Annotated in this window: 49 protein-coding genes, 1 tRNA gene and 1 pseudogene (2 of these 51 running past the window's edge); 26 read left to right on the top strand and 25 right to left on the bottom strand. The window is 62.5% G+C overall.

Annotated features, from left to right (window positions below; genetic code table 11):
* Positions 1 to 1,078, bottom strand: partial view of a Ppx/GppA phosphatase family protein gene (locus tag DBIPINDM_RS39360; protein ID WP_258584406.1) — the 5' portion only. The gene continues 335 nt to the left of window position 1, outside the view; 1,078 of the gene's 1,413 nt are visible here — the first part of the coding sequence; the start codon lies at positions 1,076 to 1,078; its stop codon lies off the left edge, out of view.
* Positions 1,079 to 1,427: 349 nt separating this feature from the next.
* Here DBIPINDM_RS39360 and DBIPINDM_RS39365 point away from each other — a divergent pair, with 349 nt between their 5' ends.
* Both DBIPINDM_RS39365 and DBIPINDM_RS39370 read left to right on the top strand, forming a co-directional pair.
* Positions 1,428 to 2,360: a lysylphosphatidylglycerol synthase domain-containing protein gene (locus DBIPINDM_RS39365; RefSeq protein WP_258584407.1), complete on the top strand. Its 933-nt coding sequence runs from the start codon at positions 1,428 to 1,430 to the stop codon at positions 2,358 to 2,360.
* Positions 2,361 to 2,603: 243 nt separating this feature from the next.
* Positions 2,604 to 2,677 (top strand) — tRNA-Gln (locus tag DBIPINDM_RS39370).
* Between the two features lie 89 nt (positions 2,678 to 2,766).
* Here DBIPINDM_RS39370 and DBIPINDM_RS39375 read toward each other — a convergent pair.
* Both DBIPINDM_RS39375 and DBIPINDM_RS39380 read right to left on the bottom strand, forming a co-directional pair.
* Entirely contained in the window at positions 2,767 to 3,513 is a 747-nt protein-coding gene (locus DBIPINDM_RS39375) for a hypothetical protein (RefSeq protein ID WP_258584408.1), read from the bottom strand.
* Between the two features lie 46 nt (positions 3,514 to 3,559).
* On the bottom strand, positions 3,560 to 4,579 hold the full coding sequence (locus DBIPINDM_RS39380; protein ID WP_258584409.1) for a hypothetical protein: 1,020 nt from the start codon (positions 4,577 to 4,579) through the stop codon (positions 3,560 to 3,562).
* Between the two features lie 160 nt (positions 4,580 to 4,739).
* Between DBIPINDM_RS39380 and DBIPINDM_RS39385 the strand changes: the two genes are divergently transcribed.
* A complete protein-coding gene (locus tag DBIPINDM_RS39385) occupies positions 4,740 to 5,399 on the top strand; it encodes a DUF4145 domain-containing protein (protein ID WP_258584410.1) in 660 nt (219 codons plus the stop codon).
* 55 nt (positions 5,400 to 5,454) lie between these two features.
* Here the strand turns inward: DBIPINDM_RS39385 and DBIPINDM_RS39390 are convergent, their stop codons facing one another.
* Both DBIPINDM_RS39390 and DBIPINDM_RS39395 read right to left on the bottom strand, forming a co-directional pair.
* On the bottom strand, positions 5,455 to 5,652 hold the full coding sequence (locus tag DBIPINDM_RS39390) for a hypothetical protein (protein ID WP_258584411.1): 198 nt from the start codon (positions 5,650 to 5,652) through the stop codon (positions 5,455 to 5,457).
* On the bottom strand, positions 5,649 to 5,831 hold the full coding sequence (locus tag DBIPINDM_RS39395) for a hypothetical protein (protein ID WP_258584412.1): 183 nt from the start codon (positions 5,829 to 5,831) through the stop codon (positions 5,649 to 5,651). Before DBIPINDM_RS39395 ends, DBIPINDM_RS39390 begins: the two co-directional genes overlap by 4 nt.
* A 117-nt stretch (positions 5,832 to 5,948) precedes the next feature.
* On the opposite strand from DBIPINDM_RS39395, the gene DBIPINDM_RS39400 reads away from it, so the two are divergent.
* The 3 genes from DBIPINDM_RS39400 to DBIPINDM_RS39410 all read left to right on the top strand — a co-directional run bounded on the left by DBIPINDM_RS39400 (position 5,949) and on the right by DBIPINDM_RS39410 (position 9,297).
* Positions 5,949 to 6,557, top strand: a complete 609-nt coding sequence (locus DBIPINDM_RS39400; protein ID WP_258584413.1) for a hypothetical protein — start codon at positions 5,949 to 5,951, stop codon at positions 6,555 to 6,557.
* A 253-nt stretch (positions 6,558 to 6,810) separates the two neighbouring features.
* Entirely contained in the window at positions 6,811 to 7,323 is a 513-nt protein-coding gene (locus DBIPINDM_RS39405) for a hypothetical protein (RefSeq protein WP_258584414.1), read from the top strand.
* A gap of 288 nt (positions 7,324 to 7,611) precedes the next feature.
* Positions 7,612 to 9,297, top strand: coding sequence for a tetratricopeptide repeat protein (locus tag DBIPINDM_RS39410; RefSeq protein ID WP_258584415.1), 1,686 nt, complete (start codon positions 7,612 to 7,614; stop codon positions 9,295 to 9,297).
* 36 nt (positions 9,298 to 9,333) lie between these two features.
* On the opposite strand, the gene DBIPINDM_RS39415 is transcribed toward DBIPINDM_RS39410, so the two are convergent.
* Both DBIPINDM_RS39415 and DBIPINDM_RS39420 read right to left on the bottom strand, forming a co-directional pair.
* A complete protein-coding gene (locus DBIPINDM_RS39415; protein WP_258584416.1) occupies positions 9,334 to 10,098 on the bottom strand; it encodes a glycerophosphoryl diester phosphodiesterase membrane domain-containing protein in 765 nt (254 codons plus the stop codon).
* A gap of 11 nt (positions 10,099 to 10,109) precedes the next feature.
* The gene (locus DBIPINDM_RS39420; protein WP_258584417.1) at positions 10,110 to 10,892 is read right to left on the bottom strand and encodes a hypothetical protein; all 783 of its coding nucleotides are present in this window, start codon (positions 10,890 to 10,892) and stop codon (positions 10,110 to 10,112) included.
* Positions 10,893 to 11,058: 166 nt separating this feature from the next.
* On the opposite strand from DBIPINDM_RS39420, the gene DBIPINDM_RS39425 reads away from it, so the two are divergent.
* The 6 genes from DBIPINDM_RS39425 to DBIPINDM_RS39450 are packed head-to-tail and all read left to right on the top strand — an operon-like array spanning position 11,059 to position 16,967.
* Entirely contained in the window at positions 11,059 to 11,667 is a 609-nt protein-coding gene (locus DBIPINDM_RS39425; protein WP_258584418.1) for an alkaline shock response membrane anchor protein AmaP, read from the top strand.
* Positions 11,664 to 12,857: a DUF4350 domain-containing protein gene (locus DBIPINDM_RS39430; protein ID WP_258584419.1), complete on the top strand. Its 1,194-nt coding sequence runs from the start codon at positions 11,664 to 11,666 to the stop codon at positions 12,855 to 12,857. Before DBIPINDM_RS39425 ends, DBIPINDM_RS39430 begins: the two co-directional genes overlap by 4 nt.
* Positions 12,844 to 13,800 (top strand): AAA family ATPase, encoded by a 957-nt coding sequence (locus DBIPINDM_RS39435; RefSeq protein WP_258584420.1) that lies wholly within the window; start codon positions 12,844 to 12,846, stop codon positions 13,798 to 13,800. The genes DBIPINDM_RS39430 and DBIPINDM_RS39435 overlap by 14 nt, the downstream gene beginning before the upstream one ends.
* Complete coding sequence (locus DBIPINDM_RS39440; RefSeq protein ID WP_258584421.1) at positions 13,797 to 15,101, top strand: DUF58 domain-containing protein; 1,305 nt, start codon at positions 13,797 to 13,799, stop codon at positions 15,099 to 15,101. Before DBIPINDM_RS39435 ends, DBIPINDM_RS39440 begins: the two co-directional genes overlap by 4 nt.
* Positions 15,098 to 16,117, top strand: a complete 1,020-nt coding sequence (locus DBIPINDM_RS39445; RefSeq protein ID WP_258584422.1) for a stage II sporulation protein M — start codon at positions 15,098 to 15,100, stop codon at positions 16,115 to 16,117. The genes DBIPINDM_RS39440 and DBIPINDM_RS39445 overlap by 4 nt, the downstream gene beginning before the upstream one ends.
* Positions 16,104 to 16,967 (top strand): RDD family protein, encoded by an 864-nt coding sequence (locus tag DBIPINDM_RS39450; protein WP_258584423.1) that lies wholly within the window; start codon positions 16,104 to 16,106, stop codon positions 16,965 to 16,967. Before DBIPINDM_RS39445 ends, DBIPINDM_RS39450 begins: the two co-directional genes overlap by 14 nt.
* Before the next feature lie 28 nt (positions 16,968 to 16,995).
* Here DBIPINDM_RS39450 and DBIPINDM_RS39455 read toward each other — a convergent pair whose 3' ends face one another.
* A complete protein-coding gene (locus tag DBIPINDM_RS39455; protein ID WP_172350974.1) occupies positions 16,996 to 17,682 on the bottom strand; it encodes a D-lyxose/D-mannose family sugar isomerase in 687 nt (228 codons plus the stop codon).
* Between the two features lie 187 nt (positions 17,683 to 17,869).
* Here DBIPINDM_RS39455 and DBIPINDM_RS39460 point away from each other — a divergent pair, with 187 nt between their 5' ends.
* Positions 17,870 to 18,928, top strand: coding sequence for a D-TA family PLP-dependent enzyme (locus DBIPINDM_RS39460; protein ID WP_258584424.1), 1,059 nt, complete (start codon positions 17,870 to 17,872; stop codon positions 18,926 to 18,928).
* Positions 18,929 to 18,953: 25 nt separating this feature from the next.
* Here DBIPINDM_RS39460 and DBIPINDM_RS39465 read toward each other — a convergent pair whose 3' ends face one another.
* From DBIPINDM_RS39465 to hutI, 8 genes are all read right to left on the bottom strand, one after another.
* On the bottom strand, positions 18,954 to 19,718 hold the full coding sequence (locus DBIPINDM_RS39465) for a heme ABC transporter permease (RefSeq protein WP_258584425.1): 765 nt from the start codon (positions 19,716 to 19,718) through the stop codon (positions 18,954 to 18,956).
* A 223-nt stretch (positions 19,719 to 19,941) separates the two neighbouring features.
* A complete protein-coding gene (locus DBIPINDM_RS39470; protein WP_258584426.1) occupies positions 19,942 to 21,714 on the bottom strand; it encodes a glucan ABC transporter ATP-binding protein/ permease in 1,773 nt (590 codons plus the stop codon).
* A gap of 372 nt (positions 21,715 to 22,086) precedes the next feature.
* On the bottom strand, positions 22,087 to 30,678 hold the full coding sequence (locus DBIPINDM_RS39475) for a GH36-type glycosyl hydrolase domain-containing protein (protein ID WP_258584427.1): 8,592 nt from the start codon (positions 30,676 to 30,678) through the stop codon (positions 22,087 to 22,089).
* A 289-nt stretch (positions 30,679 to 30,967) separates the two neighbouring features.
* Positions 30,968 to 31,546 carry a HutD family protein gene (locus DBIPINDM_RS39480; protein ID WP_258584428.1) on the bottom strand — a complete coding sequence of 193 codons (579 nt, stop codon included), beginning with the start codon at positions 31,544 to 31,546 and terminating at the stop codon, positions 30,968 to 30,970.
* Between the two features lie 12 nt (positions 31,547 to 31,558).
* A complete protein-coding gene (hutU, locus tag DBIPINDM_RS39485) occupies positions 31,559 to 33,232 on the bottom strand; it encodes a urocanate hydratase (protein ID WP_258584429.1) in 1,674 nt (557 codons plus the stop codon).
* A 23-nt stretch (positions 33,233 to 33,255) separates the two neighbouring features.
* On the bottom strand, positions 33,256 to 34,068 hold the full coding sequence (gene hutG, locus DBIPINDM_RS39490) for an N-formylglutamate deformylase (protein WP_258584430.1): 813 nt from the start codon (positions 34,066 to 34,068) through the stop codon (positions 33,256 to 33,258).
* Position 34,069: 1 nt separating this feature from the next.
* Positions 34,070 to 35,608 (bottom strand): histidine ammonia-lyase, encoded by a 1,539-nt coding sequence (hutH, locus tag DBIPINDM_RS39495; RefSeq protein ID WP_258584431.1) that lies wholly within the window; start codon positions 35,606 to 35,608, stop codon positions 34,070 to 34,072.
* Positions 35,605 to 36,834 carry an imidazolonepropionase gene (gene hutI / locus DBIPINDM_RS39500; RefSeq protein WP_258584432.1) on the bottom strand — a complete coding sequence of 410 codons (1,230 nt, stop codon included), beginning with the start codon at positions 36,832 to 36,834 and terminating at the stop codon, positions 35,605 to 35,607. Before hutI ends, hutH begins: the two co-directional genes overlap by 4 nt.
* Positions 36,835 to 36,931: 97 nt before the next feature.
* On the opposite strand from hutI, the gene DBIPINDM_RS39505 reads away from it, so the two are divergent.
* Together DBIPINDM_RS39505 and hutC are read left to right on the top strand one after the other, a co-directional pair.
* Positions 36,932 to 38,284: a formimidoylglutamate deiminase gene (locus DBIPINDM_RS39505; protein WP_258584433.1), complete on the top strand. Its 1,353-nt coding sequence runs from the start codon at positions 36,932 to 36,934 to the stop codon at positions 38,282 to 38,284.
* Positions 38,281 to 39,021 carry a histidine utilization repressor gene (gene hutC, locus DBIPINDM_RS39510; RefSeq protein ID WP_258584434.1) on the top strand — a complete coding sequence of 247 codons (741 nt, stop codon included), beginning with the start codon at positions 38,281 to 38,283 and terminating at the stop codon, positions 39,019 to 39,021. Before DBIPINDM_RS39505 ends, hutC begins: the two co-directional genes overlap by 4 nt.
* A 141-nt stretch (positions 39,022 to 39,162) precedes the next feature.
* Here hutC and DBIPINDM_RS39515 read toward each other — a convergent pair whose 3' ends face one another.
* Positions 39,163 to 39,507, bottom strand: coding sequence for a RidA family protein (locus DBIPINDM_RS39515; protein WP_258584435.1), 345 nt, complete (start codon positions 39,505 to 39,507; stop codon positions 39,163 to 39,165).
* 220 nt (positions 39,508 to 39,727) lie between these two features.
* Here DBIPINDM_RS39515 and aztA point away from each other — a divergent pair, with 220 nt between their 5' ends.
* The 5 genes and pseudogenes from aztA to DBIPINDM_RS39540 all read left to right on the top strand — a co-directional run bounded on the left by aztA (position 39,728) and on the right by DBIPINDM_RS39540 (position 44,172).
* Positions 39,728 to 40,552 carry a zinc ABC transporter ATP-binding protein AztA gene (gene aztA / locus DBIPINDM_RS39520; protein WP_258584436.1) on the top strand — a complete coding sequence of 275 codons (825 nt, stop codon included), beginning with the start codon at positions 39,728 to 39,730 and terminating at the stop codon, positions 40,550 to 40,552.
* A complete protein-coding gene (gene aztB / locus DBIPINDM_RS39525) occupies positions 40,552 to 41,427 on the top strand; it encodes a zinc ABC transporter permease AztB (RefSeq protein WP_258584437.1) in 876 nt (291 codons plus the stop codon). Before aztA ends, aztB begins: the two co-directional genes overlap by 1 nt.
* 29 nt (positions 41,428 to 41,456) lie before the next feature.
* Complete coding sequence (gene aztC, locus DBIPINDM_RS39530) at positions 41,457 to 42,398, top strand: zinc ABC transporter substrate-binding protein AztC (RefSeq protein ID WP_258584438.1); 942 nt, start codon at positions 41,457 to 41,459, stop codon at positions 42,396 to 42,398.
* A 112-nt stretch (positions 42,399 to 42,510) separates the two neighbouring features.
* A pseudogene (gene zigA / locus DBIPINDM_RS39535) lies at positions 42,511 to 43,718 on the top strand (zinc metallochaperone GTPase ZigA).
* A 115-nt stretch (positions 43,719 to 43,833) separates the two neighbouring features.
* A complete protein-coding gene (locus DBIPINDM_RS39540) occupies positions 43,834 to 44,172 on the top strand; it encodes a TIGR01244 family sulfur transferase (protein WP_258584439.1) in 339 nt (112 codons plus the stop codon).
* A gap of 156 nt (positions 44,173 to 44,328) precedes the next feature.
* Here DBIPINDM_RS39540 and DBIPINDM_RS39545 read toward each other — a convergent pair whose 3' ends face one another.
* On the bottom strand, positions 44,329 to 44,796 hold the full coding sequence (locus DBIPINDM_RS39545) for an Lrp/AsnC family transcriptional regulator (protein WP_258589452.1): 468 nt from the start codon (positions 44,794 to 44,796) through the stop codon (positions 44,329 to 44,331).
* A 138-nt stretch (positions 44,797 to 44,934) separates the two neighbouring features.
* Between DBIPINDM_RS39545 and hppD the strand changes: the two genes are divergently transcribed.
* From hppD to DBIPINDM_RS39560, 3 genes are all read left to right on the top strand, one after another.
* Complete coding sequence (gene hppD, locus DBIPINDM_RS39550) at positions 44,935 to 46,050, top strand: 4-hydroxyphenylpyruvate dioxygenase (RefSeq protein WP_258584440.1); 1,116 nt, start codon at positions 44,935 to 44,937, stop codon at positions 46,048 to 46,050.
* Positions 46,051 to 46,124: 74 nt separating this feature from the next.
* Complete coding sequence (locus DBIPINDM_RS39555; protein ID WP_416361741.1) at positions 46,125 to 46,340, top strand: type II toxin-antitoxin system Phd/YefM family antitoxin; 216 nt, start codon at positions 46,125 to 46,127, stop codon at positions 46,338 to 46,340.
* Complete coding sequence (locus tag DBIPINDM_RS39560) at positions 46,337 to 46,711, top strand: type II toxin-antitoxin system VapC family toxin (RefSeq protein WP_258584442.1); 375 nt, start codon at positions 46,337 to 46,339, stop codon at positions 46,709 to 46,711. Before DBIPINDM_RS39555 ends, DBIPINDM_RS39560 begins: the two co-directional genes overlap by 4 nt.
* Here DBIPINDM_RS39560 and DBIPINDM_RS39565 read toward each other — a convergent pair.
* From DBIPINDM_RS39565 to hmgA, 5 genes are read right to left on the bottom strand one after another with little or no spacing between them, the layout of a single operon-like run.
* Positions 46,690 to 47,250, bottom strand: coding sequence for a DinB family protein (locus tag DBIPINDM_RS39565; protein WP_258584443.1), 561 nt, complete (start codon positions 47,248 to 47,250; stop codon positions 46,690 to 46,692). The genes DBIPINDM_RS39560 and DBIPINDM_RS39565 overlap by 22 nt on opposite strands.
* Positions 47,247 to 47,537, bottom strand: coding sequence for a hypothetical protein (locus tag DBIPINDM_RS39570; protein ID WP_258584444.1), 291 nt, complete (start codon positions 47,535 to 47,537; stop codon positions 47,247 to 47,249). The genes DBIPINDM_RS39565 and DBIPINDM_RS39570 overlap by 4 nt, the downstream gene beginning before the upstream one ends.
* 27 nt (positions 47,538 to 47,564) lie before the next feature.
* Complete coding sequence (locus DBIPINDM_RS39575) at positions 47,565 to 48,578, bottom strand: fumarylacetoacetate hydrolase family protein (protein ID WP_258584445.1); 1,014 nt, start codon at positions 48,576 to 48,578, stop codon at positions 47,565 to 47,567.
* Positions 48,575 to 49,462 carry an MBL fold metallo-hydrolase gene (locus DBIPINDM_RS39580; RefSeq protein ID WP_258589453.1) on the bottom strand — a complete coding sequence of 296 codons (888 nt, stop codon included), beginning with the start codon at positions 49,460 to 49,462 and terminating at the stop codon, positions 48,575 to 48,577. Before DBIPINDM_RS39580 ends, DBIPINDM_RS39575 begins: the two co-directional genes overlap by 4 nt.
* Before the next feature lie 11 nt (positions 49,463 to 49,473).
* Positions 49,474 to 50,787, bottom strand: coding sequence for a homogentisate 1,2-dioxygenase (hmgA, locus tag DBIPINDM_RS39585; RefSeq protein WP_258584446.1), 1,314 nt, complete (start codon positions 50,785 to 50,787; stop codon positions 49,474 to 49,476).
* Between the two features lie 119 nt (positions 50,788 to 50,906).
* Between hmgA and DBIPINDM_RS39590 the strand changes: the two genes are divergently transcribed.
* On the top strand, positions 50,907 to 51,350 hold the full coding sequence (locus DBIPINDM_RS39590) for a MarR family winged helix-turn-helix transcriptional regulator (RefSeq protein ID WP_258584447.1): 444 nt from the start codon (positions 50,907 to 50,909) through the stop codon (positions 51,348 to 51,350).
* A 223-nt stretch (positions 51,351 to 51,573) separates the two neighbouring features.
* Here DBIPINDM_RS39590 and tdh read toward each other — a convergent pair whose 3' ends face one another.
* On the bottom strand, positions 51,574 to 52,608 hold the full coding sequence (gene tdh / locus DBIPINDM_RS39595) for an L-threonine 3-dehydrogenase (RefSeq protein ID WP_258584448.1): 1,035 nt from the start codon (positions 52,606 to 52,608) through the stop codon (positions 51,574 to 51,576).
* Between the two features lie 51 nt (positions 52,609 to 52,659).
* Positions 52,660 to 53,847: a glycine C-acetyltransferase gene (locus DBIPINDM_RS39600; RefSeq protein WP_258584449.1), complete on the bottom strand. Its 1,188-nt coding sequence runs from the start codon at positions 53,845 to 53,847 to the stop codon at positions 52,660 to 52,662.
* 309 nt (positions 53,848 to 54,156) lie between these two features.
* Between DBIPINDM_RS39600 and DBIPINDM_RS39605 the strand changes: the two genes are divergently transcribed.
* Both DBIPINDM_RS39605 and DBIPINDM_RS39610 read left to right on the top strand, forming a co-directional pair.
* Complete coding sequence (locus tag DBIPINDM_RS39605) at positions 54,157 to 56,226, top strand: putative bifunctional diguanylate cyclase/phosphodiesterase (protein WP_318036923.1); 2,070 nt, start codon at positions 54,157 to 54,159, stop codon at positions 56,224 to 56,226.
* 103 nt (positions 56,227 to 56,329) lie between these two features.
* Positions 56,330 to 57,020 carry the 5' portion of a polysaccharide deacetylase family protein gene (locus tag DBIPINDM_RS39610; protein ID WP_258584451.1) on the top strand. 14 nt of this gene lie beyond the right edge of the window, so 691 of the gene's 705 nt are visible here — the first part of the coding sequence; it begins with the start codon at positions 56,330 to 56,332; the stop codon falls past the right edge of the window.

Consider the following 57,020-nt stretch of genomic DNA (forward strand, 5'->3'; position numbering starts at 1 on the left):
TGCCGAGCAGGTGAAAATTCGGGCTGGCCTTGAGGTGGCTCAGCCGGTCGCGACCATCGAAGCTGGCCAGCCGGTCGGCGACGTCATCGACCATGGCGGTGAAGATTTCGCGCGTCACGGTGCGGCCGCCAAAGCGTTCGGCCAAGGAGACGACGCCGACCGGCAGCGACGTCCACGACACGATGTGGTTGGCGAGCCGCGGCGAACGACGGCCGGTGAGATCGATCAGCGCGATTTCGGAAGAGCCGCCGCCGATGTCGAACAGGACGACGCCTTGCGTGTCGCGCTCGACCAGCGAGCCGCAGCCGGAAACTGCCAGCCGCGCCTCGGTCTGGCGATCGATGATCTCGAGCTTCAGGCCGGCCTCGCGCTCGACGCGTTCGAGGAATTCGACGCCGTTTTCGGCCGAGCGGCAGGCTTCCGTGGCGATCAGCCTGGCTTTCCTGATCTTGCGGCTGCGCAATTTGTCGCCGCAGATTTTCAACGCCTCGACGGCGCGGTCCATCGCCGGCTGGCCGAGCCGGCCATTGGCGGTGAGCCCCTCGCCCAGCCTGACGATGCGCGAAAAGGCATCGATGACGCGGAATTGGCCATGCCGCGTGGGAACGGCGACCAGAAGCCGGCAATTGTTGGTGCCGAGATCGAGGGCCGCGAAGACCGGAAGCTCGTGCACCGGCGGCCGGCGCGTGCCCTGTTCGGGGCGTGGCGCCGGAGCGACAGGCGAGATCACCGGCGCCGCCTGCTGCTTCGACTCCAAAGCCGGGGCAGCGGCTTTACCTGTCGATCGATTGTCCTGGGGGGCTTCGTCGCGCGCAAAAACCTTGCGCCCGCGCCTTCGCTTGCGCCGCTTCTTGGGCTTGCCCTTCTGGTGATGGGTCGCGTCGCCCGCCTGCCCATCGGCGGAGCGAGGCTCCGTCGGGCGGCGTTGCTGCCAACCGGCTGTCCCCGAGCCCGATGGCCCTGGGGAAGCGCTGGACGCGCCCACCTCCGACGCGCCTGCGCCGGTGTCGCGGTCTTCCACTGTCGTTCCTTCCGGCGCCGCGCGAACCGATGACGGACGCAGCAGGCGCTTTGGCATGTTTCAAGTTGCCGCCAGACTAACAGTGCCGTGCCCGATCACCAAGAGCCGCATGCTGAATTTTGCCGGCTGGGGCGCGAACCGCCTTTTCGCCCCGCCGCGTAATGTAGCCGCAAGGCTGGATTGGTAGCGCGGACGCCAGCGAAGACAACGCTGGTCGAAGCCGATGCCTCATTGCTTGCCGGTTGCGCCGCTTTCGGTGCTGGCGGATCTTGCCGGCGAGCGGCGCGACAAGTGTTCGCGGTTGAATAGCCGGCTTCAATGAGGCATTTCTGAAATGAACGGTGGCAGCCGGCCTCCCACCATCAAGCGAAAAGGAAGCGGACACGCAACGCATGGCAGTCAGGCAATGAACTGGAGACGCTATTTCTGGCCGGTCGTCGGCTTCGCCGCGGTGATCTTCTCGCTGCTGTTGCTCTGGCACGAGTTGCGCGGCATCTCGATCGACGATGTCTGGGACGGGCTCGCCGCCATTCCAGCGCGCGGCTGGGTGCTGGCGGGGCTGAGTTCCGTCATCGCCTATGCCGCGCTCGCCGGCTACGACCACATCGCGCTGCTGCATATCGGCAAACGGGTATCGTGGCTGTTCGTGACGCTGTGTTCCTTCACCACCTACGCGCTGTCGCACAATATCGGCGGCTCGGTCTTCTCCGGCGCCGTCATCCGCTACCGCGCCTATGGCACCAGGGGCCTGACCGGCCAGGATGTCGGCGTGCTGGTGGCGATCTGCTGGATCACCTTCGTGCTGTCCAGTCTTCTGGCCGGCGGTCTTGTGCTGGTGCTGGAGCCGCAAATCGTCGACCGCTTCTCAGGCGCCCCGCATCACGGGCTGGCGATCGCCGCCGGCCTTGCCATGCTGTTTCTCATCAGCGCCTACATCTTCGGCAGCGCGCTGCATCTGCGCCCGCTGAAGATCGCCAGCTTTCAGCTGCACTATCCGGCACTGCCGATTGTCATCAGGCAATTGCTGATCGGCCCGATCGAACTGATTGCCGCCGCCGCAATCATCTTCTTTGCCCTGCCCGAGATGCACAATCCCGGCTATTTCGTCGTGCTCGGCGTTTTCCTCGTCTCCTTTTCGGTCGCCCAGATCTCGCATGCGCCGGGCGGGCTTGGCGTGTTCGAGGTGGTGTTCCTGGCCGGGCTTTCCGACATGGACCCGGTCGGCGTGCTGGCGGCGCTGCTGGTGTTCCGGCTGTTTTACCTGATCATCCCGCTGATTCTGGGCCTGGGCGTGGTGCTGTTCTTCGAACGCTCGCAGTTCAGCCGGACAGAGAGCTGAGGCGCGCCCAGCGGCCTTCTCCCCGTTCACGGGGAGTCGAGGAGTGGTCTGCACAGCGGACGAAAAGCCAACTGCTTGGCTTTTCGAACGACGAACGCCGGCAGGCGGATGAGGGGCAGCGCAAACTTGTGCGATTGGCCAATTTGAACCGCAGAGCAGGCTTGACTATTTTCCGCTGGCGGCTACAAGGCAGCGCTCAAGCGGCTCAGCCGTTCGGCCCGCGCGGTCCATGACCGCGCCTGCTGGGGAATAGGTTAACGGTAGACCCACGGACTCTGACTCCGTTAGTCCTGGTTCGAATCCAGGTTCCCCAGCCAGTCTTCTTTTGTCCATATTTTTCAATTACTTAGATAACATTAGAAAATGCTAAGTGTTACATACAAGCGGATGATCCACATGGATCACTTCAGGCGTGTGCGCTTGCCCATTCTGGGAGCGTCTCGTCGTCGCCTCTGTCCGCGAGTAGTGCCATCCGCCAGAATCGTCTGGCCTCATTTTTAAAAAGCTCCTCTTGCTCACCCAAGCTTGAGTTGTCACCGCTCACGGCAAGCCGAGCGGCTTCGACAAAATCACGCGCGCAATCAGTAAGCCGGAACAACTGATTGTAGATCAGCCTGGCGTCGATGTCGGTCATAAGTGAATGTGCCATGAAGTTATCGCGGGACGCCTTCAGGGTCTTCAATCCACTGCGTCCGAATGGCCCTTTGAACGTGTCTGAGTAGCCTTTTGATGCCCTTGAAAGGGCTTTCGCGCAATCCACTTCAAAGACGTTCGCGTAGGTCCCGTGAGGGAGCCAGTTGCGGGCACGTGCCTTTAGCGCTGCGTGGCAACGCTTCTGACGCAAGAGCCGGACAGCGAGAGGAATGGAAGCCACATCGCGCTTGTTGGCCGGACGATTTCGGTTTCCAACGTCGTAGAGCCGAGCTAGGTGCATCGCAAGATCGTAACCCAAACTCTGCTTGATGACGTTGTAGGCGTCAGCACCGGCAAACGTCTTGTCTGGCATAAGGCCTACGACTTCGTTGCCTGCTTCCATAGTGGCCTCAATGCGGATCGCATTCACCACATTTCGGTAAAGAATCGGGATCATCCTATCGAGGCGACTAATGGCGCCTGTAGTTGTGATCGTCGCTCTTTTCTTTCTCTTGGTCATTCACATCGGCCGATGTTCATGGGCGAGACTACCCGAACGCTATCCATCAAAACAGCCTTACTGGCAGGTCTTTTTGTTCTTTGCAGTTGAGTATCTGCGACCAATCGATCGTGGTGGTGCTGCCGAGCAGGGTTGGCGGGTTTCCCGCGATAAAATAGTTGTTGTCTTCCTTAAAGTTCTTTGTGAGAATTTCCGCGTCTGAGAAGATACAACCTGAAAAATCACATACCTCAAACGCATATCGATAATCTTGATGATGGCTCAGTGATGCCATTGAAGACACGGATGCTATGGAGCAGATCCGGAAGGTGCATCTATCAAATCTGTCGTCGATAGATATGTTTTTCCATAGCGAGATGGTCGTTTTTATAAACTTTACACCCCGAAGCTCATTGATATTGTAATTTACATCCAAAGAAAATTCACCACCGTAGTATGTGATAACGTCAAATCCGGGAATAAAATGCCAATACGTGGTGTAATCATCGTATTGGTAGTCGTCATCTCGCTCTGGAGGTGAAAAAGTAATATCTCTACCGGTATTTGCTCCATTTTTGTCACCCGTTTGCATTACACCTGAAATTTCAGGCCGATGGCGATTCTCATGGCTGGAAACCATATGGTCTACGACAAAATCGGCGAGTAGGTTCATGGCCCGGAATGCATAGCCTTCCTCGCCGCTGTCAATTAAGACACCCAGCGTCGCTACTCCGGCGGACACATGGGATGCCTTCGCGGGCTCGCTCAATAGCTTAGCTCCCTCTTGAAGGAGTTTCGCGCGCCCCTCGCTTGCGGATTGGTTCGCTTGTCGAGCACTGATGGAGCCCCGCCAGCTTATAGTGCAAAAGGTAACAAGGGCAAAAAGGGCAATCCCAAAGGGTGCCAGTGCTTGAGCTAACTTAGGACCTCTTTCGCTGTCGAAGCCGCCCGCGAAAATTGCGCAGAATGCGGCAAGCACTGCGACAATCGTCATAACCGCACTTGCGATCGACAAAGCATACCAATGATTTTCTGTAATATTCGGCCAATCACCTACCGGTTGACCGTTGCCGCGCTTACCCGCCATGATTCTCTCCCCTGGGGCGAAGGTAGTCGCGCGCGGGGCAAACTAAAAGCCCGCTGGGTGAGCGGGGGGCTATACGTGCCTTCCGATCGGAGTCGGACCGACCCAAGGATCCGTGCTACAGGCAAGGGAGCTAACGTCTTAGCCAAAGAAGGGGATGTTGATGGGTTTTCTGGTTAGAGACTGTATTCGCTGCGGCGTAAAGCACGTAAAATTAGATGTTGTTGGATTTAGCACGTATGATGTAAATTCTACGGAGGTATTCGCGGCGTGTGAAAGTTGCCAAAAAGGTAGCATATATGATGGGCGTCCCGACTATAATCCTTTCGTTGCGGACGGAAATCTTGAGGCCCATATAAAGCACTTTAGCGATAGCCCAATCACGGCTCATCCATTTCCGCTAACGGTATCGGATACTATTCCGTCCCGTGTGCGGGACCTGTTTCTTGAAGCAACAACAGCGCGGCGGCTTCAGCTAAATGAAGCCGCAGGGGCGATGTTCAGGAAAACAATCGATGTAGCGACGAAGCATATTTTCTCGCACGACGCACGACTGTCGGGTAGAACTCCTGCCGAGGCGCTTCGACCACGAATCAACGCACTCGGAGCATTGAACATTTTAGAAGCCGATATAGTCGAGCTAGCAGATGTCGTGGTGCTGGACGGCAATGACGCTGCGCATGACGTCGATCCATACACCGCCGACGAAGTGGAGGTTTTGGAAGAGCTCACGAACGATCTTTTGGAACGGCTGTTTGTTCGGCCGGCTCGTGTTGCGGCGGTGAAGGCAAAACAAATTGCCGCTGGAGTGCGCAAACCATAAGGGCGCGGTGTGATCCGCGCCCTTCGCATGTGTTGGCCGGCCGGCCGTCGGCGGGCTATTCTTCTTCCCGCAAGTCAGCCGCGATCCAGCCATGCACGACGTCTCGTGCGACTACGTCATTGGCCGCATCTGTTTCACTTGCCTGCGGTCTCTTCTCGCGCTCGCCGTAGCGCACGACGATCGCGCTGCCGACTCGCTGCCAGGTAGCCTTCACCCGACCATAGGCGGTTTCGAGCTCAATGGTGTGGATCATGCCGCGTCACTCACAAGCTCGACGCTGTCGTCCTTCACGCTCTCCGGCCAGATCTCATGCGCCATGAGAATCTCGACCACCTGGTCACGCTCGATCTTGCCGCTGATCAGAGAGGGTTCGATTGCGGCAAGCGCTGTGACAAGCCGGTCGTGTTGATTGTTAGCGATGTAGGTGTTCAAGACGCGTCTCCATTGGCAAAATGTATGTAGTGCGTTCAGTTTCACCGCAAAGAGTGGTGGCCGCTGATGCGTTCCAATGGCTAAGCTGCGTATAAGTTTCCTGCACGAGGCCGCGTAGTGCTCACTGACAGCCAGTTCATTCTCGAAAGCATCAAGCGGGGCTGCGTGACGCTCTCCGAAGGCGAGTTCGTCATCGACAGGCTGGTGAAATATGTCGGCAACGGAAGGATCCGGTGGCACGTCGAGGTTCGTGGGCATCGCGTCGAGTTCACAACCGGTCAGCTAAAAAGGCAGCCGACCTTCCGCAGGAAGATGCTCGAACAGGCTGGTGTGCTACCGCCGCAGCGCGCCGGGGCCGACTACAGGCGATGGGCCATCGATCTGAGGAAGAATGCCATTGAGCTTCCTTGGCGCGATAGACCGGTCGATGCCGGTTTCGCCATCGACGGCCTTGTCAATCTCGGCGGCGACCGCTGGACGGTTGACTACCAAGGCAAGATCATCAAGTTCACGACGACCAAACTCCGCCGGCAGACCAGTTTCCGCAAGAGGATGCTGCTCAAGGCCAAGGTGCTGCCGCCCCAGCTTGATCCGGTTGCCTACCGGAAGTGGATGGACTGGCTGATCCAAAACGCCACAGAGGCTGCACCGCAGGCCAGCGATGCTTTGATGAGCGAGAAAAGTTGGCTTGACGACCTGCCGGAGCTGGCCGGCTGGCAAAATTGAGCGGATGGCGCCGGGCGCCAGACCAAGTCTTCATTCATGAATGGCGCCTATATTGGCAAACTCGATAATCATCGAGAGAGGGCTGGCGTTGAGACGTAGCGTCATCGTTATCACTGCCGCTCTTGCTGTCTGGTTCTTAGGGCCAAGGTTACTTGGATTCCGGAGTTGGGAATGGCATCAAAAGCTCGTGCTTGAGGTGAATACCCCCGATGGGCTTGTGTCAGGGGGAAGCACCATTTCGGCAGCCATAAGCATGGCGCCCAAATGGGTCCCGATCACCGCAGGAAACGTGCACGGCACGATCGAGGGAGAGTCGTCTTTTGTGGAGGTCTCGCCTGGCAGGTATCTCTTTGCGGTGCTCAACGATCGTGAGACCGAGCGCGCGATGGTTTCTTTCCATTTCAAGGCGAGCGAAACCAGTTCTCAGATCTTCAGCGCGCTGAGCACAGAGCACGGAACAGGTTTCGTGCCGTACAGCCTCTACCCGGAACTGGTGACGTTTGATGATCTTTCCGACCCCAAATCGGTAAGAGAGGTCGATCCCCATAACCTTGAGGCGACTTTTGGACCGGGTGTATCCCTGAAACGCATTGCACTGGAGGTCACCCGTGAACGAGTGACAGCCGGTCCCATAGAAAAGATATTGAAGTGGCTGCCCGATTATTGCGGAATTCGCTTCGACCGGGCCCGATTTGAGACATTGTCTGCCTCGAACAGGCTCGCCAATTCGTTGAGTTCCGGAGCGTTTGAAATCCCGTGCCGGTGATTGCGCGGATAGGGTCACTTTTGCCGTGGCTCTTTCCAGACTGATAGCGTCACCTGCCGCTGGCAGAAAGATACTTGACATATTAATCAGCGACGCACGCTAAACTGTTGTTGACCTGACGGCACAGCCTGGCTGACTTAGGCCGGGCGGCCTTTCTTGTCAGGGGACGCCAGCTTCGAAACGATGGCGATGGCGATGTTTGCCATGCCTACGGATTTCGGCACACATTGATGGTGAAGGAATCTGGCCCGGGCTAGGCTTGCGGCTTACCAATCTTGAATGGAAGACATGGACCGCTTCAACCTTGGCAGCTACCGCCGCCCGATCTCCACTCGCTCCACTGAGACCCAGCGCTGGTTCGATATCGGGCTCAACTGGTGCTACGGCTTCAATCATGAGGAAGGCATCAAGTGCTTCGAGAAGGCGCTGGAGACGGATCCCGGCTGCGCTTTTGTACATTGGGGTATCGCCTATGCCGCCGGGCCTTTTTATAACCTGACCTGGAAGGAACACGGCGAGGCCGAGGCCAACAGCGCGACAAAGCGTTGCTTCGAGCATGTCCAGCTGGCGCGCGCCAATGCGGCTCGCGCCAGCGATGTCGAACGACAGTTAATCGAGGCGCTCGCCCGCCGTTTCCAGAAGCCGCACAAAGTGAGCCCGCAGGAATTCGAACAGTGGGATGATGCCTATGCCGCCGCGATGCGGCGGGTGTACGAAAAATTTCCCGACGACCATGATGTGATGGCGCTGCTGGTCGAGGCACTGATGATGCGCACGGTGCGGCGGCTGTGGAACCTCAAGACCGGCGCGCCGGCGCCGAATTCGGACGTGCTTGAAGCGCTTGAGGTTTGCGAGCGGTCGATCCGGCTCGCCGACGAGGGCGGGATTGCGCAGCACCCGGCAATCCTGCACCTGCACATCCATCTCCTGGAAATGTCCACCATGCCGGAACGCGGCTTGCGCTCGGCCGATCGGCTCGGCGAAATGTGCCCCGATGCCGGCCACATGAACCATATGCCGGGGCATATCCATGTGCTGTGCGGCGACTATGAGAAGGCGAAGCTTGCCAGCGAAAAGGCGGTCCGCGCCAACGACCTCTACCTCGCCTATGCCGATGAGCCGACCTATTACCTGCTCGGCTGCTGCCACGATCTGCATCTGATGATGTTCACCTGCATGTTCCTTGGCCAGTACAAGCCGGCGCTGTGGGCCGCCGACAAGGTGCGCAGCCTAGTCGCGCGGGACGTCGTCACCCTCCCCGACCGGCCCAAGCTCACCCAGACTGTGGAAGGCTATCACGCGATGAAATCGCATGTGCAGGTGCGCTTCGGCCGCTGGCAGGAGATCATCGACGAACCGGCGGTCGACGAGCCCGGCCTCTATGTGCTGACGGCGGCCATGCAGCACTACGCCAAGGGCGTCGCGCACGCGACGCTCAAGCAATTCACGGAGTCCGAGCGCGAGCGCGACCGGTTCCACCGGCATGTGGCGGGCATTCCAGCCGAGCGGCGTTTCCTCAGCAACCCGACCCGCGCCTCGCTCGCTGTCGGGGCTGCCTTGCTCGACGGCGAGCTTGCCTACCACCAGGGCCGGCACGAGGAAGCCTACGCCCATTTGCGCCAAGCGGTCGAGCTGGACGACAATCTCTCCTACACCGAGCCATGGGCGTGGATGCACCCTCCCCGCCATGCGCTGGCGGCACTGCTTCTCGACCAGGGCCACGCGCAAGAAGCCGAGCAGGTCTATCGCGACGATCTCGGCCTCAGCGGCAAGGTGCAGCGTTGCGCCCAGCACCCGGACAATGTCTGGGCGCTGCACGGGCTGGTGGAATGTTTGAAACGGCGTGGCGAGAGCGAAGAACTGCCGGGGCTGCAGGCCAAGCTCGCTGTGGCGGTGGCCAAGACGGATGTGGCAATCAGTTCGTCATGCCTGTGCCGGACGAGCGTGCAATCGGCGCCAAGCTGCTGCCATTGAAGGTGGCTGTCGCCCTCAGGCAAATGCCACCCTCCACTACGAGAATATCTCAGCCAGTTGTTCCACGCTGGTGCCCTCCTTGACCTGCCGCAGTTCGATATAGCTGATCGCCGTGGCAACCGATGAAAACACTGTCACGGCCGCCTTCACCAAGGCTTCGACAATCAAGCCGAAGGTGAAATTCAAGGAAACGACGAGGCGAGGCGCTGCGAAACCCACCAGCGTTCCACCCACGATGAGGATCAGCCACAGCCCGAGCAGTGCCCAGCGGTTGCCCTTGGTCAGGTCTCGGCTGCGCGCCATGCTGTCGAGAATGTTTCGTTTCTCCTGGATCAAGACCGGTATCGTGATCGCCCAGCGAAGCAGCAGGAGGATGCCGGGAACGATCAGCAGAACCAGCCCCAGCATGATGGCCAGCGTCACCGCGCACGAGGCCAGGAGGACTGGAAAAAACATGGCAAGGGCGACACCCAGGCAGTCACCCATGGAAGGTCCTTCGCCCTGCATATCCACAATGGCCGCACGTATAAGAGCTGTCTGCAGAATGACGATCACGCCGATATAGAAAAGTACACCGGCAATGACGAGTATCCGGTGTTGGCTCAGGAGGGCGAAACCGGCACTGCCGCTGGAGAAAGTCGCTTCGACGTACCAAAACGAGAAGGCGAACCTCGGCACCGCGTAAAGAACCAGGCCAAGCCCAAGGCACAGCACCGGATTGCGGCGAATGACCGCCAAACTGTCATTCAACACCCGGCCGATTCGGAATCGGTCAACCCGCTCCAGCGCTGCAGACGACATCAAAGGGAGGCCTACGAGAATATCTTCGCCAGTTCGTCGATGCTGGCGCCTTCCTTGACCTGGCGCAACTCGACATAGCTGACCGCGGCGGCGATCGACAGCACCATGGAGACCACGGTCTGCACCAGCGCCGCGCCCAGCTGGGCCAGAATCCCGCCAAGCAGGACGAAAACCAGCAATATCCCCCATTGGATGACCATCGCGATGATCATCAAGATGAGAAACAGGCCAAACAGCGACCAGCGGTTGCCCTTTGTCAGGGCGCGGCTGCGCGACATCGAACCGAATACGCCCCGCCGCTCCTGGATCAGGACCGGCACCGACATCGACCATCCGAGCCACAGGATGATGCCGGGCACGATCAGGGCGAGCATGGCAAGGCCGGAGCCAAGGGCGACGAGGAAGCCAATCGCCAGCGTCGGCAGCAGGAAGCGGACCGCAATCTGAATACAGTCACCAAAGGACGGCCGCCTGCCGTTCAGGTCCTCGATCGTCGCCCGGACCAGTGACGACTGAAGCAGCAGCGTGAAAACGAAGGAAACCAGCCAGGCGACAAGGCTGAGGTAGGAATTGCGAAACATCGCATGGGGATCCGCCATCGCGCCCGGATCGCCATGCAACATCGCGTCGATCTGCGGCTGGGTCCACAATCTGACAAGCAGCGCCGGCACGCCCGCGAACAGCGCGGCAAGGCCAAGGCAAAGCCCGATGTTGCGGCCGATGACGGCAAAGGTGTTGTTGAACACCCTGCCGATCTCGAACCGGCTGGGTTGTCCCAGTGTCGCAGTGGTCATGATGTTCCCCCCGGTCACCGCCGCATCCAAACGGCCGACATCGAAAGTAAATCTGCCAAGATTAGAAGGCTTCGTCCAGTGGACTTGCAATTGTGCAGGCGTATTGCCAGTGTCGAGGCCGAACCGCAGGTTGCAGGGGAGCGAGCGGGTGACAGTTGCACAGCCGGTGGACGCGGAATGGCTGGCCAAGGTGCACAAGCAACTGCTTGCGGACGATTCGATCCAGTTTGACCTGCCGATGATGGTGCAGCCCACACCGCCGGAATGGCTGAGGCCTTTTCTGGACGCATTGGCGAAGATTGGCCCCTACATGATCTACCTGTTCTGGGGCGCGGTGATCATCGGAGTGGCGGTCATCGCGCTTCTCGTCGCCCTCGAAGCGAAGGGGGTGGCATGGCGCCTGCCATGGCGGCGCGCTCGCAAACAGGCAGAGGCGGAAGAGGCATGGCGCCCGGACGCCGCGGCGGCACAGATTCTGCTGTCCGAGGCCGACGCGCTCGCCGCGCGCGGCGACTATGACGAGGCGGTGCATCTTCTGCTTCGGCGCAGCGTCGCCGACATTGCGGGGCGGTTGCCCGACTTCCTGCGCCCGTCGCTGACGTCGCGCGACATTGCCACGGCCCCATCGATGCCGTCGCGGGCGCGCCACGCGTTCAGCGAGATCGCGCGCATCGTCGAGGCCGCCCTGTTTGCCCGCCGGCCGGTCGGGGCCGAGGGCTGGCAGCAGGCGCGTGGCGCCTATGAGCGCTTCGCCTTCAGGGATGCCTGGACATGAGCGCTCCGGCCGCTGAGGCGGTGCAGGAACCGTTCAGCCGAAAAACCCTGTTCTGGGGGATTTTTGCCAGCCTGCTCGCCGCGGCTGGATTTTTCCTGTTGTCGACCTACGCGCCCGATTTTCGCCAGCCGGAAGGCGGGGCGACGCCGCTCTCCAAGGGCGGTTCCGGCTATGCGGGCCTTGTGGAATGGGTGAAACTGACCGGTGGCCTGCCCTACATGGCGAAGACCGAGAAAGACCTTTCAAGGAATATCCTGCTCATCGTCACCATCTCGCCGGAAAGTGATCCGGAGGCGCTCAAAAACATCATCGATCTTCGGCAGGACCTGCCGACGTTATTCGTGCTGCCCAAATGGCAAACCTTGCCGCTGCAAACGCACGAAGGATGGGAGATGAAGATAGAGCGGCTGCCGGACCCGGTCGTCAACGACTGGCTAGGCCGCATCACCAAGGCAAAGCTCGGCGAAGGCAAAAGCACGGCCGACAAGATCGACATCGAAGGTCATTTGGTTGCCGCGCCCGATGACCTGCAGTGGATCGCGGACAGCACTCCATTGATTGCAGCTGGCGACGGCAAGGCCGTTCTCACCAAACTCGCTAACAAGCCCTTCTACATCCTGACGGATCCCGACCTAGTCAACAACGCCGGGCTCAAGGATCCGGAAAAGGCGGCGGCGGTCTTTGATCTCCTGGCCTCGCTTGACGATGTCGGGGTCATGTTCGACCTGACGCTGCACGGCGCGGGGCGAAAATACGATCTGGCCAGGCTGTTGGTCGAGCCGCCCTTCCTGGCGCTGACGCTGTCGGTGCTGGCGGCCGCCGCACTTGCCTTCCTGCACGGGCTCGGCCGGTTCGGACCGCCGCGCACCGAGGCCCGGGCGATTGCCTTCGGCAAACAGGCGCTGGTCGACACCACGGCGATGCTTTTGAAGCGCGCCGGGCGGATCGAGGAGCTCGGCGACCGTTATGCGGCACTGATGCGTGCGCGCGCCGGTGCATTGCTCGGCGCACCGCAAGGCTTGCCAGGCGAAGCACTCGACCGTTGGCTGGATTCCCGCGACCACGGCGAAACTCAGGGCTTCAGCCGTCGCTTCAAGGCCGCGAACGAAGCTGGGACTCTGGCTCAAATGCATGAAGCAGCGCAGGAGCTGCATGACTGGACGACAAGGAGGCTCGGTGAACGTCGATGATGTGAAGGCCCTGGCGAATGCGATCAGGGAAGAAGTGGCGAAAGCGATCACCGGACAACGCGACACGGTCGATCTGATGCTGACGGCATTGTTCGCCGGCGGACACATTTTGCTGGAAGGCCCGCCGGGCACGGCAAAGACCATGACCGCGCGCTGCTTCGCGCAGGCACTTGGCGTCGCCTATGGCCGCATCCAGTTCACGCCCGACCTGATGCCCGGCGATATCGTCGGCTCCAACATCTACAATTTCCAGAGCGGGCAGTTCACACTGACGCGCGGCCCGATCTTCTGCGACCTCCTGCTTGCCGACGAAATCAACCGCACGCCACCGAAGACGCAGGCCGCCCTTCTGGAAGCCATGCAGGAACACGCCGTCAGCTTCGACGGCACCACGCATGCGCTCAGCCCGAACTTCATGGTGGTGGCGACGCAGAACCCGATCGAGCATCAGGGCGTCTATCCCCTGCCCGAAGCCCAGCTCGACCGCTTCCTGTTCAAGCACAGGGTAAGCTATCCCGATGCACAGGAGGAACGTGCCATCATCGTGCATCACGGCGGCGGCTCCGCCTCGCACGACATCAAGCAATACGGCATCAAGGCACAGACCGACCGCAAGACGCTGGAGTCAGCACTTGCCACCGTCGGCAATGTCACGCTGGTCGACGATGTCGTCGGCTACATCGCGGCGCTTGTGCGCGGCACGCGCGAAAGCCCGGATCTGGAGGTTGGGGCCAGTCCTCGTGCCGGCGCCATGCTGGCCCGGGCCGCCCGCGCCAGGGCAGCGCTGGACGGCCGTGCCTATGTCATCCCCGACGACGTCAAGGCGCTTGCCGTGCCGGCGCTGCGCCACCGTGTCATCCTGTCGCCGGCGGCGCAGATCGACGGGCGGTTGGTGGAGCAGATTGTCTCGGACCTTGTCGACCAGACGGCAGCGCCCCGTTGATCTACCCAAGCGGCAGAGCGGTCTGGGCAGCGGCGGCGGGTGCCATCCCCGCCTTCCTGATCGCGCTTGCGCTGCCTTCCTTCTGGTATCTCGGCCTGCTGTGGATCTGCATTCTGCTCGCCTTCCTGGCGGTCGACGCGGCGGCCGGGCGCGGACGCGCCTCACTCACCGCCAGTCTTTCGGCGCCGCCGCAAGTCGGCGTCGGCGGGCGTTTCACCCTCCATGTCGCGGCCAGCCTCGGCGGGCGGGCACGTAGGCTGCAGGCCCGCGTCGGCCACGATCAGCGGCTGGCGCCGGTCGGTGGCACCGGTGGCGCTCTGCCCGCCAATGGCGGCACGCTCGACCTCGAATTCGACGCGCTGAGGCGCGGCATCGCCAGTTTCGACCGGCTGTGGTTGCGCTGGAACGGCCCGTTCGGGCTGATCTGGAACCAGGTCGTGCTGCCGATGGACCGCAAGGTGGCGGTGCTGCCTGATGTCAGCAGCGCGCGCGATGAGGCGATCACCTTGCTGCAGCGCTCAGCGCTCGCCGACGGCCACGCGCAAAGGCGGGCCGGCCAGGGCCGCGAGTTCGAGTCGCTGAAGGACTATCAGCCAGGCATGGGCCGGCGGATGATCGACTGGAAGCGCAGCGCACGCCACGGCAAGCTTTTGGCGCGTGAGTTCAGAGTCGAGGAGAACAACAACATCGTGCTGGCGATCGACAGCGGGCGGCTGATGTGCGAGCCGGTCGACGGCGTACCGAAAGTCGACCGCGCGGTAACGGCAGCACTTCTGTCGGCCTTCATTGCGCTCAAGGGCGGCGACCTCGTCAGCCTGTTCTCCTTCGACGCCAAGCCGCGCGTCTCAAGCGGCGCGGTGCGCGGCTCGCCGAGTTTCATGATGATCCAGAAGCGCGCGGCCGAGATCGACTATTCCAGCGAGGAGACCAATTTCACCCTGGCCCTGACTACATTGGCAGCCAAGCTCGACAGGCGCTCGCTGGTCATCATCTTCACCGATTTCGTCGACCCGATCAGCGCTGAACTGATGCTGCGCACCGTCGGCCGGCTGACCGAGCGGCATCTGGTGCTGTTCATGCTGATGAAGGATGTCGAACTGGAGACGCTGGCCGACATGCCGCCCACCACGCCGGAAGATGTCGCGCGCTCGGTCACCGCGGGCGGCCTGCTTCGGGAGCGGCAAGTGGTGATCGGGCGACTGCGGCTGCTTGGCGCGCATGTGATCGAGGCCGACCATCAGCGGCTCGGTCCGGCGCTGGTCGAGCGTTATATCCAGCTCAAGGAGGAGAACCTCTTATGACGCTGCCCACCGGCACCGATGCCGTACGCCAGTCGCTGGCAAGCTTCCGCCAGGAGCGCGAGGCCGACTGGAAGGCGTTCGAGGCGCTGCTTTCGCGGGTCGAAAAACGCGCGCCGCGTACACTTTCGGAAGACGAGCTGCTGTCGCTGCCACTGCTCTACCGTTCGGCGCTGTCCTCGCTCTCGGTGGCGCGCGCGACGTCCCTCGACAGCGCCCTGATCGCCTATCTGGAGGCGCTCAGCCTGCGCGGCTATTTCTATCTCTATGGCGCACGGCGCGGCCTGAGGCAGCGCGTCGGCGATTTCTTCCTGCGCGACTGGCCGGCGGCGATCCGCGATCTGTGGCGCGAGACCTGGGTGTCGGTCGGGCTGACGGTGATCGGCGCGATTGCCGCCTATTGGCTGGTGGCCTCCGACAGCCGCTGGTACGACGCCATCATTGCGCCCAGCCTCGCCGGCGGGCGCAATCCGGACTCGTCGGCCGAGACGCTGCGCAGCGTCCTTTATGACAGCGGCGGCAGCCATTTCCTGTCCGGCTTTGCCGCCTATCTCTTCACCCACAATACACAGGTGGCGATCCTGGCCTTTGCGCTTGGCTTCGCCTTCGCGGTGCCCAGCGTGCTGATCATCCTGATGAACGGATGTATGCTGGGTGCGCTGTTCCAGGTGTACGCGGCCAAGGGGTTGGGCTTCGAACTTGGCGGCTGGCTGTCGATCCACGGCACGACGGAATTGTTCGCCATAGCGCTGGCTGGTGCGGCAGGCATGCGGATCGGCACGCGCATAGCCTTCCCCGGCGAACTGACCCGGATGGCCGCCGCAGCCCAGGCCGGGCGGGTGGCGGCGACCGCCATGGTCGGCGTCATGGTGATGCTTCTGTTTGCCGGCCTGCTCGAAGGCATCGGCCGGCAGACGATCACCAGCGATGCGGTGCGCTACGCCATTGGCGGCGGCATGCTGGCGTTATGGATCGCCTATTTCTACCTGTTCCGGATGGTGCGGCATGGCAACGGCTAGGAACCCTGCCGCGCTGATAAGGCCGCTGATCACGCCGGAAGGTGTCGACCTCAAGGTCAAGCTGGCGGACGCCGGTACGCGGGCCGCGGCCTTCCTGCTCGATGTGGTGATCATTGTCACCGCTGCGATCGTGGTGAGCCTCGTCGTCATCTTCGGCCTCGGTGGCCTTGGCGTGAAGGAGGCGGAGCCGCTCTTCATCATCTGGATGATCTTCATCTTCCTGCTGCGCAACGTCTATTTCATCGCCTTCGAGGCAGGGCGGCGGGCCGCGACGCCCGGCAAGCGGATCGTTGGCGTTCGGGTCGCCTCGCGCAGCGGCGCGGGTCTCACCATCGATCAGGTCATCGCGCGCAACCTGATGCGCGAGATCGAGGTTTTCCTTCCGTTGTCGATCATCGCCGGGCGCGGCGGCGCCGGCGTCGCCGACACGCTGTCGACGATTTTCGGTCTGGTGTGGGCACTGCTGTTTTCGCTGTTTCTGTTGTTCAACCGCGACCGGCTGCGCATTGGCGACCTGCTTGCCGGAACCTGGGTGGTAGAGACGCCGAAATTCAAGCTGGTCGAGGACCTTTCGCAGCGACAAGACCCGGTTGCCAAGCGCTTCCATTTCAGCCCGGCGCAGCTCGACGCCTATGGCATTGCCGAGTTGCACAAGCTGGAAGAAGTGCTGCGCCGCGACGACTATTTCGCGATGAAAGCTGTTGCCGAGACCATCGGCGGCAAGATCGGCGCCAAGGTCGAGCCGATCGATTCAAGAGCCTTTTTGACCACCTATTACGGTGAGCTGAGGGCGCATCTCGAGCGCAAGCTGCTGCTCGGGAATCGCAAGGCCGATAAGTACGCGCGGTAGCGCGTGGCCAATCCGAATCTGACCGGCCCTACCCCAGCCACTTCTCATAGTCGGCCACCAGCAGGTGCACTGGAGCAACATCCTCGTCGATGTTGGAGAAGCGGCCGATCGGTTCGCGAAAGACATTGTCGGTGAGATCATCGTTGACGGTCGAGACCTCGCCGATCAGCACGTCCTTGCCTTCGGCCCAGAAGGCGTGCCAGACGCCGGGCAGCAGCGTGACGCTCTGGCCGGGGTCGAGCTTCAGCAGGCCGCCCGCCGGCAGCCGGTGGATGGTTCCGTCGACCGGCACCGACACCTCGGCCTTGGGATCGATGCCACCGTCGCGATCGTGCATGAACAGTTCCAGCACCAGCTTGCCGCCGCCACGGTTGATGATGTCCTCGGCCTTGATGTTGTGGCGGTGCATCGGCGACAGCTGATCCTTGCGCGAGATCATGATCTTCTCGGCATAGAGCATGCCCATGCCCTTCTTCATGTCCTCGTAGCGGCCGTTGCGCACGGTGAACAGGAACAGGCCGAGCTCCTTGAATTTTTCCTGGCCGTAATCGGTGATGTCCCAGCCGAGCCGCGAGGTGAAGATCGCCGAAGAATCGACCTGGCGCGCCTTCATCTCCTCGGGCGACCAGTAGGCGAAGGGCGGCATGATGTAGCCGAACGAGCGGATGAAAGCGTCGGCTTCGCGGATGATGTCGTTGATGGCGGAGCGTTTCATGATCGTGACCCTTCGTGTCGATTTTTTCGACAAATCGCATAGCCGAATGCCGCTGCGGTGTCGATCCATCTTGCCGCCAGCCCCGCCCTTCGCCTCGGGCGGATGGCCCACTGATCCGCGCCGCTGGCCGCGTGACATCGCCGGGTTTCAGGCTCATAAACCCTGCAAATTCTCGCAGGGATAGAAGATGCCGACGATCCACGACCTCGATACGCCGTCGATCCTGATCGACGCCGCGCGCGCCGAAGCCAACATCGCCCGCGCACAGGCCCATGCCGACAGAAACGGGCTGAAGCTCAGGCCGCACATCAAGACGCACAAGCTGCCCTATTGGGCCAAGAAGCAGGTGGCGGCGGGTGCCGTCGGCATCACTTGCCAGAAGATCGGCGAGGCCGAGGTGATGGCCGATGCCGGGTTGTCCGACATCTTTCTCCCCTACAACATCCTTGGGCACGCCAAGCTGGAACGGCTGAAGGCGCTGCACGGTCGCGTAACCCTGTCGGTGACGGCGGACAGCACGGATACGCTGGAAGGACTCGCGGCGGTTTTCACCGATACCGGCCACCCACTGCCGGTGCTGGTCGAATGCGATACCGGCATGGGCCGCTGCGGCGTGCAGACGGCCGATGAAGCTCTTGCGCTGGCAAGGCTGATCGACAAGGCCAGCGGTCTCGCCTTCGGCGGGCTGATGACCTATCCGGCCGCCGGCCGCGCGGCCGAGGCCGAGGCCTGGCTCGCCGAGGCCAAGCAGGCGCTGACCGCTTCGGGTCTCGCCTGCGACCGCATTTCCAGCGGCGGCACACCTGACATGTGGCGTTCCGCCGATGCCTCCGTCGTCACCGAATATCGCCCCGGCACCTACATCTATCTCGACCGCTATCAGGTCGCCAAAGGCGTCGGCACCTTGGACGATTGCGCGCTGACGGTGCTGTCGACGGTGGTCAGCCACCCGACGCCAACACGCGCCATTTTGGACAGCGGCAGCAAGGCGCTTTCCAGTGATACACTCGGACTAAAGGATTTTGGCGAGCTGCTCGGCGCTCCCGACGCGAGGGTCACCGGGCTCAGCGAGGAACATGGCACCGTCACGCTTTCCGGTGACACGAAGCTGCGCATTGGTGAGCGCGTGCGCGTGGTGCCCGACCATTGCTGCGTCGTCACCAATTTGTTCAATGAGGTCAACCTGATCGACGGCGAGAAGGTGCTGGAGACACTGCCGGTGGCGGCGCGGGGCCTGATGGCCTGACCGCTTCCGGCGGGCAACAGGTGAATCAGGCCGGTTGCCGCTCGGCCTGGCGCGCCGCCACCCGCCGCATGGCGATGACCCGGCGACGGCGGATTTCGGTGCGCATCGCCATCAGGTGCAGCGCGAAGAACAGCACCGTAAAGCCGACAGCCATGACCAGCAGCGGCCAAAGCAGGCTGGGATCGATGGTCGGGCCGCCGAGGCGGAACACCGAGGCCGGCTGGTGCAGCGTGTTCCACCAGTCGACCGAGAATTTGATGATCGGGATGTTGATGAACCCGACCAGCGTGATGATGGCGGCGGCCCACGCAGCGCGGCTGGCATCATCGAGCGCACGGGTCAGCGCGATGATGCCGAGATACATCAGGAACAGCACGAAGACAGAGGTCAGGCGCGCGTCCCACACCCACCACGTGCCCCACATCGGCTTGCCCCAGATCGAACCGGTGATCAGCGCCAGTGCGGTGAAGACGGCACCGATGGGGGCTGCCGATTTCAGCGCGACATCAGCCAGCGGATGCCGCCAGACCAGCGTGCCAAGTGCGGAGACCGCCATCAGCGTGTAGCACATCATGGCGAGCCAGGCGAAAGGCACGTGGATGTACATGATGCGGACGGTGATGCCTTGCTGGAAATCCTCAGGCGCGGCGAAGCTCATATAGAGGCCGACGGCAAGGACGAGTGCGGCGATCGCCGCCAGCCACGGCACGACCTTGTCGGCCAGCGCGACGAAACGCGTCGGGTTGGCAAGATCCATCCAGCCGGTCAGGCGTGAAGTCGTGTCGCTCATGCGACTTTACATAGACCGCCGGCGCGATCGGGGCAATCGAGCGGTGGTGTCGCAGGTCGACACTGTCCGCCCTTCTCCCCCTGTGGGAGAAGGTGGATCGGCGCGCAGCGCCGAGACGGATGAGGGGTGTTCCAGCGGAGTGAGGCGTTGGCGTTCCCTGGAACACCCCTCATCCGTCGCCTTCGGCGACACCTTCTCCCACAAGGGGAGAAGGAAAAAGTCGTTACGCGGCCTCGCCCTGGACGGAGCGGCTGAGGCGGCGAACCTCCTCGTCGTTGAGCAAGCCGCCGGCGCGCAGCAGGCTGGCGAAGCGGCCGTTGCGCAGCGAAAGTTCGGCAAAGCCACCCATTTCGACCACCCTGCCCTTGTCCATGAACACGACCAGATCGGCGTCGCGAACGGTGGTCAGGCGGTGGGCGATGATGAAGGTGGTGCGGTCGCGCCGCAGCTCGTCGATCGCTTCCTTGACGCGGTCCTCGGTCTCGACATCGAGCGCGCTGGTCGCCTCGTCGAGCACCAGGATCGGAGCGTCCTTGAGCACGGCACGGGCGATGGCGATGCGCTGGCGCTCGCCACCCGACAGCTGGCCGCCACGTTCGCCGACCACCGTGTCGTAGCCATTGCTCTTGGCCAGGATGAAGTCCTGCGCGGCCGCCGCCGTGGCAGCGGCATGGACCTCGTCATTGCTGGCTTCGGCACGACCGACACGGATGTTGTCCTCGATCGAGCGGTTGAGAAGCCCGGCATCCTGGAACACGGTGGCGATCGAATGGCGCAGCGACTTGCGGGTCACGGTGCGAGTATCGATGCCGTCGATCAGGATGCGGCCGCTGGACGGCGAGAAGACGCGTTGCAGCAGATTGATGAGCGTGGTCTTGCCGGCGCCCGTCGGTCCGACGATGGCAACGGTCTGGCCGGCCTGGACCTCGAAGGACACGTCGCTGACGCCCTGCCCCGAATTGGCGAATTCGAAGCCGACATCCTCGAAACGGACATGGCCGGTGACGTTGGTGAGGTCGCGCAGGCCATCCGGCTCGGCGGTATCGGCAGCCGAGTCCTCGAGCTTGTAGAACTCCTCGAGCTTGGCGCGGGCCTCCGAAATCTGGTTGGCGAAAGCCGACAGCTGGTCGAGACGGGAGATAAGCAGCGTCGCGAAGCCGGTGAAGGCAACAACGTCGCCGACGCGCAGCTGGCCATGTGTGACCAGATAGGCGCCGATGATCAGCACGACCATCATCGATATGGTCGAGGACAGGCGCTGCAGCGCATTGGCGATCGCCCACCAGTCGAGCACGGGGTTTTGCGCGTCGAGCAGGTTCCTGACATAACGGCGCAGCGTCTCGGCCTCGTGGCCAAGGCGATTGTAGCTCTGCAGCACGGCGACGTTACTGACCGAGTCGGTCACATGCGCGAACACCTTGTGGTAGTGGCGTTCGACGGCTGCCTGGCCTGCCTTGGTTCGCTTCATCACCAGCCGGCCGATGCCGACATAGAGCACGCCGAGCGCGAGCAGCACCATCGACATGCGCACATCCATGCTGAGTGCCGTCGGCACCAGCAGGACCAGCGTAACGGCCGTGGACAAATGCTGGCGCATGAATTCGAGCCATAGGCTGAACAGCGTCTCGACCGCGCGCAACAGCGTGTGCAAGGCATTGGAAGTTCCGCGCTGATGATGCCAGGCGAGCGGCATGGTGATCACGCGTTCAAAGGACTCGCAGAGCACTTCCGAGCGGCGGGCATGGGCAAAGCGATCGGCGCCGCGCGCCACAAGCACAAAGGCAATGACACTGAAGGTGCCGAGGGCGGCCCAGAGAGCGAGCATTGAAAAAACCGGACCGTGGCTGGAGATAGCGTCGATCACTCGACCAAACAGGATCGACTCAACGATCGCAATCGCGGCCAGCGCGACATTGGCGCCGCAAATCAGCGCGACGCGCTTCTTGTCGGCGGCCAGATACCCCAGCGCTCTCCAATAGATCTGCAGAAGTGACACTTCAGCTACTCCGCCAACTCTCTATTGTGCCCAATACCAATATTGTGCACTGCACCATTCCTTGACACGTAACGGTTGATGCGTCGCAAAACAATGCCCGTCTATCGCTTCCGTTCCCATTTAGCGAACAAAAGATGACGACGATACGAAATCTGACGTGATCACCTAACGGTTTGAGATAAAAGGTGAAATGTCAGCCTTGCGGCAAAATCATGGCAGTAGCCGAGCGCTGCCACATTTTTAATCACGACGGTATTGCAAGGCTTAATCGAGAGGCATCTTGCGAGCGCAGTCGCGGATCGCGCGCAAGTAACAAGACGCGGCGTCGCGCGTCCCGAAGGACGCGCGAACAACCAACCTAAGCTGTTGATTTTACGCCGGTATCTTGACCACGATCTCGGCCTGAGTGCCGGCTTTGGGTTCGAATGAAGCCGACTTTGTTTTCGAACCATCGACTTCAAGCGAGATCGTCTTGGTCTTTTTGTCGCGAATGACCTGAACCTTGATCTCTGCACCGAGCATCTTGAGCGAAGCTTGGTAGCCATCCCAGTGGCTGGGCAGTTTCGGCCGGAACGTGATCTGCTTGCCGCGCCGTTCGATGCCGAGGATACCCTCCACCGCCGCCCGGTAGAGCCAACCCGCCGAGCCGGTGTACCACGTCCAGCCGCCGCGCCCGCCCTTGTCGTCTCCGGCATAGATGTCGGCGGCGACCACATAGGGTTCGACACGATAGTGCTCGGCCGAAGCCTCGTCGAATGCGTGGTTGACCGGGTTCAGCATCGAGAAGCAGCGATAGGCTTCGTCGGTCTGCCCCATTTCGGCCAGCGCGATGACGAACCAGGTGGCGGCGTGGGTGTACTGGCCGCCATTCTCGCGCACGCCCGGCGGATAGCTCTTGATGTAGCCGGGGTCCTTCTGCGTCTTCGAGAAGGGCGGCGTGAACAGTTTGACGATCTTGAGCTTGTCGTCGACGAGAAGCTTCGTCGCCTGTTGCATGGCCGTCGTCGACCGTGCCGGATCGCCCTCGCCCGAAAGCACGCTCCAGGACTGGGCGATGGAATCGATCCTGCACTCTTCGGAGGTGCGCGACCCCAAGGGCGTGCCGTCGTCAAAACTGCCGCGCCGGTACCATTCGCCGTCCCATGCCGTGCTTTCAAGCGCCCGCTTCAGCGCCTCGGCATGCTTTGCCCAGGCCTGCGCGCGCTTGCTGTCGCCTTCGCTCTTGGCAACGGCGGCAAAGTCGCCCAGCGTCTTCAGCAGGAACCAGCCCAGCCACACACTCTCGCCCTTGCCGTGCTCGCCGACGCGGTTCATGCCGTCGTTCCAGTCGCCGCCAAGGATCAGCGGCAGGCCGGCAGGACTGCTGCGCTTGATGGCAAGGTCGAGCGCCCGCGCGCAATGGTCGTAGAGCGACACCGTCTTCTTTGAGATTTCGGGAGTGAAGAAGGCATCGTGCTCGCCCTCGCCCAGCGCCTGCCCGTCGATGAAGGGCAGTTGCTCCTTCAGGATGCCGGCATCGCCGGTCACACTGAGATAGCGCGCCGTGGCGTGGGCCAGCCAGACCACGTCGTCGGAGATCATGGTGCGCACGCCGGCCCCGGTGCGCGGCAGCCACCAGTGCTGCACGTCGCCTTCCGGGAACTGACGCCGCGCGGCATTGAGGATCTGGTCGCGCGCCAGCGTCGGATCATGCGCCAGCAGCGCCAGCGTGTCCTGCAACTGGTCGCGGAAGCCGAAGGCGCCGCTTGCCTGATAGAAGGCCGAGCGGGCGCGGATGCGGCAGGCAAGGCTCTGATAGGGCAGCCAGTGATTGACCATGGCATCGAGCGCCTTGTCCGGCGTCTCGACCTGGATGGTATCGAGGAACGCGCGCCACTCGCGCTCGTTGTCGGCGAGGCGCTGGTCGAAATCCTTGCCCCGATGCGTCTGCACCAGCGCGCTCGCCTGCGCAGAAGAATCGGCATCGCCGAGCAGCCACAGCAGCGTGACGTCGCCGCCGGCCGGAATCTCGACGTCGCGGGCGATCGCCGCGCAAGGATCGTCTCCGGCCTCGACACGACCCGACAGCGCCGCGCCGCTCAGCACCGCCTGCGGCAACTCGCTGGAGCCGTGCCGGCCGAGGAATTCGGAACGATCTGCTGTCACCGAATGAACAGCGGCATCGGCGGCAAGGAAGGCTACGCGCTCGCTGAAATCGAGCCCGTAGGGGTTTTGTGCCAACAACGCGCCGGTCGCTCCGTCGCGCGACGGGACGATGGTTGCCGCGGTCCGCGACCGATGGCCGCCAAGCACCCATTCGGCATAGGCATAGACGCGCAGCCGGGCCGGCACCGAGCCGGAATTCTGAATGCGCAGCCGTGTGATCTTCACCGGATCGATGGGGTCGACAACATGGGTCAGGTCCATCGACAACGGCCCGCGCTTCGAGCGGAAGGTGGAGAAGCCCTGGCCATGCCAGGCCTCGTAGCTCATCGAGGGATCACGCACCACGGCGGCGATCGGCGAGAAGGCCCTGCCGCTGGCCTGATCGTAGATATAGATGCCCTCGCCCGGCCGGTTGGAGACCGGATCGTTCGACCACGGCGTCAGCTGGTAGTCGCGGCTGTTGCGGCTCCAGGTGAAGGCAGCTCCCTCGGCCGAGGTGTGGAAGCCGAACGAGGCGTTGGAGACGACGTTGATCCAGGGCTGCGGCGTGGTGCGTCGGCCAGCCAGACGCACCACATAGTGCCGGCCGTCGCCGTCGAAGCCGCCAAAGCCGTTCCATTGGCTGAGGCCCGTGCCATCGGCGCGGACATCCATAACGGCCTGCGAGGCAAAGGCATGCGTCACCGGCGCCGAAATGTCACGCAGAGCCGGCAATCCGGTCGGCAGCAGAGCGTCGCGCGCCTGCAAGGCAGCCGCCTCGGCCCGCTCGATCTGATCGAAGATGGTGCCGTTGCGCGTATGCAGCACCACCCGGGCGACGGCGAGCAGCGTCTTGTAGGTGGTCTCTTCCATCAGGTCGCGGCGCACCGCGAAAATGTGCTGGCGGGGACCCAGTTCCTTGCCGCGCAGACGACTGTTTTCGCACAGCGTCTCGACCGCACGCTGCAGGTCCTGGACATAGGACGAGGCCTGCTCGTTGACGACGACAAAGTCGATCATCATGCCGCGGGTGCGCATATATTCCTGGAAGCGCAGCGCCTGGGCAACGATCTCCAGATCGGCGACGTCGCCGATCCTGACCAGGAAGATCGGGAAGTCGCCCGAAATGCTGGTCGGCCACAGGCTCGACTGCTTGCCCAGGCCCGAGGCGAGGGATTCGGCAGGCAGGCGCAGGAACGCGTCGGGGTAGATCAGATAGCGCGCCAGTTTCTGCACATTGGCGGCATCGGTCAGGCTGAGGCCCATATGGCGGGTCTGCACCTGGCTGCGTGTCCAGGCAAGCATCGCCTGGCGGGCGAAGCTCTCCTGATGGTCGAGCCGGTTTATCGCCTCTTCCAGCTCGGTGCGGTTGGCCCCGACCACGGTCCAGAAGGTCAGCGATATCTTCTTGTTGGCGGGCACGCGCACCTGGCGGCGCAACGAGGCGATGGGATCGAGCGTGAAGCCGGAATGGCCGCCGAGCCTGGCGCCCGGATCGAAAGCGGCGGCATCGACGATAGAGCGGCCACGGCCGATGAAGGCGCGCCTGTCGGTCTCGGCCTCGGCATCGCGCGCCGGTCCGGACGGATCGGTGACGAAATGCGCCAGGGTGATATCAGGCTCACTGGTTTCGCGCTTGCGGCGCGTGGCGAAGATCGCGCCATTGTTGGCGGCGATTTCGGTCTCGACGAACATTTTCGAGAAGGCCGGATGCGCGTTGTCGGAAGCCTCCGAACCCAGCACCAGTTCGGCAAAGGACGTCACCTCGATGTGGCGGTCGGATGTGCTTTCATTGTAGAGCGTAATGCGACGGCCTTCGCCATTGCCTTCGGAAACGACGATGCATTCGACCTCGGAGCGCAACGTGCCGACCGATTTGACGAAGCTCGCCTTGTCGTCGGAGAACAGGGTCTGCACCTTCTCCTCGGCCGCGCGCTTTGGCTCAGCCGTTGCTGACCACCAGTCTCCAGTGCTGACGTCACGCAGGAAGATGTAGGAGCCTAGACGGTCCTCGACTGGATCCGGCTGCCAGCGGGTCACTGACAGATCGCCCCAGCGGCTGTAGCCGGAGCCTGTCGCGGTCACCATCACCGAATAGCGGCCGTTCGACATCACGTTGGTCGAACGCAGCACCCGCAAGGGATCGAGCACGATGCGGGTGTCGGGGCTCTCGGTTTCGGTTTCGTCTTTCGCTCGCTCGTCCGCTTCGGTCCTGACGGTCGCGGTCGGGATGTCGCGCGGCGCCCTTTCCTGCAGCAAGAGTTCAGCCGATTCGATGACCGGATCGCTGTGGAAACGGTCGCGCAGGCGACCCTCGAAGATCGCGTCGGCGACCGCCGCGATCGACATGCCCGAATGGTGGGCATAGTAATTCAGCACGACCGCGTGGTTGGTGCCTTCAGGCACGCGCTGCGGCGTGAAATCGACCGCATCGTAATAGCCATGAGGGCCAAGCGCACCGATCTCCCGCAGCCGGGCCAGATTCTGCACCGCTTCGCGCGGGTTGAACTGCGCTGCCAGGATGGTAGCATAGGGCGCAATCACCGTGTTCTGGCCAAGGCCGCGCTTCAGGCCAAGGCCAGGCACGCCGAAATTGGTGTACTGATAGGTCAGTTCCCGGTCGCGGGCGTTGTAGGCCGCTTCCGAAATGCCCCATGGCACGTTCTTCTGACGGCCGTACTGGATCTGGCGCTTGATGATCAGCTTGCTGGTCTGGTTGAGGATCGAGCCTTGCGGCTCCTTCATCACCAGCGGCGGCATCAGATACTCGAACATCGAGCCCGACCAGGACATCAATGCGCCCTGGAAGCCGATCTCGACGATCGGGCGGCCGAGCCGGAACCAATGCTCGGTCGGCAGGTCGCCCTTGGCGATGGCGAACAGGCTGGTCAGCCGCGCCTCGGAGGCGAGAAGGTCGTAGCAGCTTTCGTCGAGCTGGTGTTCCTCGACCCGGTAGCCGATCGACAGCAGCTTGCGCTCCGGTCGCATCAGGAAGGAGAACTCCATCTCGAAGGCGAAGCGGCGCGTGCGCTCGCGCAAGGTCAGGAGCTTGGCGCGCAGCGCCTCGACGGCATTGTCGTCGCTGTGGGCGTCATGGACATGCGCCTCGCAAGTGGCTTCCAGCCTTGCCGCCCAGTCGACGATGACGTCGCTTTGGGCCGATGCCGCTTCGGTGTGGATGGCGGTGGCCAGCTTGCGGATCTCGCCCGCCAGCACGGCGAGGTTGATGGTGCGGATCGAGGCCATTTCCGGCTGCGCCTTGATCGTTTCGACGGCGCGCCGCATGCCGTCGAGACGGTCGACGAGACGCTGGCGCAGAGGCCTGAGCTGGCGGCGGTCGTCGGGCAACTCATCGAGGCTTTCGCTCAGGATGGTCACCGTGTCGAGAATGCCTTCGAAATCACCTTGGAGGTGGACGGACGGCGCTTCCGCCCACTCGGCACAGGCAGCCGCCACCGCCACCAGGTGACCAGCGAGATTGCCGCTGTCGACGGCAGAGATATAGAGCGGATAGAGCGGCTTCAGGGTCGTGGTGTCGTACCAATTGAAGAGATGGCCGCGGTTGCGCGGCATGCTCTCGATGGTCGTCATGGTGGCGTCGATGCGGGTGATGGCATCCGACAGGCTGATCCAACCGAAATCACGCGCCGACACGACCGACAGAAGATAGACTCCGACGTTGGTGGGCGACGTGCGCGGCGCCACGACCGGCGCCGGGCTTTCCTGGAAATTGTCCGGCGGCAGATTGTGATGCTCTTCTGTGACGAAGCTCTCGAAATAGTGCCAGGTGCGTCGCGCCACGGTGCGCAGCGCATGGATATCGGCCTGCGATATGCGCAGCCGGTCCTCGGTTTCGGCCGAGCGACTGATCCAACTGGCGATCGCCGGCGAGCCGATCCAGAACAGAGCGAAAAAGAAGGCGACGAAGGCACCGGTGGAATCGGCCAGCACCGGAATGGCGAGACCGACGAAGCCGATGATCACGGCGCCGTACATCATGCCGTAATAGGAGCCAACATCGTTGTCGCCGGCCTTGTGCGCCTGCGAAGCGGTGCGCCATTCCAGCAGGTTCTGGCGGCTGACGAACAACCGGTAGAGCGTGCGCACGATGGCATCGCCCATCATCCAGGCGTTGTGCGCCATCAGCACGATCTTCAGCGCCACCATGGCGGTGCCGAAGGCGACGTCGCGCGCCAGCGCCGAGAAATGGCCGCGCGGCGTCTGGTCGCCGCTCTTGGGCAGGATGGCGTTGACGACATCGAAGGTCGGCGCCATGAACAGGCTGAGGATCAGCAAAGCCTGCCATTGCGCGGCCTGCGTGAAGGGCAGCAAGGTCCAGCCGGCGATCGCCGCCATCACCCAGAAGATCGGCGTCAGCGAGCGGCGCAGATTGTCGACCATCTTCCAGCGCGACAGGGCCGGAACGCCGGAGCGCGGATCGAGGATGAAGCCAAGAAGCTGCCAGTCGCCGCGTGCCCAGCGATGATGGCGCGAGGCGTCGACCGAATAGCGGGTCGGATAGTCCTCGACCAGTTCGACGTCAGTGACTAGGGCGGCGCGCGCCAGCGCACCTTCGAGCAGATCGTGGCTGAGGATGGTATTTTCCTCGATGCGGCCTTGCAGGGCGGCCTCGAAGGCATCGACGTGATAGAGCCCCTTGCCGGTGAAGGACCCGTCGCTGAAGACATCCTGATAGAGATCCGAGACAGCGAAGACATAGGGGTCGAGGCCGCGATTGGCCGAAAACACACGCTGGAAGAACGAGGCCTCGTCGCCGCTGGTCAGCGAAGCGGTGATGCGCGGCTGCAGGATCGTGTAGCCGGCGGTGACGACGCGCCTGGTGGCGTCGAAATGCGGGCGGTTGAGCGGATGGCAGAGCTTGCCGACAAGGGTCGCCACCGCATCGCGGGTGGTGCGCGTATCGGCATCGAGCGTCATCACATGGACGACTTTTTCCGGCAGCGGCACCTCGAGCGGCAGGAATGTGGTGTCACTGTCGCCACGCAACAAAAGGTCAAGCTCGTGCAGCTTGCCACGCTTGCGTTCCCAGCCCATCCAGGACCCTTGCGCGGCGTTGAAGAGCCGGCGGCGGTGCAGGATGTAGAAGCGCGGCGCGCCTTCCGAGGGATAGCGGGCGTTGAGACGGGCGATCTCGGCGCGTGCATATTCGAGGATCTCGGTGTCCGCCGCATCGATCTCGATCTTGCTGTCGGGCCAGTCCGACAGCAGCGCGAAATGGATCTCGTCCACCAGATTGGCGAGGTAATGGACTTCGATGTTGCGGATGTTTTCCTCGACATCGTCACGCGAGCCGATCAGCGACGGCACCACCACCAGCGTGCGCGCCTCGGGCGGCACGCCGTGCCTGTAGTCATAGCCGATCAGGCGTGTCGGCTTGAGGAACAGCGAGACAACGGTGTTGAAGAAAGCCAGCGCGCCCTCGCTCGCCGGCACGGCAAACAGTGCCAGCATCAGGACGATCGAGGTCACCGACAGGCCGAGATTGGCCAACGCATTGCCGGTGAGGACAAGAAGCAGGGCCGTCAACGCGAAGACAGGCAGGACGATACCAAGCCATCCGGTCTTGGCGAAGGTGCGCTTGACTGTCTGGCTGATCGTCGGCCGATAGCCGATTGCCTTTTCCAGCTCCAGCCGGCGCGGGCCGACGAGGAAGAAGCCGACATCGGTATGCGCGGACGGAGCCGGAACGGAATCGTCGCCATCCGATGCATGTTCGCTGGCGGCGCGTTCACTGGCGGCTTGTCCGGCCAGTTCGATGGCCTTTTCGGCGACGCGGTATTCCGACAGGTTCGAGCGGCGCGCCAGTTCCTCGATCGCGGTGCGGTATTGGTCGCGCGAAAAGAAGTCGAGCGCGGCGAAATCGGTGCGCTCGCGCAGCACGGTGTCGATGCGGCTGACGCCCTCGAACCACACCGTCCAGTCGACGTCGTTGATGAGGCGCAGGCCGCGGATGATGTTGCCGGTCGTCACATTGCCACTGGACAGCGTGTGATGCTCGGAGATGATGATCTCCTCGGCATCGGAGCCGGTCTTTTCAAGCTCGCCTTCCAGCCATTCCAGGGCTTTGCCGGCATTCTGCGATCCATCGCGCAAACGATAGAGAAGCTGGGTGGCGAAGGTGGTGTCCTGCGCGTGGGCGCTGAAATTGGCCAGAATCGCCTGCCGGTCGGCGCTGTCGTCGGTCGCCAGCACCTTGTCGGCCACATCGTTGGCGATCTGGCGCATCTGGCGGGTGCGATTGACCCTGACCGCCAGCCGGCGGAGATTTTCGATCAGCACGAAGCGCAGCAGCGACGGCAGCGCCCAGAGCTCACCGATCTTCAGCGGCTCGACCGACTGAAAGCCCTGGACGATGGACTTGAACATGGTCGCCGAGACGGAACTGTCCGAATGCGCCACATAGGTCCAGGCCAGCGCCAGCGCGCGCGGCACGGTGCCGCCATCGGGCAGTTTCAGCGTCGGCAACTGGCGGTAGAAGCGGCGCGGCAGGTCGCGCTTGACCTGGAAAATGGTCTCCTCGACCAGATAATTGTTGTCGAGCAGCCATTGCGCGGCCGGGGTGATCGTTTCGCCCTTGGCCTGCGCCGCATTGGTCGAACGGTAGACTTCGAGGATCTTCTTGGCACTGTCGCGGATGCGCGCCTGGAAATCGAACGGGGTCAGGCCGAACAGGTCGGTGAGGTCGCCTTTTGCCAGGCTTTCACCGAGCAGCCGGAGGCGCTCCTCCGGCAGGAATGTCGACCTAATCGGCTCTTCCGTAATGGCCGGGAAGCTCGCGCTGGTCTTCTCGATCTGGGCTGGGTTCGTCTGAATATTCATTGAAAATTCCGTAAGCGGGCACTCAGCGGCGTCACCGCCACGGCAATGGCCCTAAAACCGGTTCAAATGCAATTGGTTGCATCAACCCCTATGCCGAAAGTTTGTTTCCGCACCACGACAGGGCGTCCATCTTTCGACCAAACTCAAAGACGAGCGCCCCTCGCTCCCGTCCGGATCGATCGACGGAGAGGATTCGGGCTTTTTCGTGATGCCGGCAAGAGCTTACGCTATATTTCGCCGGCATTGCGATCATGTTTGGAAACAGGCGGTAACCGTTGGCGCGAAAGCGTCAGGCCGCGGTGGTTATCCGGATGACGAACAGCGTCGTTTCCTGAGCGGGCTCAACCTTCAGGACGAGAGCATCCGGCCCGAACAGCAACGTGTCGAGCGGCCCGAGGCGAATTGACCCAGCCTCGGGGAAAACAGCTTCGCCCTTGTGACACAGGATGAGGGTAGAACCGGCCTCGGTTGCGATTTCCACAGGCCGCGAAATCGCCAGGCGCTCGACCGTATGCAGCGTGCGGCCGCGGCGGGTCATGACATTGAGATCGGTGATCGCGCTGGCGATCAGGGCGGCACTGGTCGGCAGATCAGCTGGAAAGGAAAAAGGCGCGGAAGCCGGTGTCAGCCGCACCGCCGGCCGACCGGCGACATCAAGCACGATGCCCTCGCCTTCCAGCACCGACAGCGTGCGGTCGATGCCGGCAAAGCTGGAAAATGGCCCGCTGCCCCCGACGCGGGCCATGGAAACGCGCCAGTCGAACTCGTCGAGACCGGCGTCGTCTGGCGAGACAGCGATCTCGGTCGTCGTGCCGCCGCCATTCTTCCACGGCATGACGCGGTAGTCGGCGGCACGAAGGATGCGCATAACGTCAGCCTATCACCCGAGAATGCCGGGCAGGTTGAGCTGGTGCTCCCTGGCGCAGTCGATGGCAATGTCGTAGCCCGCATCGGCGTGGCGCATGACACCGGTCGCCGGGTCATTCCACAACACCCGCTCCAGCCGCCTTGCAGCGTCCGGCGTACCGTCGGCAACGATGACCATGCCGGCATGCTGGGAAAAACCCATGCCGACGCCGCCGCCATGGTGCAGCGACACCCAGGTGGCGCCCGATGCGGTGTTGAGCAGCGCGTTGAGCAGCGGCCAGTCGGAGACGGCGTCCGAGCCGTCCTTCATCGCTTCCGTCTCCCGGTTCGGCGAGGCGACCGAGCCGGAATCGAGGTGATCGCGGCCGATAACGACCGGCGCCTTGAGTTCGCCCTTGGCCACCATCTCGTTGAAGGCGAGACCGAGGCGATGGCGATCGCCAAGGCCAACCCAGCAGATGCGCGCCGGCAGGCCCTGGAAGGCAATGCGCTCGCGCGCCATGTCCAGCCAGTTGTGCAGATGGGTGTTGCCGGGGGTGAGTTCGCGCACCTTGGCGTCGGTCTTGTAGATATCCTCGGGATCGCCGGAGAGCGCGGCCCAACGGAATGGGCCGATGCCGCGGCAGAACAGCGGGCGGATATAGGCCGGCACGAAACCCGGGAAGGCAAAGGCGTTCTCGAAACCTTCATCCTTGGCGACCTGGCGGATGTTGTTGCCATAGTCGAGCGTCGGCACGCCGGCGTTCCAGAACGCCACCATCGCCTCGACATGTTCACGCATCGAGGCACGCGCCGCCTTCTCAACCGCCTTCGGGTCGCTGACGCGCTTCTCGCGCCACTCAGCCATGGTCCAGCCCTTCGGCAGATAGCCGTTGATCGGGTCGTGGGCCGAGGTCTGGTCGGTGACCATATCGGGGCGAATGCCGCGCCTGAACATTTCCGGCACGATCTCGGCGGCATTGCCGAGCAGGCCGACCGACTTCGCCTCGCCGGCCTTGGTCCAGCGCTCGATCATTTCCATCGCTTCGTCGAGCGTCTCCGCCTTCTCGTCGACATAGCGGGTGCGCAGGCGGAAATCGATCGAATCCGGGTTGCATTCGATGGCCAGGCAGCAGGCGCCGGCCATGACGGCGGCCAGCGGCTGGGCGCCGCCCATGCCGCCGAGGCCGCCGGTCAGGATCCATTTGCCCTTGAGATTGCCGCCATAGTGCTGGCGGCCGGCCTCGACGAAGGTCTCGTAAGTGCCCTGCACGATGCCTTGCGTGCCGATGTAGATCCACGAGCCGGCCGTCATCTGGCCGTACATCATCAAGCCCTTTTTATCGAGCTCGTTGAATTTATCCCAATTCGCCCAGTGCGGCACGAGGTTGGAGTTGGCAATCAGTACACGCGGCGCATCGGCGTGCGTCCGGAACACGCCGACCGGCTTGCCGGACTGCACCAAAAGTGTCTCGTCCTCGCCAAGCGTCTTCAGCGAGGCGACGATGCTGTCAAAATCGTTCCAGGTGCGCGCGGCGCGGCCGATACCGCCATAGACGACCAACTCGTTAGGGTTTTCGGCAACCTCGGGGTCGAGATTGTTCATCAGCATGCGCAGCGGCGCCTCGGTCGTCCAATAGCGGGCGTTGAGCTTGTCGCCGCGGGGGCTGCGCACTTCGCGGATGTTGTGGCGAGGATTGGTCATCATTGTCCCTTTCGGATGGCGGCGCGTCAGCGCCCGGCCCAGTCAATGGCGGTTTGAAGGATTTTGGTCAGTGTGGCGCGGATCGGCGCGGCAAATCCGGCGTCATAAGGCACCGGCCAATTGTCCGGTTCGCCCTTGGCCTCGGGTTCGCGCAAATAGCCGCGATCGGCGAGTTCCATCTGCAGCGCATGGAAGCCGCCTTGCGGGTTGCCGAAGTAGCGTGTGATCCAGCCACCCTTGAAACGGCCGTTGATGACATAGCTGTCACCGCTTTCGGCCATGATCTGACCGACCAGCGCCTGCAGCGTCGGGTCTGCGGTCTGGCCGTCATTGGTGCCGAGGTTGAACACCGGCAGCGTGCCGTAAAACAGGCGCGGCAGCACCGACCGGATCGAGTGGCAATCGTAGATGACGATTTTTTCGTGCAGGCCTCGCAGCCTGACGGCCTGGGCCGCCAGCATTTCATGGTAGGGCACGAAATAGGATATGCGGCGCTGGTCTATCTCCGACGGCGTCGGCTCTTCGCCGGGCAGATAAAGCGGATCGCCGTCGAAAGTCTCCGTCGGGCAAAGCGTTGTCGTCGTCTGCCCCGGATAGAGCGAGGCGCCGGAGGGATCGCGGTTGACGTCGATGACGGTGCGCGAGATCGACGTATGTACAATCGTCGCGCCAAGGTCGGCGGCAAAGTCATAAAGATTGTCGATCCACCAGTCGCAATCGCGGCGGCCGAGCCAGGGCGACACCAACCGGTTTTCGAGGCCGGCGAGATCGATACCGGTATGCGGGATCGACACCAGCAGGGGTGCCGTGCCTTCCGTCACTGTAAGCCAGTCGGTCATGTCAGGCTCCCGAGATCGAAGGCAGTGTTACCGCGCCGGCCGCCTTCACCGCGGCGCCGCTGCGCACCATGGCGATTGCCTTTTCCATGTCGGGATGAAAGTGCCGGTCATTGTCGAGATGCGGCACTTCGGCCCGGACCAGCTTGCGCACCGCTTCCAGAGCGGCACTCGACGCCAGCGGCAGGTGGAAATCGCAGCCCTGCGCGGCGGCCAGCAATTCGATGCCGATCACAGCCGTCGCATTCTCGACCATGCCGATCAGCCGGCGCGCGCCGTGCGCGGCCATCGAAACGTGGTCTTCCTGATTGGCCGAGGTCGGGATCGAATCGACGCTGGCCGGATAGGCCTTCTGCTTGTTTTCCGAGACGAGTGCCGCCGCCGTGACCTGCGGGATCATGAAGCCGGAGTTCAGGCCGGGTTTCGGCGTCAGGAAGGCCGGCATGCCGGACAGCGCCGGATCGACCAGCATGGCAATCCGGCGCTCAGACAGCGAGCCGATCTCGCAAACGGCCAGCGCGATCATATCGGCGGCGAAGGCCACCGGCTCGGCGTGGAAATTGCCGCCGGAAAGGGCTGTATCATCCTCGGCGAAGATCAGCGGGTTGTCGGTGACGCCATTGGCTTCGGTGCCCAGCGTGTCGGCGGCCTGGCGCAGCACGGTGAGTGCCGCACCCATGACCTGTGGCTGGCAACGCAGGCAATAGGGATCCTGTACGCGCTCGTCGCCGACACGGTGCGATTCCCTGATAGCGCTGCCGGCCATCAGGTTGCGCAGCGCATCCGCCGTCTCGATCTGGCCACTGTGCTTTCTCAAGAGATTAATACGCGGATCGAAGGGGGCGTCGGAACCCTTTGCCGCGTCGGTCGACAGGGCGCCGGCGACCAGCGCCGACTGGTAGAGCACTTCGGCCTCGAACAAAGCAGCCAGCGCATAGGCGGTCGAAAACTGCGTGCCGTTGAGCAGCGCCAGACCTTCCTTAGCGCCCAATGTCACCGGATCGAGGCCATGCGAAACGAAGGCGACCTTAGCCGGGAAACGGCCATGCGGGGTAAAGCATTCACCGACGCCGATCATCACCGCCGTCATGTGCGACAGCGGCGCAAGATCACCGGAAGCACCGACGGAGCCTTGCGCCGGCACCACCGGGATGACGTCGTTGGCAAGCATCGCTTCCAGCAACTCGATGGTTTCGGAGCGCACACCCGAGGCGCCCTGCGCCAGGCTGGCAAGTTTCAGCGCCATCATCAGGCGGGCAATTGCGACCGGCATCGGTTCGCCGACGCCGGCTGCGTGCGACAGCACGATGTTGCGCTGCAAGGTCTCGAGATCGCCGGCCGGAATGCGCACGCTGGCCAGTTTGCCGAAGCCGGTGTTGATGCCGTAGACCGGCTCACCCTTGGCAACGATCCTGGCAACAGCCTCGGCGCTCGCCTTGATCTTTGGGCGGCAGGCATCATCCAGCTTCGGCACGGCGCCACGGTAGATGGCACGCCAGTCGGCCAGCGTCGCATTGCCGGGCTTCAAGGTCAGTTCGGTCATTGTCCTCTCCAGATGCGGGCATGGAGCGGGTTGAAGCCCATGCGGTAAACGAGTTCGGCGGGACGCTCGATGTCCCAGATCGCCAGATCGGCGGATTTGCCGGCTTCCAGCGTGCCGGCCTTGTCGAGAAGGCCAAGCGCTCGCGCGGCCTCGCGGGTGATGCCGGCAAGGCATTCATCGACGGTCAAGCCAAAGAGCGTCGCGGCCATATTCATGGTGAGCAACAACGAGGTGAGCGGCGAGGTGCCGGGATTGCTGTCCGTCGCCACCGCCATCTTCACACCATGGCGGCGGAACAAGTCGACAGGCGGCTTCTTCGTTTCGCGAATGAAATAGTAGGCGCCGGGCAGGATCGTCGCCACGGTCCCCGCCTTGGCCATAGCCATGGAGCCCGCCTCGTCCGTATATTCGAGATGGTCGGCGGACAGCGCGCCATAGCTGGCGGCAAGCGCTGCCCCGTGCAGGTTGGACAGTTGGTCGGCGTGAAGCTTGACCGGCAGGCCTAGGGCCTTGGCGGCATCGAAAACGCGCGCCATCTGCTCAGGTGAGAACGCTATGCCTTCGCAAAAACCGTCGACCGCATCGGCCAGTCCCTCGGCGGCAACCGCTGGAACAATCTGCTTGGCGACCAAATCGATAAAAGCGTCCTTGTCACCCTTGGCTTCGGGCGGCAGTGCGTGTGCGGCGAGGCACGTCGTGCGGACGGTGACGGGGCGTTCATTGGCCAGCCGGCGGGCGGCGCGCAACGACTTCTTCTCATGGTCGAGATCGAGGCCGTAGCCCGATTTGACTTCGACCGACGTGACACCTTCGGCCATCAGCGCATCGAGGCGCGGCAGCGTCTGGGCAACGAGCTCATCCTCGTTTGCCGCGCGCAGCGACTTGACCGAGGAAACAATACCGCCGCCAGCGCGGGCCACTTCTTCATAGGTAGCGCCGGCCAGCCGCATCTCGAATTCGTTGGCGCGGTTGCCGGCATAGACAAGATGCGTGTGGCAATCGATCAGGCCGGGCGTGATCCAGCGGCCCTCGCAATCAATGATCTCGGCGCCCTGCCCGACGGAAGCCGGCATCTCCGCTTCGGCGCCGGCATAGACGATAAGCCCGTCGCGGGCAGCAACGGCGCCCTTCTCGACGACGCCGAGGCCAGCCGCGCCGTCGGCCATGGTCGCCAACCGCGCATTGCGCCACAGACGAAGGCCGCTCTTCCCGTTTGCTCTACCCATCATCTTTTCCATTTGAAAGGATGACGATTATGTATATACATATTGAAACGCGACGCAAGTGGTCTCGTCGCTCGGGCATGCAGATTTGGAGACGGACGTGACGGCGATCTTTGCGGAACAGGCGCTGCTGCCCGAGGGCTGGCAAGGCAATGTCAGGATCGCACTCGATGGAGGCCGCATCGCCACCGTCGAAGCGGGTACCACTCCGCAGGCCGGCGACGAGCGCCACGCCATCCTGGTGCCAGGCATGCCCAATCTGCACAGCCACGCCTTCCAGCGCGGCATGGCCGGCCTTGCCGAGCTTCGCGGCCCGTCCGCCGACAGTTTCTGGAGTTGGCGCGAGGTGATGTACCGCTTCGCGCTGTCGATGACTCCTGATCAGGTCGAGGCGGTTGCCGCACAGCTCTATGTCGAGATGCTGGAGGCCGGTTTTTCCCGCGTCGGTGAATTCCACTATTTGCACCACGACCGCGATGGAAAGCCCTACGCCAATCTCGCCGAGATGGCCGAGCGGATCGCCGCCGCCGCCGGCGAAACGGGCATCGGCCTGACGCTGCTGCCGGTGTTTTATGCGCACTCCTCCTTCGGCGGTGCCGCGCCCAACGAAGGCCAGCGCCGATTCATCAACGATGTGAAACGGTTCTCCCGGCTTGTTGAGAAGTCTAGCGAATCGGTTCGCGCTTTGAATCAGGCCGTCGTTGGTGTCGCCCCGCACAGCCTGCGCGCCGCGACACCGGAGGAACTGACCCAAATTGCCGCTTTGGCGCCGAATGGGCCGATCCACATCCACGTCGCCGAACAGGTGAAGGAGGTCGAGGACTGCCTTGCCTGGTCCGGCGCGCGGCCGGTCGAATTTCTGCTCAGCCATGCCGATGTCGACCAGCGCTGGTGCCTGATCCACGCCACCCATATGACCGACGCCGAAACCATCGGCATGGCCAAGAGCGGCGCCATTGCCGGCCTTTGCCCAATCACCGAGGCCAATCTCGGCGACGGCACGTTTGCCGCGCCATTGTTCGGGGAGCATGGTGGCCGCTTCGGTGTCGGCTCCGATTCCAATGTGCTGATCGGCCTGCCCGACGAATTGCGCCAGCTCGAATATTCGCAGCGCCTTGCGCACCGCGCCCGCAATGTGCTTGCCGTGGCCGGCGGCTCGACCGGCCGTGCGCTGTTCGACGCAGCACTTGATGGCGGCAGCGTCGCGCTCGGCGCCGGCGCCTCGCGGATCGCCGTCGGCGCAGCTGCCGATCTCGTCTCGCTCGACGCCAAGACCCCCTCGCTGGCCGGCAAGACCGGCGACGCGATCCTCGACGCCTGGATCTTCGCCAATGGCAGCAAGGTCGACTGCGTCTGGGTGCATGGGCAGAAACAGGTCAGCGGCGGTCGGCATGCCAGGCGCGAAGCCATCGCCGAGCGGTTTCGCACTGTGATGACGGCGCTGTCGACATGAGCACGGTCGAGACAGTTGATGCCGACAGCGGCGGCTCGCTGCATCAGCGCATCCTGTCCGACATCAGCGAAAAGATCCTATCCGGCGCCTGGGCGCCCGGCCATCGCATCCCGTTCGAGCACGAGCTGACGACCGAGTACAATTGCTCGCGCATGACGGTGAACAAGGCCCTGTCGCAGTTGGCAAAGGCCGGGCTGATCGAACGCCGCCGCCGCTCAGGCAGCTTTGTCCGGCAGCCGCAGTCGCAGGCAGCGGTGCTGGAACTTCACGACATCAGGATCGAGGTCGAAGCGCTTGGCCTGCTTTATCGTTACGAGCGGCTGGAGCGCTTGAAGCGGCGCAGCAACGCAGACGACAGAGCGCTACTCGGGCTGTCCGCCGCAGGGTCGGTGCTATGGCTCGAAGGCCTGCATTTTGCCGGCGAACGGCCATTCGCGCTCGAGCAGCGCCTGATCAATCTTTCAGCGGTTCCTGAAGCCGGCAACGAAGAGTTCAGGGAAATCGCTGCCGGGCCCTGGCTGATCGGCCGTGTGCCGTGGAGCGAGGCCGAACACCGCATCCGTGCCATGGCCGCCGATGAGACCGTTGCCGACGCGCTCGACATCGATCCCGGCGCGCCCTGCCTGGTGGTCGAGCGCCGCACCTGGAGCGCGGAACACCCGGTCACCCATGTCCGGTTTGTCTATCCGGCGGAAAGCCACACGCTGGTGGCGCGTTTCACGCCGTCGCAGGGGTAGCGCCTTTTACCCTCCCCCTCGTGGGGAGGGTCGGCGAGCCGACGTTGCGAAGCAAGGTTGGCGAGACGGGGTGGGGGGCGGCGCCGACCCCCACCCCGCTGCTTTGCAGCGACCCTCCCCCCAAGGGGGAGGGTAAAAAGCTTAAATCGCCGCGGTAACAATAATCTCGACCAGATATTCCGGGCCGGCGAGCTTGGCTTCGCCGGTGGCGCGGGCGGGGGTGTGGCCCTTCGGCACCCACTTGTCCCACTCCGAATTCATCTCGGCGAAGGTGCCCATGTCGGCCAGCCAGATGATCGCCTGAACGATCTTGGTCTTGTCGGTGCCGGCCTTGGCCAGCAATTCGTCGATGGTCGCCAGGATATCGCGGGTCTGCGAGGCAACGTTGCCGCCGGGCTCGCCGACCTGGCCGGCCAGATAGGCGGTGTTGCCGTGGATGACGATCTGGCTCATGCGCGGGCCAACATCGATGCGACGAATGCTCATGGGAGGTTCCTTCCTGTTATGGGTGGCGACTGTTTAGAGTTGCGGTTCGCTTCGGGCAAGGCCGCCGGGCCAAATCCCCTTGGACCAGTGCGCAGGAGACTCACGGCAAGTTGAGCCCTCGGTCGCAATTCCGCCCGATTGGCTTGTTGACTAATGTAATAACATCACATATCCAATCGTCCCCTGCCCCCGGCCGGGTTTCGCTGCTCCACGGAACGACATGACTCAGACCTGCCTGACCTTCCGCGACCTGACGCTTGGCTATGGCAGCCACCCGGCGATTCATCATCTCGACGGCGCGATCCGCAAGGGCTCGCTGACGGCCGTGGTTGGCGCCAACGGCTCCGGCAAATCGACGCTGATGAAGGGCATTGTCGGCGTGCTGAAGCCGATGGCTGGCGAGGTTGTTCGCGCATCCGGCGTGCGCGCCGCCTACCTGCCGCAGCAATCGGAACTCGACCGCTCCTTCCCGGCACGCGTCGTCGATCTGGTCTCGCTCGGCCTGTGGCCGAAACGCGGCATGCTCGGCCGCTATACCAAGGAAGATCGCGATTCCGTCAGCCAGGCGTTGATGGCGGTCGGCCTTGGCGGTTTCGAGAAGCGTCCGATCGACACGCTGTCGGGCGGCCAGCTGCAGCGCACGCTGTTTGCCCGCGTGCTGTTGCAGGATGCCGACCTCATCCTGCTCGACGAACCATTCAATGCCGTCGATGCCAAGACGGTGGGCGACTTGATTGCGCTCATCAAGCGCTGGCACGGCGAGGAACGCACCATCATGGTCGTCGTCCACGATCTTGATCTCGTGCGCCAGAATTTCCCCGAAACCCTGCTTTTGGCTCGCCAGCCGATCGCGTGGGGCGAAACGCGCGAGACGCTGAAGCCGGAAAACCTGCTGCGCGCCCGCCGTTTTCATGAGGCCTGGGAAGAAAACGCTCCTTGGTGCGAACCGGACGAGCACGCTCATGATCATGGGCACGATCACGACCATCACGGCCACGCTCACGATCACGACCATCGCCACGGCGCCGGACCGAGGGCTGCCTGATGGACGCGCTCTACGGTCTTTTCATCGCGCCCTTCGCCGATTTCGGTTTCATGCAGCGGGCGCTGTTCGGCTCGCTGATGCTGTCGCTCGGCGCCTGCCCGATCGGCGTCTTCTTGATGCTGCGGCGCATGAGCCTGTCGGGCGACGCCATGGCGCATGCCATCCTGCCCGGGGCGGCCGCCGGCTTCCTGTTCTATGGGCTCGAAATCCTGCCGATGACCATTGGTGGCCTGATCGCCGGCGTCATCGTCGCGCTCGGCGCCGGTGCCGTCTCGCGCTTTACCATTCAGCGCGAGGACGCCTCGATGGCGGCCTTTTATCTGATCTCGCTCGCCATCGGCGTGCTGATGGTGTCGATCCGCGGCTCCAGCGTCGATCTCATGCATGTGCTGTTCGGCACGGTGCTGGCGCTCAACAACGAGGCGCTGATCCTGATTGGCGGCATCGTCGCGGTGACGCTGGTCAGCCTCGCTATCTTCTGGCGGGCGCTGGTCGCGGAATGCCTCGATCCGCTGTTCCTGCGTTCGGTCAGCAAGATGGGCAGCCCCGTGCATTTCATCTTCCTCGGCCTCGTCGTGCTCAATCTCGTCGGCGGCTTCCAGGCGCTCGGCACTTTGCTGTCCGTCGGGCTGATGATGCTGCCGGCGGCAGCCGCCCGCTTCTGGACGGTGCGCGTCGAGCCGATGTGCGTGCTGGCCGTGCTGATCGGCTTTGCCTCCTGCATCGCCGGGCTGCTTTTGTCCTATCACGCCTCGCTGCCGTCCGGTCCGGCCATCATCCTGTCGGCCGGCGTCGTCTACTTCGCCTCGATCCTGTTCGGCACGCGCGGCATTCTGCGCGCGCGCATCATCCATCACCGTCACAGAACGGCCTGATTCCCCGCCCCTGAAAGGAGACCCCGTCTATGTTGAAATCCATCCGTGCCGCCCTGGCGATGAGCGTTATAACATTAACTGCCTTTGGTGCGTCGTCGGCCTTCGCGGCACCGCTGAAAGTGGTCGCCAGCTTCACCGTCATTGCCGATTTTGCCAAAAATGTCGGCGGCGACCGTGTCGACATCACCACCATCGTCGGCCCGGATGGCGATGCCCATGTCTATGAGCCGAGTCCAGCCGACGCAGTCGCCATGGCCAAGGCCGATATCGTTCTGGTCAACGGCCTGCATTTCGAAGGCTTTTTGCAGCGGTTGGTCGACGCCAGCGCCACCAAGGCCTCGATCATCACCTTGACCAATGGCGTGACGCCGATCGACTTCAAGCCTGAATTCGCCGACGCGGACGCCGCCGAGGGTGCCGGCACCGGCGGCGGCAAGACCGTCACCGATCCGCACGCCTTCCAGTCGATCGCCAATGCCAAGATCTATGTGAAGAACATCGCCGAGGCATTCTGCGCCGCCGACAGTGAGGGCTGCGTCAGCTACCAGACCAATGCCGCCGCTTACGCCAAGAAGCTCGATGCGCTGGAAGGCGAAGTGAAGGCCGCGATCCAGTCGATCCCCGAGGCAAAGCGCGTCGTCATCACCTCGCATGATGCCTTCGGCTATTTCGAGCACGAATACGGCCTGACCTTCCTCGCCCCGCAAGGCATCTCGACCGATTCGGAACCATCGGCCGCCGATGTCGCCAAGCTGGTCGAGCAGGTGAAGCAGGACAAGGCCGCCGCGATCTTCGTGGAAAACATCACCAACCCGCGCCTGATCGAGCAAATCGCCAGCGAGACCGGCATCAAGGTGGGCGGCACACTCTATTCGGACGCGCTGTCGCAGGCCGATGGCCCCGGCTCGACCTATATCGACATGATGCACAACAACATTCGCCAGATCAAAGGCGCCATTCTCGGCAGCTGAGGCAAGCCCACTCTCGAAAGGCGGAGCCAGTCTCCGCCTTTTTCATCGGTTACTTTGTTATAAAATAACATAACAAGATGTAAATCACCCCTATCCTCCTGGATCCAAAAACATGAATCAAATACCCGGCTTCAAACGCCTTCCCGTCACGGTGCTTTCCGGCTTTCTCGGTGCCGGCAAGACCACGCTGCTCAACCACATCCTGTCGAACCGCGAGGGCCGCCGCGTCGCTGTCATCGTCAACGACATGAGCGAGATCAACATCGATGCCGAGCTGGTGCGCGACGGCGCCGACCTGTCACGCACCGACGAAAAACTGGTGGAGATGTCGAATGGCTGCATTGCTGCACGCTCCGCGACGACCTGTTGAAGGAGGTCCGCGCGCTGGCCGAACAGGGCCGCTTCGATTATCTGCTGATCGAATCGACCGGCATTTCCGAGCCCCTTCCCGTCGCCGCGACCTTCGATTTCCGCGACGAGACTGGGAATAGCCTGTCCGACGTTGCCCGCCTCGACACGATGGTGACCGTGGTCGACGCGCTCAATTTGCTCAAGGATTATTCCTCGTCGGATTTCCTCAAGCAGCGCGGCCAATCGCTTGGCGAGCAGGACAGCCGGGCGCTGGTCGACCTTCTGGTCGAGCAGATCGAGTTCGCCGACATCGTGGTGCTGAACAAGATCGGCTTGGCGAGCCCGCACCAGCGCGATATGGCAAGGCTGATCGTGCGGGCGCTCAACCCCGATGCCGAGATGGTCGAAGCCGATTTTGGCAAGGTGCCGCTCGACAAGGTGCTCGCCACCGGCCGTTTCGATTTCGACAAGGCGCAGCAGAACCCGCTCTGGTTCAAGGAACTCAATGGTTTTCGCGATCATGTTGCCGAGACGGAGGAATACGGCATCCGCTCCTTCGTCTACCGGGCGCGAAAACCGTTCGAGCCGGCTGGGTTTCAGGCCTTCATCGATCGCGCATGGCCAGGCGTGGTGCGCGCCAAAGGCTTCTTCTGGCTGGCGACACGGCCGCGCCATGTCGGCGAAATGAGCCAGGCCGGCGCATTGGTGCGGACCGAAAAGCGCGGCCTGTGGTGGGCCGCCGTGCCGCAAAGCCGCTGGCCCGACCATGCGGACTGGCGCCAAAGCATGGCCCCCTATCTCGACCCTGTCTGGGGCGATCGCCGCCAGGAACTGGTCTTCATCGGCTGCGAACCGATGGACGAGGCGAAAATCCGCACTGAACTGGACGACTGCCTTGTCGAAACCGAGGACTTCCGTCCCGAACTGTGGCGGGCGCTACCCGATCCGTTCCCGGCCTGGGCAGCCTGAGTTGGAATCCTCGCCGGAAACGTCTATCTCTGCAGAACGATTTCCGCCGGCGGATTGCCGGCCACGTCGGGGAGTGGCAAGACTCCTCGACAAACCAGATTGCGAGGATGCAGCCATGGAATACCGCGAAATCAGCGAGGATTATTCGGTCTCTGGCCAGATCCAGGCCGAAGACATCGCCGCCATCAAGGAAGCCGGCTTCAAGAGCGTCATCTGCAACCGGCCTGACGATGAGCAGCCCGGCCAGCCTTCGGCCAAAAGCATCGGGTCGGCGGTCGAAGCCGCCGGCCTCGCCTTCCGCTACATCCCCGTCATCAGCGGCCAGATCACCGCCGAGAACGTGGAAGACCAGGCCGAGGCGCTGGACGCGCTCGAAGGCCCGGTCTTCGCCTATTGCCGCTCGGGTGCGCGCTGCACGAATCTGTACGGGCTGATCCAGCAGTCGAAGGGCTGAAAATTGTCCAGCGCAAGGTGTGCTGAGATTCAGGTCAGGCCGAGTCGAAAATGGTGGTTTCCGAGAACCGGAGCGGAGCGTACTTAAAGTACGTGAGCACCGGAAGCGCAGGAAGCCGCCATTTGCAGACCGGTCTCACCTGAATATCGACACACCTTAAATCGGCAGCGCACCGGTCTCCTTCAGCGTCTCCAGCACGATCGCCGTCTTCACATGCTGGACGGATTCATGCGGCAGGAGCACGCCGTTGACGAATTCCGACAGTGATTTGAGATCGGGCGTCACCACCTTCAGGATATAATCCATCTCGCCGGTCAGCGCGTGCGCCTCCTGCACCTCCGGCAGCCGCGCCACCAGTTCGCCGAAGCGCCTGGCGTTGTCGCGGTTGTGGGTGGCAAGCGTTACCGAAATGACGTTGACCAGCGAGAAGCCGAGCTTGTCGCGGTCGAGCACCGCCCGATAGCCCTTGATGTAGCCGTCCTCCTCGAGCCGCTGGCGGCGGCGCGAGCATTGCGATGCCGACAGGTTCACCCGCTCCGAGAGATCGTTGTTGGTCAGCCGCGCGTCACCCTGCAGGAGCGCCATTATCTTGCGGTCAAGCTGATCAATGCGCGCCTCATCCATGGTTTTATCTCTCATCATGCATGTTTCACGCATGACATCATCATTTCAAGCGTTTGAATGCAAGCACCATGCGCCGGCTCCGCGCTATGATGGCGTGAGATGGCCTTTTCAGGCCAAGCCAGTTTTCGGAGGAATACCATGGGTCCCTTCCCGCACGACGCCCCGCCCGCCACGATCAGCAAGGACAACCCTGCCGGCACCGATGGTTTCGAGTTCGTCGAATTCGCGCATCCGGAGCCACAGAAGCTGGCCGAGTTGTTCACCCGCATGGGCTATGTGGCGGTGGCCAAGCATCGCAGCAAGGACATCACCGTCTGGCGCCAGGGCGACATCAACTATGTCGTCAATGCCGAACCGGGCTCGCATGCGATGAAATTCGCCGACAAGCACGGCCCCTGCGCGGCCTCGATGGCCTGGCGGGTGGTCGATGCCAAGCATGCGTTCGACCACGCCGTCTCGAAGGGCGCCACCCCATACGAAGGCGACGACAAGGCGCTCGACGTGCCGGCGATATCAGGCATCGGTGGCTCGCTGCTCTATTTCATCGATACCTACGGCACGAAGGGTTCGGCTTACGATGCCGAGTTCGAGTGGATCGGCGCGCGCGATCCGCGGCCGCAAGGCGTCGGCTTCTATTTTCTCGATCACCTCACCCACAATGTCTATCGCGGCCAGATGGACAAATGGTGGGATTTCTACCGCAATCTGTTCGGCTTCAAGCAGATCCATTTCTTCGACATTGACGGCAAGATCACCGGCCTGGTCAGCCGCGCCATCACCTCGCCCTGCGGCAAGATCCGCATTCCGCTCAACGAATCCAAGGACGAGACCAGCCAGATCGCCGAGTATCTGAAGAAGTACAATGGCGAAGGCATCCAGCACATCGCGGTCGGCACCGACGAGATCTACGCCGCCACCGACAAGCTGGCCGACAACGGGCTGAAGTTCATGCCCGGCCCGCCGGAAACCTATTACGACATGTCCTATGCCAGGGTGAACGGCCATGACGAGCCTATCGAGCGGATGAAGAAGCACGGCATCCTCATCGACGGCGAAGGCGTGGTCGACGGTGGCATGACCAAGATCCTGCTGCAGATATTCTCGAAAACCGTGATCGGACCGATCTTCTTCGAGTTCATCCAGCGCAAGGGCGACGAAGGCTTTGGCGAAGGAAATTTCCGCGCATTGTTCGAATCGATCGAGCAGGACCAGATCAAGCGTGGCGTGATCAAGGTGGATGGTAAAGCGGCGTAACGCTCAAACTTGCTTGCGGCTTGACCTCTTATGACCTAAATTCTGGTCATAAGAGGTCGTCTATGAATATCCCGATGGCAAAAGCGAAGGCCCAGCTTTCCGAACTGGTGAAACGTGCCCAGGCTGGCGAAGAAATCCACCTGACACGGCATGGAGAGGTTGTCGCAACCTTGAGCGCTCCCGCTCGGGCTGTTGGTAGCAAACGCTTGTTGGGGGCCCTGAAAGGCCAAATCCAGATATCGGACGACTTTGATGAACTCGGTCCCGAATGGGACGAGTATATTAAATGAGCAGTCAATATCTGGTCGACACCCACATTCTACTTTGGGTGCTCAACGCGGATTCACGTCTTTCGGATCACCATCGCGACATCTTTTTAGCGGGTGAGAATGTCGTCGTCAGCGCCGTCTCGGTGGCAGAGATCGCAATCAAGAAATCGCTCGGCAAAATCGCGGTCACTGGCAACATCGTAGACATCCTGCGATCGAACGGGATTCCAATCCTCAGCGTGAATGAACTACACGCCGCGAGGCTTGAGCATTTGCCGCTCCATCATCGAGACCCCTTTGACCGCCTGCTCATTGCGCAGGCCCAAATCGAAGGCCTGACATTGGTCACCGCGGATCGGCATTTTTCGGCTTATGATGTTGCGTTGATCTGATCATCCAGTCCCAGCCTCTCGACCTCCGCCTTCCTCAGCTTAATGTCATAGTCGAGCAAAAACTCGTCCAACTGCGGCGGCGCGACCGACGTGCCAGACAGCATGGCGTGCACCTGACCGCGGTGGTGGATATCGTGCAGGAAGACATGGGCGAGGATGTCGCCGATCTTTTCGGGGATCATGCCGTCCTCGAGCCGGTCGGTGATGACGCGGCGATCGAGATCGGCTTCCGACAGGCCATCGCAGAAGGCGATCAGCCTCCGATCGGCCGCGACCTGGGCAGCAAACAGCGCCTGTGGTTCATCGAATGGCACGAAGTCATCATGGGCCGCGGCACCGACACCGCCCTCTTCGAGAAAATCGAGATAGAGATGATCGACCGCGAGGATGTGGTTGAGCGTCGCCTTGATCGACGGGAAGAAGCTGGTGCGCTCGGCTTCGAACTCCCCGGGCTTGAGCGCTAGCACGGCGCGATAGAGCCGGTCGTTCGACCAGAGATTGTTGCCGGCCATGCGGCGCAGATGGTCAAGCAAGGTCATGACGTCACTCCGCCTACCCGCACCAGATGCAGGCCTGCTGCCATAACCGCGAAGCCGGCGAGAACGATCAGCTGCAACCAGTTCATGCGCAGACGCATGGCTTGCGTTTCCTCGTCCCGTGCGACTTTCATATTGGTGATGGTGTGAAACATCATCGCCTTGCGCGGGAAGCCGCTGCGGTTGGTCAGATCCGGCGAGCGCGCCTCGATGCGATAGCTCAACCGGATCGCCCGGATGAACACCACCAGAATCCCAAGCGCCCAGACGCCGGCCAGCAGATAGAACACCTCCCCTGTCATTCGATGCTCCCGCTGTTATCCCTGATATTTCTCGACCTTCTGTTCGATGGCGCCGAAGATCGAATGGCCGGCTCTGTCCTTCATCTCGATGCGCACCGTGTCGCCGAAGCGCAGGAACGGCGTTTTGGGTTCACCCGCCTCGATGGTCTCGATCATGCGCAGTTCGGCGATGCAGGAATAGCCGGCGCCGCCAGCCGAGACCGGCTTGCCCGGACCGCCGTTGAGCTTGTTGGAGACTGTACCCGAGCCGATGATGGTGCCTGATATCAGCGGCCTTGTCCTGGCGGCATGCACGATCAGCGCCGGAAAATCGAAGGTCATGTCGACACCGGCATTGGCGCGGCCGAAGGGCTTGCCGTTGAGGTCGGCAAGCAGCGGCAGGCTGACCTTGCCGCCGTCCCAGGCATCGCCCAGCTCATCCGGCGTCACCGCGACGGGCGAAAAGGCGGAGGATGGTTTTGACTGGAAGAAACCAAACCCCTTGGCCAGTTCCGGTCCGGTGAGTGCGCGTAGCGTCACATCGTTGACCAGCATGACCAACCGGATCGCGGCGCGCGCTTCATCGAGGCTTGCGCCCATCGGCACGTCGTCGACGATAACGGCGACTTCCGCTTCCATGTCGATGCCGAAGCCTTCGTCGGCCATGCGGATCGGATCGCGCGGCGCAATGAAGGAGTCCGAGCCGCCCTGGTAGATCAGCGGATCGGTCCAGAAACTCGCCGGCATCTCGACGCCACGCGCCTTCCGCACCAGCTCGACATGGTTCACATAGGCGGACCCGTCAGCCCATTGATAGGCGCGCGGCAGTGGTGAATGCGCGTCGTGCTCGTGAAAGCGTCCCGACGGCACCGCATTGTTCTCTAGCGATTCCGCGATTGTGCCGAGATGCGGCGAGACCCTGCGCCAATCGTCGAGTGCCGCCTGCAACGTGCGCGCCAGGAACGACGCATCGGTGTACAGCGTCAGGTCGCGCGAGACGACGACGAGTTTTCCATCACGCGTCCCGTCCTTCAATGTGGCAAGCTTCATGCGGTTCCCTCTCCTGATGCGGCCTTGGCGCCGCTTAACTCCACAACAAGGCCGTCGCGGGCGATCGTCAAGTCGCCGGCCCATGTTTTCCTGACAGCGGCGATCCAATCCGCCTCGCTGATGTCGGCATCGTCGGCGGGAATGAGGTGGTTGAGCACCAGTCTTTTCACCCCGGCATCGCTGGCGATGCGCCCGGCTTCTTCGGCAAAGCTGTGGCTGGCGAGCAGATGTTCTCTGAGCCGCGCGCCATTGCCGGTTCTGGCGACCAGCCGCTCGATGCCCTCCTCCAGCATGGCTTCATGGACGAGAATGTCGGCACTCTCGGCAAAATCGGCGAGCGGTGGAAAGAAGGCCGTGTCGGCGGAAAAGACCACGCTTTTGCCGCCATGCTCGAAGCGCAGGGCAAAACAGTCGGTGACCGGCGGATGGTCGACGCGCAGCGCCGTCGCCTTCAGGCTGCGTTGCTGAAACACCTGGCCTTCGCCGAATTCGTTGACCGAAACCAGTTCGCGAATGTCAGGCCGGCCCTCATCGGCGATGCGGATCTCGATGTCGAATTCCATCGCCTGGCAAAAGCGCCACCAATAGTGGCCGGTGCCAGGCGGGCCGAACACGCTGACTGGCGTTGCCAGCCCCGCCGTCCAGGCGGTGTGGATCAGTGGCCCCAGTTCCAGCACATGGTCGGAATGCAGATGGGTGATGAAGATCAGGTCGAGCGCCTTCAGGCTGATGCCGGCATCGACCAAACCGCGCGTCACGCCAAGCCCGCAGTCGACGACGATGATCCGCCCACCGAGTTCCAATAGCGACGAACTCGGCCACGGCCCGCCCGGCCGCAGCGCCGGGCCGCCCTTCGAGCCGAGAAGCACCAACCGGTCCGGCATCGGCTTGCCGCTCAAGACCAGTCGCCCTCGGGCGTGCCATTGAAGCGCTTCTTCAGGTCTGCCCAGCAGTCGATGTAATTGTCCTGCCGGGTTTCCAGTTCGGCGCCGTAGCGGGTCAGCATCTGCGGAAAGCGGGTCTCGAACATGAAGGCCATGGTGTTGTCGAGCTTGACCGGTTTCAGATCCGCGCGCGAGGCCTTTTCGAAGCCAGGTGCATCCGGACCATGGGCCAGCATCAGATTGTGCAGGCTGATGCCGCCGGGCACAAAGCCTTCTTCCTTGGCATCGTACTGGCCGTGGATCAGCCCCATGAACTCGCTCATGATGTTGCGGTGATACCAGGGCGGCCGGAACGTATCTTCCGCCACCAGCCAGCGCGGCGGGAAGATGACGAAGTCGATATTGGCGGTGCCCTCCTCGCCGCTTGGGGCGGTCAGCACGGTGAAGATCGACGGATCGGGGTGATCGAACAGGATGGCGCCGACCGGCGAAAAGGTCGCCAGATCATATTTATAGGGTGCGTAGTTGCCATGCCAGGCGACGACGTCGAGCGGCGAATGGCCGATCTCGGTGACATGGAAATTCCCGCACCATTTCACGATCAGCCGGCAGGGCGTTTCCTTCTCCTCGAACCAGGCGCAAGGCGTCTTGAAATCGCGCGGATTGGCCAGGCAATTAGCGCCGATCGGGCCGCGGTCGGGTAATGTCAGCTTGGCGCCGTAGTTCTCGCAGACATAGCCGCGTACTTGCCTGTCGACCAACTCGACCTTGAAGACGAGGCCGCGCGGCAGCACGGCGATCTCGCCGGGCCGAAGCTCAATGACACCCATCTCGGTGACGAGGCGCAAGGCGCCGACCTGCGGCACGACCAGCAACTCGCCATCGGCATTGAAGAAATGGTCGTCGACCATCGATGTGTTGGCGACATAGACATGCGCCGCCATGCCGGTCTGTCCGAGCACGTCGCCGGCCGTGGTTATGCTGCGCATGCCCTTGATAAAATCGGTCGGCTCCTTCGGCATCGGCACCGGGTTCCAGCGATACTGGCCGAGCGCCAGCTCGTGATCGCCGACATTGGGGGCTGTCTTCCACAAGGGATAGTTCGCCGCCTTGAAGCGGCCGGTGTGCTTGACGCTCGGCCGGATGCGATAGAGCCAGGAGCGCTCGTTGGTGCCGCGCGGGGCGGTGAAGGGCGAGCCCGAAAGTTGCTCGGCATAAAGGCCGTAGGCCGGCCGCTGCGGCGAGTTCCGCCCCTGCGGCAGCGAGCCGGGCAAGGTTTCAGTCTCGAAATCGTTGCCGAAGCCCGGCATGTAGGAAAAGGCCATCCGATCCTCCCTGATCCCAGCTCCAAGCTTCACGAAGCCTGGCCTGCCGGTGATGTTGACCAAAGTGGTTTCATTTGTAACCATTGAAAATGTAACTATCAACGGCCACGGCGCGCATCATGGAACCCGACATTCTGGAACTGGAAAGTTTCCTGCCCTACCGGCTCTACCGGCTGGCTGATGCTGTCAGCCGCGAATTCTCGAAAATCTACCGTGATCGCCACGGGCTGACCCGACCGGAGTGGCGCACGCTTTCAGGCCTCGGCCAGCGCGGCACGATGACGGCGACAGAGCTCGGCGAGCAGTCGGCCATGCACAAGACCAAGGTGTCGCGCGCCGTCGCCGAACTTGAGCGGCGTCGCTGGCTGACGCGCACGCCTGACGAGACCGACCGCCGGGTCGAGCATCTGGCGTTGACCAAGGCGGGACTTGCCGCCTATCGCGAGATGGTGCCGCTGGCGAAGGCGTTCGAGCGGGAATTGTTGGCGAGGCTGAGCAACCAGGAGCGGGCTGCGATCGCGAGGGGAGTGGCTGCGCTGGAGATGGCGCTGGGCGGAAAGTAGGCTGGCGTAATGAAGGATTGCTGGCGGGACAGCACCCCCCTCTGTCCTGCCGGACATCTCCCCCGCAAGGGGGGAGATCGGATGTCACCGATGATTTCGGCCAACCACCAACGTTGTAAAAATGGCGGAGCGCCAAAGCTGCCAATCTCCCCCTTTGCAGGGGAGATGGCCGGCAGGCCAGAGGGGGTGCTGTCCCGCCAGCGTTTCTAATTGGCTTCGCTTCCTACCAGTCCATCACCACTTTGCCCGAACTGCCGCTCCTCATCGCATCGAAGCCCGTCTGGAAATCGTCGATCCCAATCCGGTGCGTGATTAACCCGCTTACATCGAGCGGGCCCTGTACCAGCGCGATCATCTTGTACCAGGTCTCGAACATCTCGCGGCCGTAGATGCCCTTGAGATGCAGCATCTTGAAGATGACCTTGTTCCAGTCGATCTCGAAGCCGGTAGGGGCGATGCCGAGAATGGCGATCTTGCCGCCATTGTTCATGGTGTCGATCATGTCGCGGAAGGCGGGGGCCGCGCCCGACATTTCGAGGCCGACGTCAAAACCCTCGGTCATGCCGAGCACCGGCATCACATCGCGCAGCTTTTCCTTCGAGGCATCGACGACATGCTGGACGCCAAGTTTTTTGGCCAAGGCCAGCCGTACCGGGTTGATGTCGGTGATGACCACTTTTCGCGCACCGACGCATTGCGCCACCAGCGCGCCCATGATGCCGATCGGCCCGGCGCCGGTGACCAGCACATCTTCGCCGACGAGGTCGAAGGACAATGCCGTGTGGACGGCATTGCCCAAGGGATCGAAGATCGCGGCGATCTCGTCCGGCACGTCGTCAGGGATCGGCACGACATTGTGCTGCGGGATCGCCAGATATTCGCCGAAGGCACCCGGCCTATTGACGCCGACGCCGAGTGTGTTGCGGCACAGATGCCCTCTGCCCGCCCGGCAGTTGCGGCAATGACCGCAGACGATGTGGCCTTCACCCGAGACGCGCTGACCGACCTTGTATTCAGTGACCGCCGCGCCGAAATCGGCGACGGTGCCAACAAATTCATGGCCGGTCACCATCGGCACCGGCACCGTCTTCTGTGCCCACTGATCCCAATTGTAGATGTGGACGTCGGTGCCGCAGATCGCGGTCTTCTTGACCTTGATCAGCACGTCGTTGGGGCCGATCTCCGGCACCGGCACCTCTTCCATCCAGATGCCCGGCTCGGCCTTGGCCTTCACCAGCGCCTTCATCATATTCGACATTCTTTTGTCCCTTGAATCTCTTGATCCGGAATCGTTTTTGGCGCCGGTCGCTCAGGAAATGACGCCCAGCTCCCTGCCGACCGCGCCAAAAGCCTCCACCGCACGGTCGATATCGGCGCTGGAATGCGCCGCCGACATCTGGGTGCGGATGCGCGCCTGGCCTTTCGGCACCACCGGGAAGGAAAAGCCGATGACATAGATGCCGCGCTTCAGCATGCGCGCCGCCATCTCCTGCGCCAGCGTCGCATCGCCCAGCATCACCGGGATGATCGGGTGGTCGGCCCCTGCCAGCGTGAAGCCGAGCTTGCCCATCTGCGACCTGAACCGCGCCGCATTGGCATAGAGGCGTTCGCGCAATGCGTCGCCATTGCGGATCAGGTCGAAGACCTTGATCGAGGCGCCGGCGATCGCCGGCATTAACGTGTTGGAAAAGAGATAGGGCCGCGAGCGCTGGCGCAGCCAGTCGACCACCTGGCTTTTGCCCGAGGTATAGCCGCCGGAAGCGCCGCCGAGTGCCTTGCCTAGCGTGCCTGTGATGATGTCGACCCTGCCCTCGACGCCGCAATGCTCAGCCGAACCGCGGCCATTTTTGCCGACGAAGCCGACCGCATGGCTGTCGTCGACCATGACCATCGCATCGTATTTGTCGGCAAGATCGCAGACGCCTTTGAGGTTGGCGATGATGCCGTCCATCGAAAACACGCCGTCGGTGGCGATCAGCCGGAAGCGGCAATCCTTCGCTTCCTTCAGCCGCGCCTCAAGATCGGCCATGTCATTGTTGGCGTAGCGGAAGCGCTTGGCCTTTGACAACCTGACGCCATCGATGATCGAGGCGTGATTCAGCGCATCCGAAATGATCGCGTCATCCTCGCCAAGCAGCGTCTCGAACAGGCCACCATTGGCGTCGAAGCAGGATCCATAGAGGATGGTGTCCTCCAGTCCGAGGAAAGATGAAATCGTCGCCTCGAGTTGCTTGTGTTCCTCCTGCGTGCCGCAGATGAAGCGCACCGAGGCCATGCCGTAGCCATAACGGTCGAGCGCCTGGGTGGCCGCCTTTCGCAGGTCGGCGCTGTCGGCGAGGCCAAGATAGTTGTTGGCGCAAAAATTCAGCACTTTCTCGCCGCCGACCTCGATCTCAGCCGACTGCATCGAGGAAATCACCCGCTCGGACTTGTAGAGGCCAGCCGATTTGAGCCCGGCAAGCTCGCTGTCGATATGGGATAGAAATGCTGCGGTCATGATCAGGCCTCGTTTGACGTGGGCAGACTGTCGTCCCGCCCGCGCGAAAAATCCATCGCAAAAGCGACCGGATCGGGTGGCCGGGCAGCATCAAATGAGACGCCATGGACATCGCCCAAGCGACCACTCGGGAACGCATGGGACAATGAATGGTCAAATGCAGGCCGGCGGCGAAAGGTGGCGATAACCATTTCGCGATCTTTCCGCTCCTCCCCCTTGCCGGGCGGCTATCGGTTTCCAGTCCTGTTAACGTTTGCAGTTCAATGATGCTCATACAGGAATCCGTTGGCGAGAGGGCCGCCCCCGAACATGTCGCAGCAGCCGGTGCAAACCGTTTCAGGCAAGCTCATACTGCTGATCAAGGCCGGCTATTGGCTGGCGCTGCTGATCATTGCCGCCATGGTGGCGGCCTCCTTCGTCCTGCTGCAGCAGACGATGGCCACGCAGCAGCACAACCACACCTTGCTCGACATCGTCAGCACGCAGAAGACCTTGTCGCAACGCATCGTCTTCCTGGCCAGTGCAACAGGTGCCGCCTCGCGTGACAAGCAGCCGGCGCTGGTCGGCGCGCTCAAGCAGGCCACGGCGGAGTTCGAGACCAACTACGATCTGCTGCTCAAGCAGACCGGCGCGGATCCGGAATCGCCGGCCAAGCTCGATCCGAAGTCGATCGAGAGCGTGCTTTTCGCCAAGCCCTTCCATCTCGACTATTTCTCGGTCGGGCTGATCGCCAATGGCGACCGTCTGATCTCAGCCCTTGAATCGCGACTCAATCTCGACAATGAGGGCTACAAAGGCGGCGCCGAACGCGTGAACCTCGATGCCTCGGTCGCCAATGCCACCTTGTCGGGCTATGCCGCGCTCGGACAGCGCATCAGCGCCGAAGCCGACGAGCGCTCCGAAAAGCTGCTCACCCTGCACCGCACGCTGTTCTACGCCACACTCGGCGTCATCCTGCTGGTGGCGCTGTTCATCTTCAGGCCGATGTCCAACGCGATCCTGCGCAAGACGCGTGAACTGGTCGATGCGCGCAATTCGATGGCCTTCATCGCGGTTCATGACGGCCTGACCGGCCTGCACAACCGCACCTTCCTGACCGATCATTTCGACACGCTGATCAAGGGCGCGCACCGGCGGCGCGAACGCCTGGCTGTCGTCCAGCTCGACCTCGACCGCTTCAAGCAAATCAACGATACGCTCGGCCACGCCGCCGGCGACTATGTCCTGGTCATCACGGCACAGCGCATGCGCGATTCCTGCCGGGCGTCGGATCTGTGTGCGCGGCTCGGTGGCGACGAATTCGTGATGATCCTCAATGGAGCGGGCAGCACCGAGGACATCAACATGCTCGCGCGGCGCATCCTGGCGCACATCAACGAGCCGATCGTCTTCCAGGGCACCACCATTCTTCCGGGCGCCAGCGGCGGCATCGCCGTCTATCCGATCGATGCCAACAATGCGCAGGACCTGCTCGTCCATGCCGATCTGGCGCTTTATTCCGCCAAGAAAATGGGCGGTGGTAACTTCTCGTTCTTCTCGGAGGAATTGCGCCGCGAGCTCGACTACCGCAAGCAGCTCGAACACGACATCAAGGTCGCCATCGCCGAGCGGGCATTCCAGGTTTATTTCCAGCCGCAGGTTTCCCTGACCGACGGCACCATCAGCGGCATCGAAGCCCTGGTGCGATGGAACCATCACGAGCGCGGCATGATCTCGCCGGGCGAATTCATTCCGGTCGCCGAAAAATGCGGCTTCATGCCGGAGATCGGCCGCATCGTCATCAGCAAGGCAATCAACGAGGCCGCCGAATGGAACCGTGCCGGGATTGCCTTCGGCCGGCTTGCCGTCAATGTCTCGGGCACCGAGTTGCGCGAGCACGATTTCGATGCGTTTCTGTTCGAGACGCTGGAAAAGGCCGGGCTGCCGCCGCAGAAACTGTCGCTGGAAATCGTCGAATCCGTCATTCTGGATGACGAGAAGACGGGCATCGCGGCAAAGCTGCGTCACATCAGGGCCGCTGGCGTCCATCTGGAACTCGATGATTTCGGCACTGGCTATGCGTCGCTCAGCCACGTCAATCCCAACGAGATCGACCGGCTCAAGATCGACCGCCGCTTCGTCCAGAACATCCATGAGAATGGCGACAACTCGAAGATCGTGCGCGCCATCACCGAACTTGCCCGCGGCCTCGGCATCTCCATCGTCGCCGAGGGTGCTGAAACCGAGGCCGAACTCGACTCGCTGATGGCGATCGGCTGCGACCAGGTGCAGGGCTATTCCATCGCCTTCCCGATGCCGCAGGACAAGGCTTTGGAGTGGCTGACCGCCCGCATGCCGAAGAAGGCCAAACTGCGGGTCTTGCAGGGTAGCCTGGCGTAGCGGCCCGGCTTGACAACCAGCCGCCGAAATGGCGGCCTGTCGCGACAACAACCGGATCGTGCGGCTTATGACATTCTTTCGGTTTGTCCTGGCGGCCATGTTGATGTCCGCATGGCCGGCCTACGGGGCGGATCGCACCATCTATCTCACCTTCGACGATGGCCCGCTGAACGGCACCAGCAACATTCTCGACGTGTTGGCGGCAGAGCAGGTTCCGGCAACGCTGTTCATGGTCGGCATGCATGCCGAGGCCAGTGCATCCAACAAAGCGCTGGTGCGGCGCGCCAAGGCGATGCCGCTGGTGACGATCGGCAACCACAGCTACAGCCACGCCTACAATCACTACCGGCACTTCTACAGCGACACGGAAGGGGTGGTTGCCGACATGCTCATGGCGAATGCCGTGCTGGGCCTGAAGCCCGCGGTGCATGCGCGCCTGCCGGGGCGCGATGTGTTCCGGCTGCCTTCGATGTCAAAGAACGACAACTCGCTCGGGCAGGCACAAGCCGGCCGTGAGGATCCCGATTACGAGTTCGTCGCGGCTTCCGGCTTCTATCTCTATGGCTGGGACCATGAATGGGTGCACAAGGACAGCGGTGAGCCGGTCCAGAGCGTCGATCATCTGGTCAGCGAAATCGATCATCTGTTCGGCTATGGTCACTTCGCCAAGCCGGGCAAGCTGATCCTTTTGATGCATGACGAGATGTTCCAGGACAGGTTTGACGGCAAGACGCAGCTGACCAACCTGATCACTGCGCTAAAACTGCGCCATTATGCTTTTGGAGCGATTCCGG

The sequence above is a fragment of the Mesorhizobium sp. AR02 genome (assembly GCF_024746835.1).
Taxonomy (GTDB): Bacteria; Pseudomonadota; Alphaproteobacteria; order Rhizobiales; family Rhizobiaceae; genus Mesorhizobium.

Coding starts and splice junctions, on each gene's coding strand:
- DBIPINDM_RS39430 (WP_258584419.1), top strand. CDS start 11,664: ATGAGCGCTCCGGCCGCTGAGGCGGTGCAGGAACCGTTCAGCCGAAAA.
- DBIPINDM_RS39600 (WP_258584449.1), bottom strand. CDS start 53,847: ATGACCGCAGCATTTCTATCCCATATCGACAGCGAGCTTGCCGGGCTC.
- hutI (WP_258584432.1), bottom strand. CDS start 36,834: ATGGGTAGAGCAAACGGGAAGAGCGGCCTTCGTCTGTGGCGCAATGCG.
- DBIPINDM_RS39450 (WP_258584423.1), top strand. CDS start 16,104: ATGGCAACGGCTAGGAACCCTGCCGCGCTGATAAGGCCGCTGATCACG.
- aztC (WP_258584438.1), top strand. CDS start 41,457: ATGTTGAAATCCATCCGTGCCGCCCTGGCGATGAGCGTTATAACATTA.
- DBIPINDM_RS39380 (WP_258584409.1), bottom strand. CDS start 4,579: ATGGCGGGTAAGCGCGGCAACGGTCAACCGGTAGGTGATTGGCCGAAT.
- hutC (WP_258584434.1), top strand. CDS start 38,281: ATGAGCACGGTCGAGACAGTTGATGCCGACAGCGGCGGCTCGCTGCAT.
- DBIPINDM_RS39575 (WP_258584445.1), bottom strand. CDS start 48,578: ATGAAGCTTGCCACATTGAAGGACGGGACGCGTGATGGAAAACTCGTC.
- DBIPINDM_RS39590 (WP_258584447.1), top strand. CDS start 50,907: ATGGAACCCGACATTCTGGAACTGGAAAGTTTCCTGCCCTACCGGCTC.
- DBIPINDM_RS39605 (WP_318036923.1), top strand. CDS start 54,157: ATGTCGCAGCAGCCGGTGCAAACCGTTTCAGGCAAGCTCATACTGCTG.
- DBIPINDM_RS39465 (WP_258584425.1), bottom strand. CDS start 19,718: ATGAGCGACACGACTTCACGCCTGACCGGCTGGATGGATCTTGCCAAC.
- DBIPINDM_RS39410 (WP_258584415.1), top strand. CDS start 7,612: ATGGACCGCTTCAACCTTGGCAGCTACCGCCGCCCGATCTCCACTCGC.
- DBIPINDM_RS39415 (WP_258584416.1), bottom strand. CDS start 10,098: ATGTCGTCTGCAGCGCTGGAGCGGGTTGACCGATTCCGAATCGGCCGG.
- DBIPINDM_RS39565 (WP_258584443.1), bottom strand. CDS start 47,250: ATGACCTTGCTTGACCATCTGCGCCGCATGGCCGGCAACAATCTCTGG.
- DBIPINDM_RS39375 (WP_258584408.1), bottom strand. CDS start 3,513: ATGACCAAGAGAAAGAAAAGAGCGACGATCACAACTACAGGCGCCATT.
- DBIPINDM_RS39545 (WP_258589452.1), bottom strand. CDS start 44,796: ATGGATGAGGCGCGCATTGATCAGCTTGACCGCAAGATAATGGCGCTC.
- DBIPINDM_RS39515 (WP_258584435.1), bottom strand. CDS start 39,507: ATGAGCATTCGTCGCATCGATGTTGGCCCGCGCATGAGCCAGATCGTC.
- hutH (WP_258584431.1), bottom strand. CDS start 35,608: ATGACCGAACTGACCTTGAAGCCCGGCAATGCGACGCTGGCCGACTGG.
- DBIPINDM_RS39420 (WP_258584417.1), bottom strand. CDS start 10,892: ATGACCACTGCGACACTGGGACAACCCAGCCGGTTCGAGATCGGCAGG.
- tdh (WP_258584448.1), bottom strand. CDS start 52,608: ATGTCGAATATGATGAAGGCGCTGGTGAAGGCCAAGGCCGAGCCGGGC.
- DBIPINDM_RS39540 (WP_258584439.1), top strand. CDS start 43,834: ATGGAATACCGCGAAATCAGCGAGGATTATTCGGTCTCTGGCCAGATC.
- DBIPINDM_RS39460 (WP_258584424.1), top strand. CDS start 17,870: ATGCCGACGATCCACGACCTCGATACGCCGTCGATCCTGATCGACGCC.
- hmgA (WP_258584446.1), bottom strand. CDS start 50,787: ATGGCCTTTTCCTACATGCCGGGCTTCGGCAACGATTTCGAGACTGAA.
- aztA (WP_258584436.1), top strand. CDS start 39,728: ATGACTCAGACCTGCCTGACCTTCCGCGACCTGACGCTTGGCTATGGC.
- DBIPINDM_RS39475 (WP_258584427.1), bottom strand. CDS start 30,678: ATGAATATTCAGACGAACCCAGCCCAGATCGAGAAGACCAGCGCGAGC.
- DBIPINDM_RS39385 (WP_258584410.1), top strand. CDS start 4,740: ATGGGTTTTCTGGTTAGAGACTGTATTCGCTGCGGCGTAAAGCACGTA.
- DBIPINDM_RS39560 (WP_258584442.1), top strand. CDS start 46,337: ATGAGCAGTCAATATCTGGTCGACACCCACATTCTACTTTGGGTGCTC.
- DBIPINDM_RS39480 (WP_258584428.1), bottom strand. CDS start 31,546: ATGCGCATCCTTCGTGCCGCCGACTACCGCGTCATGCCGTGGAAGAAT.
- hutG (WP_258584430.1), bottom strand. CDS start 34,068: ATGACCGACTGGCTTACAGTGACGGAAGGCACGGCACCCCTGCTGGTG.
- DBIPINDM_RS39390 (WP_258584411.1), bottom strand. CDS start 5,652: ATGATCCACACCATTGAGCTCGAAACCGCCTATGGTCGGGTGAAGGCT.
- DBIPINDM_RS39365 (WP_258584407.1), top strand. CDS start 1,428: ATGAACTGGAGACGCTATTTCTGGCCGGTCGTCGGCTTCGCCGCGGTG.
- hppD (WP_258584440.1), top strand. CDS start 44,935: ATGGGTCCCTTCCCGCACGACGCCCCGCCCGCCACGATCAGCAAGGAC.
- DBIPINDM_RS39580 (WP_258589453.1), bottom strand. CDS start 49,462: ATGCCGGACCGGTTGGTGCTTCTCGGCTCGAAGGGCGGCCCGGCGCTG.
- aztB (WP_258584437.1), top strand. CDS start 40,552: ATGGACGCGCTCTACGGTCTTTTCATCGCGCCCTTCGCCGATTTCGGT.
- DBIPINDM_RS39405 (WP_258584414.1), top strand. CDS start 6,811: ATGGCGCCCAAATGGGTCCCGATCACCGCAGGAAACGTGCACGGCACG.
- DBIPINDM_RS39445 (WP_258584422.1), top strand. CDS start 15,098: ATGACGCTGCCCACCGGCACCGATGCCGTACGCCAGTCGCTGGCAAGC.
- DBIPINDM_RS39555 (WP_416361741.1), top strand. CDS start 46,125: ATGGCAAAAGCGAAGGCCCAGCTTTCCGAACTGGTGAAACGTGCCCAG.
- DBIPINDM_RS39455 (WP_172350974.1), bottom strand. CDS start 17,682: ATGAAACGCTCCGCCATCAACGACATCATCCGCGAAGCCGACGCTTTC.
- hutU (WP_258584429.1), bottom strand. CDS start 33,232: ATGATGACCAATCCTCGCCACAACATCCGCGAAGTGCGCAGCCCCCGC.